The organism is Gemmatimonadota bacterium (assembly GCA_009692115.1).
GTDB lineage: Bacteria > Gemmatimonadota > Gemmatimonadetes > Gemmatimonadales > GWC2-71-9 > SHZU01.
This window is the reverse complement of sequence record SHZU01000004.1, coordinates 1-57,671: the sequence shown is the minus strand read 5'-3', so window position 1 is coordinate 57,671 and position 57,671 is coordinate 1. Positions and strand designations below refer to the sequence as shown.

Here is a 57,671-nt window from a genome sequence, read left to right as displayed (position 1 = left end):
GCGCCGACATCGACCGGCTTATCGAACAGGGGGTCGTGGCGGGCTGACGCCGCTACCCGCCTCGGCGAGACTCCGCACTTCATCGGTCGTCAGCATCCGCCAGGCCCCCTTGGCCAAAGCGCCTAACGCCAAGGGGCCGATCGCCACCCGGACCAACCGAAGCACTTCCAACCCGAGCTCGGTCACCAGGCGCCGGATGTGGCGGTTCTTTCCTTCATCGAGAACGATCTCGAGCCAAGCGCTGCTTCGCGAACCAACCCGAAGCAGCGTGACCTGTTTCACGCTGAGCCGTTCGCCGGAGGCCCGCTCGACGACACCCGCCGCCACGGCCGCAACCACGGTCTCATCGATCAGGCCGCGCACTTGCACGTGGTAAGTCTTGTCGACATGGGAGACCGGATCGAGGAGCCGGGCCGACCACCGGGTGTCGTTGGTCAACAGCAAGAGGCCCTCGCTGGCTTTATCGAGCCGGCCGACCGGACCGACGAACGGCAGTGAGTTGTCGGTCAGGCACTGGTAGATGGTGGGGCGGCCTCCCGGGTCGTCGCGAGTGGTGACCAATCCCCGAGGCTTGTTGAGCGCCAGATAGACCCGGTCAACCCGGCCGACCCGCACCCCATCGATGGCAATCACGTCGGTTTCGGGCCGGACCCGGTGCCCGATCTCCCGAACGACCCGGCCGCCCACGGTGACGCGCCCGGCCTCCACCAATCGTTCGCCCTCGGCACGCGAGCACACCCCGAGCTTGGACAGCCCGCGAGCGATGCTGACCGTGCCTACCGTCACGGTCGTCGGGCGCCGCCCGGAGGGGAACTGAAGACCGCCCGGGCCCGCGCGATGTCGGCCAGGACCTCATCTCGTTCGGCTGCGGAATTCCAGCCGGGGTGACGCTCGACTTGCGGAACCAACTGATCGAGCCACTGGAGGAAGTATCCGGCGTCGGCCGCCGACCAGATCGGGGTCCCGCCCACTTCGACGTAGATCGGGCTGGTGGTTCCGAACGGATAGATGTCGAGCGTGGGATGGCGGGCCCGGCGCGAGAACGCCCGGACCGAGAACCAACTGCTCTGCTCCACGGTCAGGCTCACGGTGGCGTCGGCGGAGGTGCGGGAGGCACCGAGATCGACCGAGTGCACCACCCGCCCGTTTTGAATCACCTGGAGGGAGTCGACCTCGACGATCGACCGGAGCGCCAACCTGGCCACGAGCCGGTGGCGGCCCGCGGGCAGCTTAAACGTGCTCCCGATTGCCTGTCCGCCCAGCGTAAAGGTGAGCAGCGGGCCGTTGCTGACCATGGTCCGGCCAGCCTTCAAGGCCGCAAGCCAGCGCCGGTAGTCGAGGGTTCCGCTTTGGACGAACACCCGCCCCATGCCGACGGGGCCGCGGAGGGACGCGTAGTTGGCCATCGCATCGGTCCCGGCCCCCGCCGGAAGCTTGATCCCGGTATTGAGCAGCCGGTACCAGATCTCGGCGGTTGCCAAGTGATCGCTGAAGCCGACGATTTCGAGGTAGTCGATTTTACCTAACGCCGCATCGACCGGAAATCCGATCGTGGTGATCTCACCCTTGGAAAAGTCGGGGACCGATTCGAACGGATGGACGTAGCCGGTGATACCGCCCTGGGATCGGGCCACCTCGAACACCTTGGTGTTATGCGGAAACAGGCTGGCGGCCGCGGTATTGGTATAGCCGGCATAGGCCGGCATCACGAAATGCCGGGTCAAGCCGAGCAGACTGGAGTGGCCCCAATAGCTGGTGTGGTATTCCTGATCGTGCTTGATCAGGGTGGTGGCCGTCGACACCGGATCAAGCGCGGCCCCGAAGTACTCGATGTCCGGAACCCGGGCCTCCTTGTTCACCACCAGATTCTCTACCACGTGCAGATCCTCGGCCTCGGCCTGGAATCGGAGTCGCGCCGGCGTGTTCCGGTAGTGGCCGCCGTAATTCATGTGGGCGTGGAGATCGCCGCTGTACCATCCCTGAGCCGGGAAATCGATCAGCCGCCGGAGCCGGACTCGATGAGCGGCGGGCCGGCCGGTGACCGTGACGGTGTCCACCTCGCGAGCGTACTCGAGCCCCTTGGTCGTCTCCACGATGTACCGGCCCGCAGGCAGATCGAGTCGGCTGGAACCGGCACTATGGAAATAGGTGAACTCGAACCGGCGATCGGCCCGGTCGAAGCCGTCGTCGGCGTGGGCCCAGGCATCCTCGGGAAAATGGCCCCGGCCGTCCGGACCGGTGACCGAAACCCGGGCCGCTATCGGCCGGCCGGTTCTGTCCACGACCGAAATCGTGAGCGGCACGGCATTGGTCCGATAGCGCCGAATCCGGGCCGCCACGGTCGTAATGTCGCCGCCCGGCACCGAGATCACCTGGAGCGCCGTATTTCCCGTGCGGTTGCTGATGAACGCGATCTTGGTCCCATCAGGCGACCAGCGCGGATTGGTGACGTCGAAGCTTCCGTACGTCAACTGAAATGGATCGCCGCCTTCGCCGGTCATCAGCCAGAGCTGATTCCACTGGCGGCCGAGATAGGAACTGTAGACGACCCGCTTCCCGTCACGGGACCAATCGGGCCGGCCCTTCCAGGTGGTTTCTTCGAACCAGATCGGCCGGGGCACGGCACCGGGCCGGGCATCCATCCGCCAGAATCCGCCGCTACCCCAGATCCGGCCCGCGTTCGAAACCAAAATGAGTTCGCGCCCGTCCGGCGACCAAGTCGGGCTGATGAAGTGATCGAACGGGCCGTAGTAGTACCGCGGGAGTCCGCTGTCGTGATCGGTCGTGATCCGGACCGGCACCCGCCCGGCGCCGTCCTCCAGCGTAAAGACGTGCCAGCGGCCTTCGAATGCGGTCGACACGAAGACCACCTTCGATCCGTCCGGCGACCATCGGGGTTCGACGTTGACGGCCTGATTGCTGACCAACGGCGACTCCGCCCCCGTGGTCAGGTCGAGGACCCGGAGTTCCACTTGATCGTTCCGATACGACGAATAGACCACCCGGCGGCCGTCGGGCGAGACGTCGGGCTGGTAGTCATAGCCCGGTCCATCCGTCAGCTGGGTGGCGGTCTCGCTGCCTAACGTCTGCCGCCAGAGCGTCCCGGCCATCGAGTAGACCACCGACCGGCCATCCGGCATCCAGGCCGCCCACCCGGGGCCGGTGGTGACCTGGGGGAGATACATCTCGCGGAAGTAATAGCTGTGGGGAACCGCGATTTGTTTGAGGACCGTCTCACGCTGGGCCGCGAGCGGCGTCACCGCTGCACCCGCCACGATCCCGATCAGCAGGGCGCGGGTCGTCACGCCGATGCCGGCTCGACGATGATGGTCCGACTTTGTTCCCGCATGAACTGCTGGAGATAGTAGGGCCCGCAGCCGCCTTTGCCGGACGACCCGCTCCCCTTCCAGCCGGTAAAGGGCTGCGACCCCGGCCACGCCCCGGTGGTGGCACCCGATCGTTTGTTGATGTAGCAGACACCGGCCTCGATCGTGTCGAGGAACCGCTCGACCTCCGCCGGTTCTTTCGAGAAGAACCCCGCCGTCAGGCCATACTCGGCCGCGTTGGCCTCCGCCACCGCCTGCTCAAGCGAGTCGACCTCGCCGACCGCCAAGAACGGCAGGAAAAACTCGTCGAAGAAGAGCCGGCTCTCGAGCGGCAGCGTGGCGATGGTCGGGGCCACGTAGTACCCATGGTCGAACCCGGGGCCGGTCAACCGTTTGCCGCCCAGCAAGACGGTACCGGTGGCCCGCGCCTCGGCGACGACGGCCAGGTACCGCTCCAAACCCCGGGGGTTGATGACCGGGCCATACCAGTTCTGCCGCTCAGTCGGATCGCCGATGACGATTTGCTCCGTCCGGGCCACCAGTCGTTCCAGGAACGCCGCGGCCACCTCGCGGTGGACATACACCCGGGAGGTGGCGCTGCACTTCTGCCCTTGGAGTCCAAAGGCCGACTTCATCGCCCCTTCGGCGGCCGCGTCGAGATCGGCCGAAGGCATGACGATGGTGGCGTTCTTGCCGCCGAGCTCCATCAAGCACGGCTTGACGAAGTCCTTCGACAGGCCGTGGAAGATCCGCATCCCGACTTGCTTCGACCCGGTGAACACCACGCCGTCCACACCCGGGTGCTGCCAGAGCCCGTCCCCGATGTCTTCCCGGTGGCCGGTGAGGAAGTTGATCACCCCCGAGGGAACGCCGGCATCGCGATAGATCTCGTACAACTGATAGCCGGTCCAGCAGGTGTCCTCGGCGGGCTTGAAGATCACCGCATTGCCGGCCATCAGCGCCGCGCCCGACATCCCGGCGGACAGGGCCAGCGGAAAATTGAACGGCGCGATACAGGCAAACACGCCATACGGCCGCTGGACGTCGGTGTTGTGCTCGATCGGCGTCAGATTGTGCATCGGCCGGACGAATCCGTTGGCCTGCTCCATCTGATCGGCGTAATAGTCGATCAGATCCGCCCCTTCCTCGGCGTCGCCGATCGATTCCATCCGGTTCTTGCCGACCTCGATGCTCATCAAGGCCGCCAAGGCAAACCGGCGCTCCCGGATCAACGCCGCGGCCCGGCGCATGATGACCAGGCGGTCGCGCCAGGGCATCCGGCCCCACGCCACCTGGGCCCGTTTAGCGCTGGCCACCGCTTGGTCGACGTGCTCAGCCGTTCCCGCGGAAAACGTCGCCAGCACGGTCCGGGTATCGATCGGGCTGGTATCGACGATGGCGTTCTGCCGAACCTCGATCCGGTCGCCGCCGATGACCAAGGGATAGAACCCGCCGAACTGGCTCCGGATCGTCCCGAGCGCTCGGTCGAATTCGCGGTGGAACGCCTCCATGTCGACGTTGGTGGTCGTGTAGGTGATCTTGCCGATGGCCGTCGTCATCCCGCGCTCCCTAACTCAAGGACTGAGACACAACGTCGAGCGCCCGGCCGAACCGGGCGATCATTTCATCCATCTCGGCGTCCGTCACCACGAACGGCGGCGCCAGGCAGACCAGATCGCCGGCCGTGCCGTCGGCCTGCCCCACGTTGGGCCAGACGATCAGCCCGGCGTCGAGCGCCGCATCGGTCACTCGCTCGGCGATCTTGGCCTTCCGGGGGTACGGTGCCTTGGTGCCCCGATCGGCCACGAATTCGATTCCGGCCAACAACCCCCGGCCCCGGACATCACCGACGAGTGGATGTCGGCGAATTGGCTCGAGCAGTTGGTGCAACCGGCTGCCCATGGTGCGACTTCGGGCGATCAAGTCGTGTTTCTTGATGTAGCGGACCGCGGCCAGGCCGGCCGCGCACATCATCGGCGTATGGGTGAAGGTCTGGGCATGAATGACCGACCCGGAACTCCTGGCAATCGGATCGAGAATCCGCTCCGAGGCCACCACCGCAGACAGGGCCGCGTACCCGCCGCTGATGCCTTTGCCCATCGTCATCAGATCCGGCACCACGCCGTACTGCTCGACCGCCGTCCAGGTGCCGGTCCGCCCCGCCCCGCACAACACTTCGTCGGCAATCCAGAGCACGCCATGCTTCGAGCACGCCTCCCGAATGGCCCGCCAGTACTCGGGACGCGGCACCGAGGCGCCGGTGGACGATCCACCGACCGTCTCGCCGATGAACGCCGCCACCGTCTCGGGACCCTCGGCCAGGATGGCCGCCTCCACGAGCTGTCCGGTGCAGCGCGAACAGTCGGGAGCCCCGGCACAATCGCACCGATAGGCGTAGGGCGCCGGCACCGGCACCACCGGGATCAGCCACTCCTTGAACATGACCTTGTAGTGCTGGCGGGCCGACGCCGACAACGCCAGCATGGTGTTCCCGTGATACCCCGGCGAGAGAGCAATGATCTTGTGCTTACCGGGCTTCCCGGTCTCCACCCAATACTGCCGGGCCAGCTTGAGGGCCGCCTCCACCGCATCGGAACCGCTGGTCAGGAAATAGAATTTGTCGAGATCGCCGACCGAGAGAGTCTTGAGCTCCGCGGCCAAGTCTTCGACGGCGTCGTTGGTAAACGCCATCCCGTTGACGTAGGCAACCTTCCGAATCTGCTCGGCCACTTGGTCGACGATTTCGGCCACCCCGTGACCCAGATTGGCCACATAGGCGCCACCCGACCCGTCGAGATAGTCCTTGCCGGACTCGTCAAACAGCCGAGAGCCCTCGCCCCGAACCACTTTCAGGAAGGGACGGTCGAGCTTCCGGTAGATCACGGAGGTGTCGGGGTAGCGGTATGCCATAGGATGGCCATAGCTTAACCCCGAAATCCCCGTTCGTACAACCGAACCCGGCCGGCCTTCGGCTCGCATCGAGGCAAAGATCCCAATGCGAATTGTCGGATTATTGACCGCCGTTACTTTGATGGCCCGATCACTTTTTGGACAAGTGGTCGACTCCGCTGTTGCCATCCCGATGCGGGACGGCGTGATCCTCCGGGCCACGATCATCAAGCCGGCCCGGGTCGGACGCTTCCCGGTCCTGGTCTACCGAACGCCCTATGGGGCCGCGTCCGCCGTCACTACGTATTCGATCTTTCGGCGGGCTGTTGAGCGGGGCTACGCGGTGGTGGCCCAGGACGTCCGGGGCCGGTACCGCTCGGACGGCGAGTTCGACCCTTACCGCCAGGAACGCCACGACGGGTACGACACCATCGAATGGGCCGGGACAGAGCCGTGGTCGGACGGCAACGTCGGGACGTTCGGCCTGTCCTATCCGGGCGCGGTCCAGTGGCTGGCCGCCATCGAGCACCCGCCCCACTTGAAGGCCATGGTCCCGGCCATGACGTACTCGAGCGCCCGGAATTTCTGGTACGCCGGCGGGCTCCCCGACCTGTCGTGGCCGTCCTGGATCTGGTTCAACATCGCCCCCGACGTGCGGCGCCGGAACAACCTGCCCGGCCCCCGCACCTCCCGGGAGGCCGACTCGACCTGGAAGCTCCTCGGCGACTCGCTCGTCAACCGGCTCCCGCTGACCAACGTGCCTGAGTTGGCCCAGGTGGCGCCGTGGTACCTGGAATGGCTGGCCCATCCCCCGAACGATCCGTGGTGGGACTGGACCGACCTGACCACCAAGTACGGTACGGTCACGGCCGCGGTGCTCAACATCAGCGGGTGGCATGATGACAATTACGGTCCCGAAGGCGCCCTCACCAATCATCGGGGCCTCCTTGCCGCTCGGGCCGGCGCACCCGACCCTCGAACCCAACTGATCCTGGGCCCCTGGGTCCACGGCGTGGCCGGCATGACCAATCGCACCGCCCAAGCCAAGTCCGGCGAACGGGTATTTGGCGCCACGGCCGGCATCGACTACGACGATGAAATCCTCCGATTCATGGACCGCTATCTCCGCGGCATCGCCAACGGCGCCGACCAGACCCCGAGGTTCCGCCTCTTCATCATGGGCGAGAACACTTGGATCACCAGCAACACCTGGCCGATTCCAGGCACCACCCCCCTCCGCCTCAACCTCACCCCCGGGGCCCTGTCGGAACGCCGAGCGCCGAGTGCCGAGCGCCGAGTCCCGAGCAACCCAACCCCAGTCAGGGACCCGTACGCCGGAAAGAGCGGCGCCCACGACTACCGCACGCTGGCCGGGCATCCCGACGTCCTGGTCTTCGACACCGCCCCGTTCGAGGCCGATCTTCGGGTGGCCGGCAACATTACGGCAACCCTCTATGTCAGTACCGACGCTCCCGACGCCGACGTGTGGCTTCGACTCTTCGACGTGGGCCCCGACGGCACCGCCTGGAATCTGATGAGCCCGGGTCTCGACGTCCGCCGCCTGTCAACCCGGCCTGGTGCCACGCCGTTGGTTCCAGGCCAACCAGTCAAGGTCGAGCTGACCGACCTCATCACCGGCAATCAGTTCAAGCGGGGCCACAAGCTCCGAGTCGTGTTCTCCACCAGTTTCATGCCGTACTTCAGCCGGAACCTCAACACCGGCCGTTCCGAAACCGAGTCGGCCGTGTTTCGGCCGGCCACCGTCACGCTCCATTTCGGGCGGGACTATCCTTCTCACATCATCCTTCCGGTCCTCCCATGATGTCGACTCGACTCTCGATCCTCGGCGCCGCGTTCATCCTCCAGGGTTGCCGTCCGACCCCGCCCGCCGATGTGGTGCTGAAGAACACTGCCGTCTACACCATGGCCAGCCCCGACCCGGCCGAGGCCATTGCGATCCGGGGCGACAAGATCGTATTCGTCGGCACCAACGCGGCGGTTGACGGATTCGTCGGCGACTCGACGGAAGTGTTCGACTTGGGCGGGCGGATGGTGATGCCGGGCTTCCGGGACGTTCACGTCCACCCGCAATCGGGGATCGGGTTGTCCGATTGCCATTTCGAAGGGCTCGAAACCGCCAAAGCGGTAGTGGACTCGGTGGCACGGTGTGTGGCGGGGGCCAAGCCGGGGGCCTGGGTGCGGGGCCGCGGGTGGGCTCTACCGGTTTTCCCGAACGGCAACCCGAACAAGGCTCTGCTGGACCAAGTGGCGCCGGACAACCCGGTGTACCTCACCGCGGCCGATGGCCACTCCGCCTGGGTCAACTCCAAGGCCCTCGAACTGGCCGGCGTTACCAAGGCAACCCCGGATCCCGTCAACGGCCGGATCGAACGCGACGGGGCCGGCAATCCGTCGGGCACGCTCCGCGAGAACGCCAATGACCTGGTCGCCAAGTTTCTTCCACCGTACAGCCTGGAGGAACGGAAGGCGGGGCTAGTGCGGGGGCTCCGGCTGGCCAACGAGTTGGGCATCACCACCGTCCACGACGCCTCGGCGGGCCCCGAGGCGCTCGAGGCCTACGCGGCTCTGGACTTGGAGGGCAACCTGACCAGCCGGGTCATTGCCGCGCAGTACGTTGATCCGGAGAAACCCGTCTCGCAGGTCGACTCCCTGGTGGCCTGGCGCCAGCGGTTCAAGAGTTCCAAATATTACCGGCCCGATGCCGCCAAGTTTTTTGCCGACGGCGTCATCGAAGCCAAGACGGCGGCGACCCTGGCGCCGTATCTCAATAGCGGTGACAACCGGGGCGTCGCCAACTTTCGCCAGGGCCAGCTCGATTCGTTGATGATGGCCGTCGACAAGGCCGGGATTCAGATCCACGTCCATGCCATCGGCGACCGCGGCATCCGGATGGGGCTCGACGCGTATGAACGGACCCGCCAAGCCAACGGACCTCGCGACGCCCGCCCGATCATCGCCCACATCCAGCTCTTCGATCCGGCCGACATTCCCCGGTTCAACGCGTTAGGCGTCATTGCGAGCTTTCAGCCGCTCTGGGCCTTTGCCGACAAGTACATCACCGACCTGACCATTCCGATCCTCGGGCCGGAGCGCTCCCGTTGGCTCTACCCGATCGCCTCGGTGGCGAAGAGCGGCGCCGTTCTGGCCAGCGGCAGCGACTGGACCGTGTCGTCGCTCAACCCGCTCGAGGCGATTCAGGTGGCGATTACCCGCCGGGGTCCGACCGATTCGGCGGGGCCGGCCTGGATTCCCGAGGAAGTGGTAGACCTGACGACCATGCTCAAGTCCTACACCACGGGCGCGGCCTTTGCCGGATTCGATGACAAGACCAACGGCACGCTCGAGGTGGGCCGGGCAGCGGACCTGATCGTCCTGGACCGGGATCTCTACCGCATTCCCGTCACCGACATCCACAAAGCCCGGGTGCTGCTCACGATCATGGACGGCAAGACGGTGTACACCGACAAGGCGCTCAAGTAACCGGCTCGAGCTTCCGCCCGGCCAGCTGCCGGTTGAATCCTTCGAGATCGGCGGCCATCAACGCGCCGAGGGCCGTCAGGTGGCGTCCCAGATCGGTCGCCAGTTCCTTGAACACCACCAACGCACCATCGGTCGGCTTCGCGTCGCCGCTCTCGATACTTCGGCGCAGCGCGGCCATCCGATTGCTGAGCCGGATCGGGAAGTTGAGCAAATCCTGACTGGATCGGCTTCGCCCTTGATAGAGCTCGTCCTCGATGGCGGTCAACTTCTGCTTGAGGCCGGCCGCGGCGGTTGCCAAGGCCGGCGCCTTGGCAACCCGGTCGTCGATGGCATCCTTGATGGCCCGGATCCGGATCACCGCGCGAATGGCGCTGTCTTCCTGATCCCGGATGCTCGAGGCCAATCGGAACTGGGCTTTGAGATCGTCATCGGTGACCCCGATCAGCCGGGGATCCCGCCGGACCTCGAACGGGGTCGTTTTGGTAACCCCTGCCGCGGTGAGCCGAATCTGGTAGGTACCCGGAGGAGCCACCGGGCCGGCCTCCGGACGGGCGCCCCACATGATCATGCAGAGAAACTCCGCCGACCCCTCGTACCGGCCGTCCCAGACAAATCGATTGAGGCCGGCTTTGCCCGGCGGCATCGGCTGGGGCCGGGGCCGGACGTCGCACCCCATCCGGTCCAACGCCGCCGAATCGGCCCGGAACTGCGTGCTGTCCACTTTGGCGAGCCCAACAAAACTTCGGATGACCGCACCGGACTGATCGAGCACCTCGAGCCGCACGGTGTCGGCGGGGCGTTCGAGATAGTAGTGAACCGAGGCGGGGTACACCCCCCGAACCGCGGTCCGGGGCCCGAACAGGGCAACGGCCTGTTTCGCAATGCCTGGTCCAAGCTCACGGAGGAAGCCGATGTCTTCGAGCAGCCACATCGACCGGCCGTGGGTGGCAATGACCAGATCGTTCTCCTCGACCACGAGATCGGGAATCTGAACGTCCGGCAAGTTGAGCGACAACGACTGCCACCGGGTGCCCGCATCCCACGACACGTAGATCCCGTGCTCGGTGCCGGCATAGAGGAGGCCCGGCCGCTTGGGATCTTCGCGCACCGCGTGGACGTACGCATCGGCGCGGATCCCGTCGACGGTTTTGGTCCAGGTAGTTCCGTAGTCGGTGGTCTTGAAGACGTAGGGCGCCCGGTCGTCGAGCTGGTAGCGTTTGGCCGCCACGTAGGCGGTGCCGGGCTGGTGACGCGACGCTTCGATCAAGCTGATCCGGGCAAAGGCCGGCAGGTCCTTCGGCGTAATGTTCTTCCAAGTCGTGCCGCCGTCACGGGTAATCTGCACCAAGCCGTCGTCCGACCCGGTCCAAATCGTGTTGATGTCGTGGAACGACGGCGCGATGGAGAAAATCGTCCCATAGATCTCGGGCCCGTTCATGTCATGGGTAATCGGGCCGCCGGAAAGGCCTAACGTATTCGGATCGGCCCGGGTCAGGTCGGGGCTGATCCGGTCCCACGATTGACCGTCGTTGACGGTCTTCCAAAGGTGTTGGGAGGAGGTGTAGATGACGTTCGGATCAATCGGCGAGAAGACAATCGGATAGGTCCACTGCCACCGTTCCGGCAAGGCGCTGGCCGGTTCGCCCGAGAAGAACCGGGGATACACCTGCACATCCCGGATCTGGCCATTACTCCGGTCGTACCGGGTCAACAACGCGCCTTGGCTTCCCGCAAAGAACACGTTCGAGTTTCTCGGATCCGGCGCGATGTACCCGCTTTCGCCACCGCCCACGTCATACATGAAATCGCCGGGCGCCATCAGGCCGGTCAGATGGTCCCATCCGGCCGGCGCCACGCAGAAGGTGCTGTTGTCCTGCTGCGCCCCGCAGACGTGATAGGGAAAATCCTTGGTCGTGGCCACCCGATAGGCCTGGGCCGTCGGATACGCCAGCGAGGTCCAGGTGGCGCCGCCGTTGACGGTCACCGAACCGCCGCCATCGCTCGAATTCAAGATCCGCTGGTTGTTGTTCGGGTCGATCCAGAGATCGTGGTAATCACCGTGCGGGGCGTCATAGTTCTTGAACGTGACCCCGCCGTCATCGGATCGATGGAAATCGACGTTGAGCACGTAGACCCGGTCTTTGAGCTTGGGGTCGGCGTAGATCCGGGAGTAGTAGAACGCCCGCTGGCGGAGTTTTCGCTCCTGGTTGACCCGCTTCCAGGTGGCCCCCGCGTCGTCCGACCGGAAAACCCCGCCCGAATCGTTCTCGATGATGGCCCAGACCCGATTCGGCGCCGCCCCCGACGCCGTCACGCCGATCTTGCCGATCAGCCCCTTCGGCATGCCCGGATTCCGGGTCAGTTCAGTCCACGTGTCGCCGCCGTCAGTGGATTTGAACAAGCCGCTACCCACCCCGCCGCTCGAACTCTTCCACGGGGTCCGGTACGCCTGCCAGAGCGAGGCATACAGCACATTCGGATTCCGGGGGTCGATGGTCAGATCGACCGCCGCGGTGGAATCGTTCCGGAACAGAACCCGCTCCCAATGCTTCCCGCCGTCCTTCGACCGGAAAACACCTCGCTCGCTACTCGGCGCATACGGCTTCCCGAACGCGGCCACGTACACCAGGTCCGGATTCATCGGATCGACCCGGACCCTCGCAATCGCTTGGACGCCGCCGAGCCCCGCGGGTTTCCAGGTCTTGCCCCCGTCCAGGCTCTTGTACACGCCATCGCCCTGCATGATGTTGCCGCGAAACTCCGTCTCGCCCATGCCGATATAGACGACGTCGGGGTTCGACTCCGAAACCGCCACGCCGCCCACCGACGAACTCTTGATCTGGCCGTCGGTCACCGGCCGCCAGGACAGACCGCCGTCCGTGGTTTTCCAGAGGCCGCCGCCCACCGCGCCGAAGTAGTACTCGTTCGGCCGGCTCGGACTTCCCGATCCGGCGATTGACCGGCCCCCGCGATTGGGGCCGATGTTGCGCCACGATTTCCCCTGGAAATAGCTGGAATCAACGGTCTGCGTCTGGCCCACCGACGTCGCCAGCAGTAGGCCGGCGCCGACAAGCGAGAGGGTTCTCATCATGATGGTCTCGGAGTTCGAAGTGACGGGTAAGCTATCGCGGAACATCGTCTCGTTCCAGCCATCGTGCCGCTGTCTAGCTCAATGGAGACGTTCTCGAATCCCCCGGATCGTGTCCGGGGTGGTGCGGCAACAACCACCGATCACCCGGGCCCCGAGATCGCACCACCGATCGACCAACCGGGGAATCGACTCGCCCGCTTCCTCGCCGTTCCATTGCTTTGCCTTGGCGTCCCAGCTCGACCCGGCATTCGGGTACACGACGAACGGTTTTTCGCCGGAGTCACCTGCGGATTCGAGCAGCGGAGCGATCAAGTGCGGCGGCGTGCAATTGAGACCCAGGGCCACCACCGACCGAGCCTGACCAAGACTCCGGACCAATTCGGCGAACGGGGTACCGTCGGCAACGTGCTTGGTGTCTTTTCCGGTGAAGGAGATCCAGCCGGGCAGCCCGGATCGTTCTTCGAGCAGATCGGCCAGCACTTCGGCTTCCCGGCGCGACGGGATCGTTTCGCAGGCGAGCAGATCGGGCCCGGCCGCTGTCAGGACGTCGAGCCGGGCCGCGTGGAAGGCCCGGAGCTGGCGGTCGGTTGCGGGATAGACGCCGGTGTACTCCGATCCGTCGCCCAGGGTGGCGCCGTACGCGCCGATCGACGCCGCGACCAGCGGCGGCAACCGGCGCGGGTCGTCAGACTCGGATTGAAATTCGTCCCGGGCCTCCCGGGCCAGGGTCACGCTCCGAGTCAAAACGGCTTCGGCCTTGGCGCCCGAAAGACCCCGGGCGGCCAGGCCTTCGAACGAGGCTTGGTAACTGGCGGTGACCGCGATGTCGGCGCCGGCCCGGAAGTAGTCGAGATGGACGGCCCGAATAGCGTCCGGGCGCTCGATCAAGAGGCGGGCCGACCAGAGGCGGTCGTTGAGATCATGGCCCCGGCGTTCGAGTTCGGTTGCCAAGCCGCCGTCCAGGACCGTAAAGCGCTGCTGGGCCAGAAACGGGGTCAGGGGCGACTGGAATCCGGTCATGCGGGCAAGATAGCCCCAAATCACCGGATTCCGAGTTACTTTTCACGGACACCACGGAGGGTTGAATGAACCATAGAATCGGATCGGCGTTGGCGACGCTAGTGGTCGGGGTGAGCGGCGGGGTGATGGCCCAGAATCCCACCACGGTGCCGAGTGGATCGACGGGGGCGATCTCGTCCCGGTTCATTCCGCCGGAGTTGATGTCCCGGATGATGGAACGGCCGTCCGAACTGCCCTCGAGTGTTACGGTCGCAGCTGGGCGCGACGCGGCCTGGCTGGCCCTGACCGAGGTGTTCAAGTCCTTTGATATTCCGATGAGCTACAGCGATCAAGCCGCCGGCGAGGTCGGGACGATCAAAGCCAAGATGATGCGTCGGCTCGGCAAGCAACCACTGTCCCAGTACCTTCGGTGCGGTGAAGGGTTGACGGGGCCCAACGCTGATTCGTACGTCGTCTATTTCTCGATCGCGGGATTCGTGAAAGCCGCCGCCAACAACGAGGTCACCGTGGCCACCCTGGTGACTGCCCACGCGATCGACCTGCCGAATGGCCGAAACGACGTGATGTTTTGTACCACATCCGGACGCCTGGAAGAAAAGATCGCCAAAGCCGTTCAACTCCGATTAGCTGTGAAACCATGATGAATCGACGCGAGGCCGTGATCCGGCTCGGCGCCGTGGCCGGCGCGGCCGTGGTGTTGCCCCGGATCCTCGAGGCCCAGGCCAAAGTGGCCATCGTAGTCTACAAAGACCCCAATTGTGGGTGCTGCTCGAAGTGGGTGGATCATCTCCAGGCCAACGGGTTCATGGCCTCGGTCAAGGAAACCACCGACATCGAGCCGATCAAAGAGAAGTATCACATCGGGCCGGAACTTCGGAGCTGCCACACGGCGGTGGTCGGGGGGTATGCCATCGAGGGTCACGTGCCGGCCTCGGACATCAAGAAGCTGCTCGCCGCCAAGCCGAAAGGCGTCGTGGGTCTCACCATCCCCGGCATGCCCGCCAGCGCGCCCGGGATGGATGGGAAACCCTTCGTCGCTTACACCGTGCTGTCGTTCGATCTCAAGGGCACTCCGACCGTCTTCGCGGAGCACAGAGCCTAAGCCCGGCTACGGCGTCGCCTCGACGAGGCGCCGGGCCTCCCGAAACACCGCATGCCACATCGGCCTGGTCAACCGGCCGGTGTGGGTGTTCTGCCGGCTCGGGTGATAGGAACTCACCAGCACGATCCCCGATGGCAGCCGACTCGCCACGCCGGGCCCGAACCCCGGCCGGCCCCCGGGGCCGAGCCGCTCCCACCAGCCCGACGCTTTGAGCCACCGTTCGTGGGCGATACCGCCTAACGTCACCACCACCCGGACGTGCCGAAGCAGCCGGGTTTCCGCCTCGAGATAGTCGCGACACGCGGTCAACTCGTCCGAGGTCGGTTTGTTGCCCGGCGGAGCGCACCGGCCGGCGGCGGAAATGAAGCAATCCGACAGCACCAAGCCGTCGGTCCGCGACACCGACTCGGCCTGGTTGGCGAACCCGAAGCGGTGGAGGGCTTCGTAGAGCCAGTCGCCGCTCGAATCACCGGTAAAGAGCCGGCCGGTCCGGTTGGCGCCGTGGGCTCCCGGCGCCAACCCGACCACCAGCAGCCGGGCCCGGGCATCACCGAAGCCGGGCACCGGTTTGCCCCAGTACGCCTGATCCCGATACCGCGCGGTCTTGTCGGTCGCCACCGACCGGCAATGGGCCCGCAATCGGGGGCAGCGGCGGCACGCAACGATGGCCCGGGAAACGGCGGTCAAGCTCCGGAGAGTCATGGGCAGCGGGCCGATGGGAGACATCGCGGAATTCTAGTGGGTCCTCTAGCTTAGTATCATGCTCCGTTCTTGGATCCTTCCGCTGGCCCTTGCGGCCACCGCCTCACAGCCGGTGTCCTCCCAAACCGGCTCCGCCAGCCGGGTCGACTGGCCCCGAATCGCCGATCTGATCGTCAACCGCAATCTGAAACTCGCCCCCGGCGAACGAGTGGTTCTGTTCTGGGACCAGGGTGCCGATCGCGGCACCGCACCGGCGCTCCGCTCGGCGATCACCGCCGCGGGCGGCGTCATCGCCGCCGAAATCTCCCCGCCCGGTCCGCTGGAGCTCGAAGCAGCCCGCCGCCTGCCCCCGGCGGCCCAGGCGCTCCAAAAGGCTCGGCGCGACTCGATCTGGTCCGTGGCGTTTGCCGGCGCCGACGCCGCCATCTGGCTCCCGACCGGCCTGGCGCCTGTCACCGAGCGGCCGTTCGAACGGCTGGTCGAGCGGTCGAAGGTCCGGTCGATCCACTTTCATTGGTTCTTGCCTCCGGACACCGCCGATGTGCCGGCGATCGAGGCGATGTATGCCGCGGCCGTGAGCGTTGCCCCCGACCGGCTCCGAAACCGGATCGAGGCCGTCGAGACCGCGGTGCGGGGCGCCACAGTCACCATCACCGCGTCTAACGGGACCAACCTGACCCTCAAGGTGCTGCCCAATGCCTGGATCCACCGCAACACCGGCGACGCCAGCCGGGCCAAGGTGGCCGACGCCCGGTCGGTCCGGGACCGGCAAGAGGAACTTCCGGCCAGCGTTTTCCGTACGACCGACATCACGGCCGTCGAGGGCACCTACATCGGCTACTCGAGCTTCGACACCCGGTCCCCGATCCTCAAGGTCACGTTCGCCAAGGGCCGGGTCACCACGTTCGAAAGCAGCCGGGGCGCCGAGGCCATCGTCTCGACCTGGCAAAAGGCCACCGGTGACAAGACCGTGCCGGGGGAACTGGTGATCGGCACCAACCCGGCACTGAAGAGCGTCATGCCGTCCGGGTTCATGCCCTACTACGGCTACGGCGCCGGCGTAGTCCGGCTCGCGGTGGGCGACAACTGGGAATCGGGCGGCAAGAATCGGTCGAGCAACGGCGAAGTCTTGCTCTTCATCCCGAACGCCACCGTCACGGCCAACGGCCGGGTGGTCGTGAAGGACGGGCAACTCATGGTCGGCAAATAGGGGGCACTCCAATGGACAAACAGGCGTTGGCCATGCTGATCCCAATCCTGGCCTTGTCGATTCCGGTCGTAGCGATCGTGATGACGAACCTGGTGAAGATGCAGAAGTTCAAAGCCGACGCCGCGCACGGATCGATGTCGAACCCCGAAACCGACGCCCGGATGGCGGCCCTCGAAGACGAGGTCGCCGCCCTCCGCCAAGAACTCGGCGAAGTGCAAGAACGCCTCGACTTCACCGAACGCCTCCTCGCCAAACCCAAAGACTAGCCGAGCACCGAGTGCCGAGTGAGCCCTATCGTGCCTCCCGAATCCCCCGATCGATATCGACCCGAGACAACAGGAGCGCACCCGTCACGAAGAACACCAGGACCAGAAGGATCCCGGCCCGTCTCGAACCGAACGCGTCCGCTACGAACCCGAAGCCCACACCCAGGATGCTACCGAACCTCGAAAACATGCCCCAGAAGCCGAACATCTGGGCGCTTCGGCCGACGGGTGCGAGCAGGCCAACCACCGTCCGGCTCGACGCCTGGGTAGCCCCGATCCCGGCGCCGGCAAACAGGCCCAGACCGTAGAACAGCTGTTTCGGACCGACGCCGGTTGCCGCACTCATGGCATCGAGAAAATAGATGCCTAAGATCCCGATGATCCACCACACGAGCGTCATCATCACAGTCTTCTTGGGTCCGAGTTTGCCTTCGAGAAACCCGAACCCGAGCGCCCCGGCCACGGCGGAGAGCTGGAGGGCAAGAAACAACAAGACGAACTCACCCCCCGACAGGTGAATTTCTTCGCGGGCGTAGATCCCGACGAACTTCACGATCGCATCGAGCCCCGCCATGTACACCATGAACGCCATCAGGAACTGAAACAGAATCCGGTGCTGCCGCGCCGTGACGAAGGTCTGCTGAAACTCGGCGAGGCCGGCCCGAATCAGCTTGCTAAGCGGGGCGTTCTCGTATCCCGGGGCCGGAAGCGACCGGCTCCTGACCAAGGCAAATGTCGGCATGGCCGCGATGATGAAGAAGGCGCCCATCGCGAGCATCGCCAGTTGGTTCTCGTGGACATAGCGGGCGAGATCGGTGCTCGGGTCACTCAGGATGATCAGCTTGGAGGCCAGGAAGACACTCACCAGGCCGCCGAGGTAGCCGATGCCCCAGCCAAGCCCCGAAATCCGGCCCATGTTTTCCGTTGTCGCCAATTCCGGCAGGAAGCTCGAGCAAAACGACTCGCTCAGCATGAATCCCACGTTGCCGATGACCACCAGGAGGATGGCGAGCCACACCTGACCCGGGCTCACGAAATAGAGGCCGGCGGTGCCGAGCGAACAGAGGATGCAACTGGCCAGGAGATAGGTCTTCTTCTTGCCGCTGTAGTCGAGGATCGCACCGGCCAGCGGCGAGAGGACCAAGGCCACCACCATCGACAGCAGGATCGCGATCGACCAGTAGGAATCGCGGACGACCGAATCCTTCGGGACGATGTAGCCGACGAAGAAGGCACTATAGACCGCGGTGATGACCACCGTGGTGTAGGAGGAATTGGCGAAATCGAACATCGCCCATCCGAAGATCTCCCGCTTGGTAACGGGAATGTCCCGGCGCGGGGCCGTTCCAGAAATCGATGCCACCAGGATACCTTTCGGAGTAGCCGGTAAGCTATCGCCGGTTACATTCCCGTTCCAGCCATCGCGAACCCTGAATGACCTTGAAACCGGTACGGATCCTCATCGCCGGCGAGCATGTCGCCGAGATCCGGGATCTCATTGCCGCCGCCCGCCCCGACCTGACGCTTAGGATGAAGCGGCCGGGCGACATCAACGCCGCCGACCTCGACTGGGCCGAAGTCTATGTCGGGTTTCGAAAGCCGGCCGTCGACTCCTGGGGCAACGTCCGGTGGATTCATTCGATCGGCGCCGGGGTCGACGGGCTGGTGTTTCGAAGGCCGCTGCCTCCAGGCATCATGCTCACCAAGAGCGGCGAGGACTTCGGACCCGCCATCGCGGAGTGGTGCGTCTGCCGGGCGCTCGCGGCCAATCAGCGGTTGGTCGATTTGGCGGCCGATCAGTTGAACCATGTCTGGGACCGAAGCACGGAGCCCGTGGTGCTCCGCGGGCAACGGGTGGTGGTGGTCGGCACCGGCGACGTCGGGAGCGGCATTGCCCGGGCGTTTCGCGGCTTGGGCTGCCCGGTGTCCGGGATCTCCCGGAGTGGCGCGCCGCGGCCCGATTTCGACACGGTCTCGAAGACCGCGGACTTCGCCACCGCCGTCCGGGGCGCGCACTGGATCATCCTGGCCGTACCCCTCACCGAGAACTCGATCCGGTTTCTCAACCGCGACCGACTGGCCGAGTGTGGTGGTGCTTACCTGATGAACGTGGGCCGCGGGGCGGTGATCGACGAGGCTGCCATTCCGGATGCCCTCGATCGCGGCTGGATCCGGGGCGCGGCGCTCGACGTCTTTGTCACTGAGCCGTTGCCGGCCGATTCACCGCTCTGGGATCATCCCAAGATCGTCGTCTCGCCCCATAACAGCGGCCCGAGCACCATCCAAGCCACGGCCGATGGTTTTCTGGCCAGTCTCCAAAGCGTCGAACACGGCGAATCACCCCGAACCCTGGTCGATCCGACCACTGGCTACTGACCTATGACAATCCGACACTCGCTCGCGACGGCGGCTCTGATCACGGTAGGCGGCCCGGCTCTGCTCGGCGCCCAATGGACCAACCGGTACCCCAAGATTGCCGGCATGAGCCATCACGTGTACTTGGAGGGGTTCGAGCTTCCGTCCCTGACGATCGGTCCGATCGACCCCGCCGTGTCGCCGGACGGAACCCGACTGGCGTTCGCGAGTCGCGGCTGGCTCTGGACCATGGACCTGGCAAGCGGAGCCGCAACCAGGATCACCACGGGGGGCGGCATAGATTCGAGGCCGGCCTGGCGGCCCGACGGTCGCGCCCTCGCGTTCGTCCGCGACGATACCCGCGAAACCTCAATCGTCGAACGCGACTTAGCGTCGGGACGGGAGCGCGTCCTCGCGGCCGAGGTCGGCATCGAACTCGACCCGAGCTACACGGCGGACGGCCGGACCCTCTACTACAGCTCCGCCGTGGCCGGTGACCTCGACATCTGGACGATCGACCTGACGTCGGGTACCAAGAGCCGAGTCACCACGGCGACGGGCCAGGAGCTCCAGCCGATTCCGTTACCGGACGGCAAGCGGATTCTCTACATCGCCAAGGGCACCGGTGACGACCTCCGGCTTCGGACCCTCGACTCGGGCGAGGAGCGGACCCTGCTCTCCGGTCCGATCCTGTCGATGCTCCGAATGGCGTTAGGCCCTGACGGACGGACGGTGGCGCTCACCTGGCCGGGCAGCGACGAGCAGAGCTGGGAACTCCGGTTGATTGCGATTGACGGCTCGCCCTACTCGATCAAGCTGGCGGGCGGGATGCCGCTGACGCCGGCGTGGGCTCCGGACGGAAAATCGGTCTATTTCGCCGAGGCCGATGACGCCCAACGGATGAGGCTATACCGAATGCCGGCCGATGGCGGACCGCGATCGCCCGTGGTGGTGCAGAGCTGGAACTGGGGCGCTCCGATGGGCCAACTTCGAATCGACACCAAGCTCATCGGCGCCGGCGCCGCGGCGGCCCGGCTGCATGTCGCGGACGCCAACGGCCACCCGCTCCTCCCTGACGAGGGCCAGCCCCGGTTCGACGGCCAAAACGGATTGGCCTTCTTCTACAGCGAGGGCAGCGTCTTGATTTCCGCGCCGGTCGGTCAAGTCTCCGTGAAGGCGGTTCAAGGCTTGGCCACGCCCACCGCCGAGGCCTCGGCCCGAATCGCACCGGCCGGCGGCACCGTGGAACTCACGCTGGCCCCGGTCTGGGATGCCCGCGCCAACGGTTGGATGAGCGGCGACCATCACTTCCATCTCAACTACGGTGGCCCCTACTGGCTAGAGCCCAATGTGCTCGAGCCCATGGCCCGGGCCGAAGCCCTGGATGTCCTGACGCCGTTGCTGGCCAACCTGCACACCAGGTTTGAGGACCAAGGCCGGTTTGCCTGGCGATCCACCGCCAAGCCCCCGTTCATCGCCTGGGGACAAGAGGTCCGGTCCCATTTCCTCGGCCATCTCGGGTTGGTCGGCACGGACGAGTTGTTCTGGCCCTGGATCTGGGGACCCGGATACCAGGTCCACGGGCGGGATGACCGAGCCAATCAGGAGGTACTGGCCCATACCCGCCGGCAAGGGGGGATCAGCAGTTACGTCCATCCGATCGTCGGGCAGGACCCGTTCTCCGAGGCTGGCATGGCGCGGATCCCGGTCGAGATGGTGGCCGACGGGATTCTGGGCGAGTTCGACACCATCGAGTTGGCCTGCCTCTGGAGCGATGAAATCGGCTCGATGGCCATGTGGTATCGGCTGCTCAATTTCGGGTCGGTCATTACGCCGTCGGCGGGCACCGATGTGATGAATAACTTCTACCGGACCATGGCCGTCGGTACGACACGGGTCTACGTGAAGAGCGATCCGGCACTCGGCTACCGAGGCTATTTGGCGGGGCTCAAATCCGGCCGCTCGTTCGTCACCACCGGCCCAATGCTCGATCTCACCATTCAAGGACAGGGCCCGGGCGAGATCCTGACCCGCACCAAGCGGGAGGTGGCCTGGGCGCTCGACCTCCATAGCGCGGTCGGGGTCGATTCCGTCCAAATCGTCGTGAATGGAGCGGTGGTGGCGACCCACGCGGGGATCAACGCGCCGGGTTCCAAGCACTACGAGGGCAGGATCAAACTCCCGACCGGCGGATGGGTGGCGGCCCGGGCGTTAGGCGGCACGACGACATCCTGGCCCGCCATGGACAGCTACGCCTTTGCCCACACCGCGCCAATCTGGATCGGCGAACGAGGGAGCACCACGCCGGCCACGAAGCAGGCCGCCGCCGCGGACCTCAAACGAGCGCTCGAGGTGTCGCTCGGGCGGCTTCGGACCGCCTATCAGGGCACCCCGATCCCGAACCTGGAAGGCCAGTTTGCCAGGGCACTCCAGCGCGTGAGCCCGTTCTTGCCGTTGTAGCCTCACGTAGGTACAATGGCTGGATGAGAGCCGTCGGCGTTCGAGAACTCAAGAACCGCCTGAGTGAACACCTCCGGGCGGTCAAGCAGGGCGAGCAGATCCTCATTACCGACCGGGGCCAAGTTATCGCCGAACTGCGCCAACCGACCGCCTACTCGGACCAGGGCGGTCTTGCCCCGGCCCTGGCGTCGATGGTGCGAGAACGGACCATCGAGGTTGGTTTGCCGAATAGCGCCGAGGCCTATCCGGCCCAACCGCGGCGCGTCCCGGACGGCACCGCGGTCCGGGTGCTCGGCGAGCTCCGCGACGAGCGACGAGCGACGATCCTCTCCGCCGAGTCGAGCGCCAGGCCCTCGAACTCCGCGCCGCGGAGCCTCGGCTCCAGGTATTGACGCTGGATCGTCGGATCCGTGCCAATGCTGAGCAACTCGGCCTTCCGGTCCTCCCGTAGCACCACCGAAACATGCCGTGACCGTCCCGGTCAAACCGCCGCCGACCCACGTCCAATCCTCCAATAAGCCCCGGTTCGCAATCGGCTTACATTGCAGGGATACTTTAGGGGCCTCACGCCCCCATCATCTGGCTGGATAATACCCTGAAATGACCCACCCGCTCGCGAGCCTCACCTGATTGTGACGGTCGACCTCGTACTCGTGGGCGGTGGCCTCGCCAATTTACTTCTGGCCTGGCGGATCGCTGACCTCCGGCCGGACACCACGTTCCTAATCATCGAACAGGGGCCGGTCGTTGGCGGGAACCACACCTGGTCCTACCACGGCACCGATCTGGAGCCGGAAGCCCGCGATTGGGTCGGCCAATTGGCGCGGGCCTCTTGGCCGTCATCCGACGTCCGGTTCCCGCTGTACTCCCGGCGGTTGGCCGGCTCCTATCACAGCCTCGACTCGGCCGATATTGCCGCCCGCGCCACAGCCCGCTTCGGGGACCGGATTCGAGTCAAGACCGCGGCCCGGCGGATTACCCCGTCAACCGTTGAGCTCGACGATGGAACCGTGCTGACGGCAGGAGCCGTCGTCGACGGCCGGGGTTTTGACCGGCGCGTCCGGCTGGCGCTCGGCTATCAGCGGTTCCTCGGCCTCGAGTTGCGGCTGACCGCCCCTCATGGTTTGACCGCGCCCCTCTTGATGGACGCCACCGTGGCCCAGGAGGACGGGTACCGGTTCATCTACGTGCTGCCCTTCGGCCCCGACGTGGTCCTCGTCGAAGACACGGTCTACGGCAACCAACCGGCGCATGACGAGAGACTGTCGCGGCGGGTGATCGAACGATACCTCGCCACCCGGGGTTGGACCGTTGCCGAGGAACTCCGTCAGGAGCGCGGCGCACTCCCGATTCCGTTGGCCGGACGGTACCAGGACATCACCGCCATCCAGGAGCCCGGGGTGCCGACGATCGGGATCCGGGCCGGGCTGATCCACTCGACGACGGGGTATTCGCTGCCGTACGCGGTCCGGACAGCCGACTTGATCGCCACGGCCCCGACGCTGACCTCGGAGGCGTTGACTGGCCCCCTGACGGCGCTGGCTCGGGCCACGTTCGAGCGGCAATGGTTCCTCCGGATGCTCAACCGACTATTGTTTCGGGCCGCCGAACCGGCTGACCGGTATCGGGTGCTCCAGAAATTCTATCGATTGCCGGAACCGACCATCGCCCGATTCTACGCCGATCGATTAACGACCTTGGACAAGATCCGCCTGCTGACCGGCCGCCCACCGGTCCCGATCCGCCGAGCTCTGGCCTGCCTGCCCGAACGGATCGAATCGTGACCGAACCGAAGCGGGCGGTCGTCATCGGAAGCGGGTTCGGCGGCCTGGCCGCGGCGATCCGGCTCCAGCAAGCCGGGATCCTGACCACCGTCGTCGAGCGGCGTGACCGGCCCGGCGGCCGGGCGTACGTCTACCACGACCAGGGGTTCACGTTCGACGCCGGACCCACGGTCATCACCGCGCCCGAGTGCTTGGCCGAGTTGTTCGCGCTCTCGGGGCGCTCACTCGCCGACTACGTCGACCTGATCCCGATCGACCCATTCTACCGGCTGCTCTGGGACGACGGCTTCCAGTTCGAGTACAACAACGACCTCGAAGCCACCTTGGCCCAGATCCGGGCCAAGTGCCCTGCCGATGAGGCCGGCTACCGGCGGTTTCTCGACTACACGGCCGAAGTGTTCGATGCCGGCTACACCAAGCTGGCCCACGTGCCGTTCCTCAACTTTCGCGACATGATCAGGGTCGCGCCGCAGCTGATCAAGCTCGAGGCCTATCGGACCGTCTACAGCATGGTCAGCAAGTACATTCAGGATCCGCACCTCCGAGAGGCGTTCAGCTTTCATTCGCTGCTGGTGGGCGGCAATCCCTTTGCGGCTTCCTCGATTTACACCCTGATCCACTACCTCGAGCGGAACGGGGGGGTGTTCTTTCCCCGCGGGGGGACCAGTGCTTTGGTCCAGGGTCTGATCCGTCTGTTCGAAGACTTGGGCGGCACCATTCGGATGAATTTCGATGTCGACCGGATCGACCTGACCGGCGGCCGGGCCGCCGGCGTTGTCAGCAAGGGAGGCGAACGATTGCCGGCGGACGCGGTGGTCAGCAACGCGGACGTGGTGCACACCTACCAGTCGCTGCTCAAGGGGAGCCGGATCGCCGCGAAGCGCGGGGAGCGACTGGCCGGGATGCGGCACAGTATGTCGCTCTTCGTGGCCTACTTCGGCACCAAGCGGAAGTACCCCGATGTCGCGCATCACACGGTGTTGTTCGGGCCCCGGTACCGGGGGCTGCTCGATGACATCTTCTCCACCGGCAAGTTGGCCGATGATTTTTCGCTCTACCTCCACGCGCCGACCACGACCGATCCGAGTCTGGCGCCACCAGGCTGCGAGGCGTTCTACGTGCTCTCTCCGGTGCCCCACCTCGGGCGGGCCGATCTCGACTGGGCCACGGTCGGACCCCGGTACGCCGATCGGATCTACCAGTACCTCGAACAGAAGCTGCTGCCCGGGCTTCGGAGCGAGATCGTCACCCAACGCTTGTTCACGCCGGCAGATTTCAAGACCGAATTGAACGCCCACGTCGGATCGGCCTTTTCGTTGGAGCCGGTCTTGTGGCAAAGCGCGTACTTCCGGGTTCACAACCGGGACCCGGACATCGGGGGACTCTATTTCGTCGGCGCGGGAACCCATCCCGGAGCGGGATTGCCCGGCGTCGTGAACTCGGCCAAAGCCACCGCGTCATTGGTGCTGGACGATGTTTTCGAGGGGGCACCATGACCGATCCCGTCATCGAGCACTGCCGGGTCATTCTCAAGCAAGGCTCCCGGAGTTTTGCGAAGGCCGCGAGCCTGCTCGACCCGACGATTCGGGCCGGATCGTACCAACTCTACGCTTGGTGCCGGTACTGTGACGACGTAATCGACGGCCAGACCATGGGCCACGGCCAGCAGATCATCGATCCCGCCGAGCAGCAGAAGCAGCTCACGATCCTCTGGTCCGAGACCGAAGCCGCCTATCGCGGCGAGCCGACGTCCGACCTGGTTTTTCAAGGCATCGCGCGGGTGGTCCGCCAGCACGGGATTCCGCCGGATTTACCGTTCGAGTTGCTTCGGGGCATGGGCATGGACATCGAGGGGCGCCAGTATGAGACCCTCGAGCAGCTCCGGGTGTACTGCTACCATGTAGCCGGCGTGGTCGGGGGGATGATGGCCCGGATCATGGGCGTTCGCGACGAGGCCACGCTCCAGCGCGCGGAGGACCTCGGCACGGCCATGCAATTCACCAACATTTCGCGCGACGTGATCGATGACGCTCGGATCGGCCGGGTGTACCTGCCGTTAGGCTGGCTCCGGGAAGCCGGCCTGGCCGCCGCCGATGTCGGCCGGCCGGAGCACCGCGGAGCGGTGGCCGCCATCGTCCGCCGGCTGCTCGATGAGGCGGAGCATTACTACCGGAGCGGGGACGACGGTATCGATCATCTCCCGTTTCGGTGCGCCTGGTCGATTACGGCGGCCCGCGGGATCTACTCGGATATCGGCGCCGTGATCCGGAGCCGGGGCACTGAAGCGTGGGACCGGCGCGCGATGGTGTCGGGAGGGCGGAAGGTGTTTTTGATGAGCCGGAGCTTGCTCGAAACCGCCATCCGGCGGATTACTCGCTGACGGACCGGTCTTTTCGGCTGAAATCCGAGGTGTAAAGGAAGCCGAACGACTCGGCGCCGTCCTTGGTTCGGGTGGCATGATGGATGTGGTGGGCCTGGACGATCCGCCGGAGATACCCGCCCTTCGGCAACCACGCATGGGGAATCCGGCGATGGACCAAGACGTCGTGGAAACCCCAATACACCACGCCGTAGCCGGCCATCCCGACCCCGATCGGCAACAACAGCGGAGAGCCGCTCGTGCCGAACCAGATCAGCAGGATCGAGGGAATGGCGAAGACGATCCCGAAGAGATCGTTCAGCTCGAGCCGGTCGTGTTTGGGTTCGTGATGTGATTTATGAAGGATCCATAATGGACCGTGCATCACGTACTTGTGCATCAGGTGGGCAAAACCTTCCATCGCCACCAGCGTGGCCACGAACACCAGAATCCAGAGCATCACGAAGCAATTCTAGACCCGCTCGAGCCGCCGCGCAAACACCCGGGCCAGGACGAGGCCGCCCAGTCCGGCCCCCAGCAACAGGGCCACCGGCAACACCAAGTCGGCCAGGGGATCGTTCCGCCAGAATAGACCGCTGTAGGCCTCGACCGCCCAGGTCGTCGGGGTCAGCCAGCCTAACGACTTGATCAACGGCGGCATCAGAAACCGGGGAACCATCGACCCGCCCACTGCCGAAATGATCAGGATCACGATATTGGCCATGGTCTGGGCCTGCCGCTTGGTCCGGCTGGCGGCCGTCAAGGCCAAGGCCAGACCCGCGGCCGCCATCGAGGCCGCCCCGGTGATGACCATGAACGGGAGCCATCGGCCCGGCAGGTCGACGTCGTAGAGAAGCCATGCCACGATGAAGATCACGGTCACCTGCAACACCCCCTGCACCACCAGGAACAGGAACTTGCCGCCGAGCACCGCGGTCATTCCCCCCGGCCCCGCCAGCAACCGGTCGAGGAGACCGGCGTCCCGCTCCTCGACCAGCGTCAAGGCGCCATGGACCGCCGAAAAGAACAGGAACAGCATCGCGACCGCGCCGGCGTAGTAGGCGACGTGACTGGCCCCGAGTGACGCGGCGCCGACGGTGGACTGCAGCATCAGCCCGTCGAACGGCCCCGGATCGGCCGAGGAGCTGGGATCCGACTCCTTGAGATCTTGCCGAAGTTCGGCAAACCGGCTTTCGAGACTGTCGCGCTGAGCCTCGGTGTAGGTGATGAACGCCTCGCCGATAAGCGTCGCCGTGCTTCGAAGGGCCACATCCGGCAAGGCGGTGAAGTAGGCCCGTTGCGTCTGTCCCATCAGGATCTTCGCGGCCACCGCGCGAACCGGATCGGCTACGACCAGGATCGGAGCCTCGCCATCCCCGGTCAGGTCCGTGAGCGGGCGACCGGCCCCGCGGACCACCAGCCCCGCGTCGGCGGCACCGGCCCGGACCCGCTCCCGGACCGAATCGGCCGACGTCACGACCGTCACGACCAGCGCCGAGTCACGGGTCAGCGCCGCCATCAGGCGGGCCGACTCCTCGGTGTGCTGCTCGTCGGCCACCGCGACGTTGATCTGGAGTTGTTCGCCGGACGCGCCGGCAAAGATCGCGGCAAACACCAGGAAGACGGCCACCGGGAGCACCACGCTCATCAGCAGGGCCCCCCGGTCGCGCAGGAACCCGCGGGCCATGATCCAGAGGACCACCCGAGTCATCCGACGATCTCCTCGCCCGCCACCCGGAAGAACACCCCATGGAGGCCGGGCTCGCGGATCCGGGCATTGGTCACCGGGGCGCCGGCCGCGGCCAGCGACGCCAAGAGACCCGGCAGCCCGGCGACCCCGCCACGGAACGGACCGGTCCAGAGGATCCGGGGCGGATCCGGCGTGAGGCCGGCCTCCTCGAGCACCAGGCTCGCCGGCGGCGGCGGCGGAGCGGCGCCTAACGTCAACGACAGGTCTTTCGCGCCAGCCGGAAACCACTCCGCCACCAGCGCGGGGACCGACCCCTCCGCCGCGAGGCGGCCCCGGACCAGGACTCCGACTCGGTCCGCGAGCTCGGCGGCCTGTTCGAGGTCGTGGGTGGCGAGCAGGATGGCGGTGCCCCGGGCTTTCAGTTCGAGCAGCAGGCGATGAATCCCTTCCCGGGCCGGCGGATCGACGCCGACCGTGGGCTCGTCGAGCACCAGGAGCCCGGGTTCGTGCAGGGTTCCCGCGGCCAAGTTGACCCGCCGCTGCTGGCCCCCCGACAAGGTGCCGACCAGACTATCGGCGCGGTCGGCCAGGTCGATCCATTCGAGGGCCCGAGCCAGCGCAGCCCGGGCCGCGGCGGCCGAAAGGCCCGCCAACCGGCCCATGGCGAAGAGGTTTTCCCGGACTGAGAGATCGTGGTAGAGGGCAATGTCCTGCGGGACCAGACCGAGCCGTCGGCGGGCCTCGACATCGGCGGGATCCCGGCCGAAGAGCCTAACGGTTCCGGCATCGAGCCTGAGCCGGCCGGTAATGGCCCGGACCAGACTGGTCTTGCCCGCCCCGTTCGGACCGAGGAGCCCATAGATCTGGCCGGCCGCCACGGTGAGGCCCACCCCGGCCAGGCCGCGGCCGGCGCCATAGCTTCGGCGGACATCGGTCAATTCGAGGGGAGGCGCCATTCGCGGGGGAATTAGAGGCCGCCGCCCCCGGCCCGTCAAGGACACTCGTCAACGAATGGCCCCCATGCCTCGTACTAGCAAGCACATGTCGAGATTGATCTATTGCTGGCTCGTGTCCCTGGCCTTCGGTGCCCCCCTTGCGGCCCAGGCGGCCTCCTCGACCGACATCATCACCGGCATCGTCACCAACGAATCGGGCCACCCCCTGGCCGATGCCGTCGTCACCATTCTCTCCATTGAAACCCAGATCACCCGCTCCACCAAGACCAATGCCCGGGGGCGCTACACGATTCTGTTTCCTGACGGGAGCGGCCAGTACCGGCTCACGGTCCGCTTCATCGGGATGGTACCCGTCCAGCGAACGATTGTCCGCCAGGCCGACGAGGACCGGATCGTCGCCAACGTCAAGCTGAGCTCGACCCCGGTCCAGCTCGAGGAGCTTCGGGTGGCCGCCCGGCGCCCTCAGGGTCCCGGCAACCAGGCGCCAAGCCCGGGCGCCACTGAACGGAACCTCACCACCGACCAGGTCCAGCGGCTCCCGATCGACGCCAGCGACTTGACGCTCCTCGCCACGCTGGTGCCGGGGGTCGTTTCGATTACCGGCAATGACTCGACCCCGGGCGGCTTCTCGGTGGCGGGCCAGCGGCCCACCTCCAACGCTGTCACGCTCGATGGTCTGACCTTCGGCGGCGCCTCGGTTCCCCAGGATGCGGTCCGCAATACCCGGGTCATTACGTCGAGCTATGACCCCGCCCGGGGCCAATTCAGCGGCGGGTTGGTGGCGAGCACCACGCGTTCGGGCAACAACCAAACCCAGGGTACCATCAACTACGGCCTCCGGGACCAGGACCTGACGGTGGAGTCGGGTGACGACGCGTTCGCCACCGGCTTCAACCAGCACCAAGTGTCGTTCGGTTTCGGCGGCCCGCTGATCAAGAACAAGCTCTTTGCCTTCGGCTCCGGGCTCGGCCGGTTCCGGGGCGACGAATTGCAGACCCTCTTGTCGGCCGCCCCGGCCACGCTGCAGCGGTTCGGGGTCGCGCCGGATTCCGCCGACCGGTTGTTGGGGCTGCTCGGCACCCTCGGCGTACCGGTCAACAGCGATTTGGCCAAGGGCAGTCGCCACACTGACGACGTCTCGTCCTTGCTCCGGCTCGACTGGATCGTCACCCAAGGTCATACCATTACGCTCCGCGGCGACTATCGCGGCAACCGGCAGGAGCCGACCCGGTTCGGCCAACTGTCGGTGCCGGCGTTCGACACCCGCTCCTCGCAGAAGAGCGGCGGCGTGATGCTGACCGCCAACTCCCGGTTCGGCGCCACGGTCATCAACGAGTTCCGGGCCTATCGATCGTCCTCGACCTCCAACTCCCCGCTGGAAACCGCGTTGCCGGCCGGCCGAGTCCAGGTGGTGTCCGATCTCGACGACGTCCGCGGGGCCACCAACCTGACCTTCGGGGGCTTGCCCGGATTGCCGCAACGATCGAGCGGCTCCGGGTTCGAAGCCACCAATGAACTGAGCCTGATCTCCGGCAACGGGGCCCATCGGATCAAGCTCGGTGGCTTGTTCAACCGGGCCAGCAGCGAAACCGACGCCACCCAGAATCGATTCGGGACCTACACCTATAGTTCGCTGGCCGACCTCGAAGCGGGCCGGCCGGCGAGCTATACCCGGACCCTGGCGCCGACGATCCGGGCCACCGATCAAACGGCAATGGCGCTGTACGCCGCCGACACCTGGCAGCTGTCCGATGCACTCCAGTTCACCTACGGCGCCCGGTTCGAAGGGGCCGTCTACGGCGGCGCCCCAGCCCGGAATCCGGCGGCCGAGTCGCTCTTCGGAATCCGGACCGACCGGTGGCCAACGGAGTGGCGAGTGAGCCCCCGGATCGGCTTCACCTGGTTCATTCGCTCGGAGGACGGGCCGCCGAAACTGGTGGTCCGAGGCGGGATCGGCGAGTTCCGAAGCCCCGCCCCCGGCAGTCTGTTCTCGTCGGCCCAGGCGGCGTCGGGCTTCGCGGGCTCGGAGGCACAATTGGTCTGCATCGGCGCCAACGCGCCGCCCCCCGACTGGCACGCCTATCGGGCCGATCCGGCGTCGATACCCACCTCCTGCGTGGGCGGCGGGCCCGGGCCGAGCGTCCCGAGTCGGAGTCCGTCGATCACCGGGTTCGACCCCGATTTCACCGCCCCACGAGCGGTCCGAACCTCGCTCGGCGTGCAGCGCCGGTTCGGCCTGATTACCTACGGCGCGGAGTTGAGCCACGCGTTAGGCCGGAGCCAATTCGGAGTCCGGGATCTCAATCTCGGCGCCGCCCAATTCACCTTGGTTGCGGAGCAGCGGCCGGTGTTCGTGCCGATCCCGGCCATTGACCCCCGAACCGGATCGATTCCGCTGGCTGCCTCTCGCAGGGTGGTTGAGTACGGCAACGTCCTCGTCTTCGACTCCGAGCTCCGGTCGCGGTCGACTCAGCTGACGCTCTCAGCCAACGGCGTGACCCGGAACGGGGCGTTCTTCAATGCGTCCTACACGTTCAATCGGTCGCGGGATCAATCATCCTTCGCGTTCGGCGGCGCCCAGCGGGGCTTGAGCGGGGCCACCACGGCGGGCGACCCGAACGTCCGCGAGTGGGCCACCTCCGATTTCCAGCGGAAGCACTCGCTCCTCTTGACCATGACCTATCCGGTGTCCCGGAGCCTCGAGTTGACGACGATTACCCGCTTCACTTCGGGATCGCCTTACACTCCGGTGGTCGGATCGGACGTGAACGGGGACGGACTCCGGAACGACCGGGCCTTCGTCTATGGCGCTTCGGCTGCCGACCCCGCGGTAGCGGCCGGGATGGCCCGGCTCTTGGGTGCCACCTCGGGCGGAGCGGTCGCCTGTCTCAACAGGCAGCTGGGCCGGATTGCGGACCGCAACAGTTGCCAGGGACCGTGGCAGACCTCGGTGGACTTTCAGCTCAACTTCCGGCCGGCCGTTCTCGGACTCGACCGCCGGCTCACGATGTCGCTCGTTACCACCAATTTCCTGATCGGCGTCGATCAACTGTTCCATGGCCAGGACAACCTCAAGGGGTGGGGTCAGGCGGTGCGGCCGGACCCGACCTTGCTGGTGGTACAGGGCTTCAACCCGGCCACCCAGTCGTTTACCTACGCGGTCAACGAGCGGTTCGGGGCCAACGGCACCAACACGATCGGGATCCGGCAGCCCTTTCAGGTCGGGATTCAGCTTCGGTACACGATTGGGCCGGACCTGATGGCGCAGTTTCGCGGCCAGTTCAGCGGGGGCGGCCAGCGGGGGGGCGGCGGTGGACCGGGTCAATTCGCGCTGCGGGGCGGGGCCGGCGGTGGGGCCGACATGGTAGCCCGGTTGACCAGCACGTTGCCGAACCCGGCCGCAGACGTCATCGCAATCCGGATCGCTTTGAATCTCACGGACGACCAGGTCACACGGCTCGAAGCCACCGCGGACTCGCTCAGGGCGCTCACCAAAGCCGTGGCCGACCGGGCTCAGAAGGAACTTGCCAAGGCGGGGCCGAATCCCGATCCCGGGTCGATGCTCGCGTCGATGCGTCCGGTGCTGGAATCGGTCCGCGCCAACAGCGCTTGGGCGCTCAAGGCGATTCAGGGTATCTTGACTACCGACCAATGGAACCGAGTGCCGGACCGGATCAAGGCGCCGCAACGGCAGCGGCGGGACCCGGGCGGACCGCCGCAGTAACAGTCTGAAAAATAGGAACCTCGCCATGCCTGATATTGCTGTCTTTCATCCGCAACTGGTTCATTTTGCCATGGTGCTCGGGATCGTCGGCGTGTTGTTCCGGCTGATTTCGCTCACGGGCAAGGCCGGCTGGACCAACTCCGCGGCCGCGGCCATGCTCATCGCGGCCGGAGCCGTCGGATATGCCACGGCCGAATCGGGTGACCAAGCCCATGGACCGGTTGAGAGAATCCCCGGAGCGGTCAAAGCAGTCCAAGAGCACGAGGAATGGGGCAACCGGGCCCGCAACATGCTGCTCCTCGTCGGGGCAATCGAACTGATCGGATTGGCGTTCAGGAAGCACAAGTCGGCTGCGGCACTCCGGCTAGTTTCTGGTTTGGCCGGCATCGGGGCGGTGTTCGCGCTCTACGAGGCCGGAGAACATGGGGGCGAGCTGGTCTACAGCTACGCGGGGGGCCCGGGGCTTCGCTCCGGCGACACGACCGACGTGACCCGTTTGCTGGTGGCGGGGCTCTACAACCGGGCCATGGCCGATCGGGCCGCCGGTGACGCAGACGGGGCCGCGCGCCTGATCGACGAGTTGGCCCGCCGGATGCCTAACGACCTGACCGTGAAACTCACCGTCATCGAGTCGCAGATCAAAGACCGGCAGGATGCCGCGGGCGCGCTGGTGGCCCTCCATGCCTTTGACCCGGGCGACGACCGGCGGAGCCAGTTCCGGAAGGTCTTCCTGCTCGCCGACGCCTACAAGGCGTCCGGTTCTGTCGACTCGGCCCGGGCGGTGCTTGAAGCCTTCAAGGCCGCCAACCCCACGGCGGCCGAGCGGATTGACCAAGCCATCAAGGCGTTGATGGGGACGACTCCGTAACCGGGGCCCGGTTCCAGCCCAGAGCGTAGTAGAACACCAGGCCCACGCCGAGCAGGCCGAGCCCGATGGCCGAATCCACGGGCTGCTGCTTGATGGTGTCCCAAATCAGATAGCCCGCAAACACCACGAACACGATCGGCGTGAGCGGATACCCCCAGGCCCGGTACGGCCTGGGAAGATTCGGTTCCCGCCTCCGGAGGAGGATCACCCCCGCCGCGGACATCCCGTAGAACAGGAAGCTCACGAACACCACGTAGGTGGCCAATTGATTGTAGGTGCCGCTTACGGCCAAAAGCGAACTCCACACCCCTTGCGCCACGAGCGCCTTCACCGGCACGGCGTACGTCGGACTTACCTGCCCGGCCCATTGAAAGAACTGGCCGTCCTTGGCCATGGCGAACGGAATCCGGGCCGAGGTAAGGATGATCCCGTTATTCGCGCCTAACGTCGACATCAGGACCGCCGTCGTAATCAACGCCGCGCCGGCCGTTCCCAGCACAACCGTCATCGCGTCGGCGGCGACCCGGGGCGACCGGCCGACCGCGGTATGACCCAACACGTAGGTGAACGCCACGGCCGCGCCGATGTAGAGCACGGACACCAGGACGGTCGACAGAATGATCGAGAGCGGCATATCACGATCAGGCCGCCGCATTTCACTACCGACGTACGTGATCTCGATCCATCCGTCGTAGGCGTAGAGCACCAGCACCATGGCCGCGCCGAATGGGGCCGCCAGACTTCCGATCGGTTCGGATGTCCAGAATGGCTGCAGGTTGGCCGCCGACCCGCCCGGAATCAAGAAGCAAGCGGCGATGAACCCCATCACGGCCGCGATCTTTACGATGGTAAAGATGTTCTGGATCAGGGCACCGAGCTTCAATCCAAAGCAGTTGAGGACGGTGAGCCCCATGATCGAGGCGACCGCCACCACTTTGACACCGACGGCCCCCATGGGGATGAAATACGCCAGGTAGGTCGCGAACCCGACCGCCACCGCCGCCACCGAGCCGGGATTGATGATGACCGAACCGGCCCAGCCGTACAGATAACCCCAGACGGGCCCGTAGATCCGCTTCAGCCAAGCGAACTGCCCGCCGGCTCTCGGCATCGCGGCGCCGAGCTCGGCCACACAAAGCGCCCCACAGAGCGACACCACCGCCCCGACGACCCACACCAACATCGTCGGGAACACGCCGCTGAAATAGGCCGCGATCGAAGCCGGCACCAAGAAGATCGACGACGCGATCATGGTGCCGACGTTGATCATCGTCGCGTCGAGAAGGCCCAGCTCTGGCTTGAGTTCGTCGGACAATGGGCCTCGTAGGTTATCGGTTATCGCGCCACCGGCGGTAGGACTGCTTCAGCAGACACTGGAAATGATAGACCCCGGACTCCATGTCCGGAGAGAGACGGCCCCGGTGATACCCTCGGGACCCGAGGCCGCGATGGACCTGATGGCAAATCTCCCGGTCTTCGGCCTGCACCATGTCGCTGTACTCGACGTCGGCGGCGATCTGCTCGGCCCGGCCCGGGGCATCGGGCTCGTCGTAATAGTACCAGAAAATAACCTTGCACCGGTCGGGTCCATTCGGCAGCACCAGGTTTGTTTGGACTCGATGGGGCAGAATATTGAGCATGAAGTTCGGATAGACCCAATAGTAGAACGCCTCGCCACCGGCGTCCTTGGTGTAGACGTTGTCGTCCTTGAGTGGACTGTGCTGGAGGTTGTACCAGGGGCCGAGCTCCGTCCGGTAGGCGAGGTAGTCGAGGGCCTTGTTGAGTTCCGGATGGACGTGGGGAATGTGATAGCCTTCGAGGAAGTTGTCGACATACACCTTCCAGTTGGCCTCGACGTCGTAGTCGACCCGGCGAACCAGCCGCTTGGTCGTCAGGCGGTTAGGCCGAATCCGCTCGGCAATCCCCCCAAAGACCTCGGCCAGCGGGGGCGCGTGCGCTGGTTCGAGGCACACGAACACGAAGCCTTCCCAGACATCGACCGCGACGGGCACCAGCCCGAAGTCCTTCTTGTCGAACAACTCGGTCCGATCGAACTGGGGCACGCCGCGGAGCGCACCATCCAACTGATAGGTCCAGCCGTGGTATTTGCAGGTCAACGCCTTGACGCAGCCGGCGGGTTCGAGGGCCAGCGGCCCGCCCCGATGACGGCACACGTTGTAAAACGCGCGGAGGATTCCGTCCTTGTCGCGGATGACCAGAATCGGATTGTCCGCGACCGTGGCCAGGAAGTAGGCCCCCGGACCCTCGACCATTGAGACGTGACCAACCCCCTGCCATGTGGTCGCGAGGACCGCGTCGCGATCGACGGCGTGCCAGCGGGGGTCGACGTACCAGGTGGATGGCGCCGTGTCGGAGCGCTCCACCGGAACGATCGCCAGGTCGGCATCGGCAAGGTCGGGGAGCGTTTCAGGCGGACTTCCGTTCATCGCGCAAAGATAGGCGAATCCGACCGGGCCGGTTACTCGATCCGAAAGAATCGATAGATTTCCGCCATGCCAATTCTCCTCCTCGCGCTCCTGGCCGCCCAGACGCCGGCGAGCCACGACCCCCGCCTCTACGATCTGGCTCGCGGCATTTCCGCCGCCGCGACCGAAGCCACGGTCCGGAAGTTGGTGGGCTTCGGCACCCGTCACACCCTCTCCGATACCGTCTCGGCCACCCGCGGGATCGGCGCCGCCCGGCGGTGGATCAAGTCCGAGTTCGACCGAATCGCCGGGGAATGCGGCGGATGCCTCGAGGTCCGGTACGACCGCGGCTTCCTCAAGGCCGGCCCCGAGAACCGGATTACCAAGGACGTGGAACTCGTCAACGTCATCGCGATCCAACGGGGGCAGACCTCCCCCGATCGCTACGTGCTGATCACCGGCCACTACGACTCGCGGGCCTCCGACCCTAACGACGCGACCTCGGATGCCCCGGGCGCGGTCGATGACGCGAGCGGGACGGCGGCGGTCATCGAGGCGGCCCGGCTCCTGTCGAAGCAGAAGTTCGCCAAGACCATCGTTTATGGCGCCCTGGCCGGCGAAGAGCAGGGCCTGCTCGGCGGGCAACAACTCGCCAGGTACGCCAAAAGCCAAGGCTGGCAGATCGAAGGCGTGCTGAACAACGACATTGTGGGCAACAGCGAGGGCATTGGAGGCCAGGTGGACAACCTCACCTTCCGGATCTTCTCGGAGCCGACCGCTGCCACCGAACCCGAGGACGAACGGCGCGGACGCCGGGTAACCGGTGGAGAGATCGACGGCCCGTCGCGCCAATTGGCCCGCTACGTCCACGCGATCGCCCGGCAGGTCTTGCCGATGATGCGGCCGAAGTTGGTGTACCGCCTCGATCGGTTCGGACGGGGCGGCGATCACCGGGCTTTCAACGATGCCGGCTTCGCGGCCGTCCGGATTACCGAAGCGTACGAGAACTACAACCGCCAGCATCAGAATATCCGGACCGAGGGCGGCATCGCGTATGGCGACGTGCCCGAGAGGGCCGACTTCCCCTATGCGGCCCGGATCGCTGGCGTGAACGTCGCGGCACTCGCCGCGTTGGCCTCGGCCCCACCGCCGCCGACGGCCGTCAGGCTTCGGGGCGGGGTCAGCGCGTCGACCGCCCTGAGTTGGCAGGCCGCGCCAGGCGCGACCGGCTACAGGATCTACTGGCGGGACACCACCGATCCGATCTGGAGCCAGTCGCGCTACATTGGGGCGGTGACGCAGTTCACGCTCGACGGTATTCTGATCGATGATCATCTCTTTGGTGTGGCCAGTGTCGGCCCCGACGGGAACGAATCGCTGGTGACGTTTCCAACTTCTGGAGGGACCCGATGACAACATTCAAACGATGGGGCAAACGCCTCGGGCTCGGCGCGCTGGCGCTGCTCGCGGCCGCGATCGTGATCGGTGCGGGTTACGAAGCCAGGATGCGGCGCCAAGCGGCCGCCAACCACCCGGCTCCGGGACAACTGGTCGACATCGGCGGGCGGAGGATTCACCTCGACTGCCGCGGCAGCGGCCTGCCCATCGTGGTCCTGGAAGCGGGCCTCGACATGAACGGGTCGCTCGCGTGGGCCAAGGTCCACGATTCGATCGCGGTCACCACTCGCACCTGCGCCTATAGCCGGGCCGGAATGATGTGGAGCGACGACAACCCGAATCAGCAAGATGCCACGACCGTCGCCGCCGACCTCCATGCCGTACTGACGACGGCCGGAGAAAAGCCGCCCTACGTCATGGTCGGCCACTCACTGGGCGGGCCGTACATTATGACCTTCACCAAACTCCATCCGGCCGAGGTGGCGGGATTGGTGTTTGTCGACGCCTCACACCCTGAGCAATTCCAACGATTCAACGACGTGCTGGGCCGGAAGCTCGAACCGCCGGTTGGGCCGCTTCGGGCGGCGGCGGCGTTCGCGTGGGCCGGCGTCGTCCGGGTCGCCATGCCCGGCGCGGCGGCGGCGGACTCCGTGGGTCAAGCCAAGGCGGCCTACGCGCCGACCTCTATTGGGCCAATGCTCGAGGAGATGGACGCGCTCGAGTCGAGCATGGCCCAGGCGGGAACGTTTCGTGAGTTGGGGAATCGGCCGCTGGTGGTGCTGACCGCCATGGCACCGACCGACACGAATCAGCTGAAGGCACTGAAAATGAGCCAGGAGGAAAGTGTGCGGTTTCAGGCGGCCTGGAAAACGATGCACGAGGAAGAAGCCTCGTGGTCGACCCAGAGCGAGCACGTTCTGGTGCCGGATGCCACCCACTATATCCAGTACGACCGGCCCGACATCGTCATCGCCGCGGTCCGCCGAGTGGTGGGCCTGGTGCAGAACCCGGTTCCGGCCCCGCCGGTTCACTAGCCCGGCCCGATCAGTCGGCCCGGATCGCCTCGAGCGGTTCGACTTGGGCCGCCCGCCGGGACGGAATCAAGGCCCCGGTCGCGCACGCCAGCAGGACGACGGCCGCACCGCCGACGTACCCAACGGGGTCGAAGACATCCATGACCTCAAGAGCGCTCGCCACCGCAGCCGCGGCACCGATGGCCAGCGGGATCGCGATCCCCATCCCGATCGCGAACAACCGGGCGCTCTCGCCCATGATCAATCGGACCACCCGGGTCCGACTCGAGTCCAGCGCGAGCCGAACCCCGATTTCCCGGGTCCGTTCCGCGACCACGAACGCCATCATCCCGTAGACGCCGGTCAGCGCGAGCAACAGGGCGACCAGCCCGATCGAGGCACCGATCCAATAGGCGAGCCGGTACGGATAGCTCGACACCGCCATGACATCGGCCATCGAGAAGAGGTTCTCGGTCGAGGCCGGATCGACTTGGGTGAGGGTTTCCTCGAGGGCCAGCTGAGCTGCGGGTGAATCGTCGTCGACCCGCATCAAGACGCTGGTACCAGGCGCGGACAGGGACGTCGGAAAAAAAGGCGGTTGGGCGGGCCCGCTCACCGACCCAACCGATCACCATGTCAGGCACCACACCGACCACCCGAACCGCCCGCGGAGGTGCCGTCCCTTCGATCACCAGAAATGTTTGGTCGATCGGCGCCAGCCCATTCCAAAGCTGGCGGGCCAACATCTCGTTGGCGACCGCCACCGCGGCACCGGCTTGGCCTTCGTCGTCGCCGAACCCGCGGCCCCGGATCAGGGCGATCTGCAGGAGATCGAAGAAGCCGGCCGATACCGACAACGAAACCGCACTCTGCACCGGGCCGCCTGGCACCGGTTGGATTCCGACGCTCCGGAGCCCACTCACCAACGGAACGGTATTGGTCGCGGCGATGATCCGGACCTCGGGAAGCTGGCGGAGGCGTTCGGTCACCCGGCCTCGGACGGTCGGATTGAGATCGAGAACCAAGACCCCCTCGGTCTTGAATCCGAGGTCCAGCCGCTCCGCCCGCTTGGATCCGCGGAGGAGAACGCCGGTCGTGATCAGCAGTAACGCCGCCACCGCGATCTGGCCCACGACCAAGGTCCGCCGGACCCGGGATGATCCCCGCGTCTCCCGGGCCACGGGCCGGGTCGCCTGAAACGCGGGGATCAGGCCGAAAATCACCGCCGCCCCAGCCGACGCCGTCACCATGAAGAGGTAGACCCTGACGTCGGATTCGAGCGAGGTCACCCGGAGCTGGCCCACGAACATCTCCGGTATGGTCGCGAACAGGACGGCGAGGGATCCGCCCACGATCAGGCGGGAGATCAGCAATCCAGCCACGGCCGCCGGCACCGCAAGGACCAAACTCTCGGTGAGCAACTATCGGATCAGGCGCCGGCGCCCGGCACCGATGGCCAACCGAATTCCGATTTCTCTCTGCCGGGCCACGCCTCGGGCCACCATCATGCTGGCCACGTTGGCGCAGGCGGTGAGCAAGACCATCACAAACGCCACGACGATCGGCATCAGCGCCAGGTTCGTCCCTGCCGAAAATGGATTCGGGGTGGCCCGCGACTCGAGCTGGACGCCGGTCACCCGGTCGGCCTCGGGCCGGTCAGCGGTGGTTTGGCGGAGCCACTGTTCGAGCGCCTTGCCCGCTTGCGTGAGACTGACCCCGGGCCGGAACCGGGCGACCACCGAGGCCATGTCAGCTTGATTGGGGGTGAACAGATCGGTTCGGTTCTCGACGATCGGGGCCATCGTGATCGGGACCCAGAAGTCGGGGGGCGTAGCCTCCAATCCGTCGAAATCCTTAGGGGCAACGCCGATGATGGCGAGGCTGACCCCGCGGATTCACAAGATCCGGCCGACAACACTCGAATCGGCCCCAAACGAGGACACCCAGAACCGGTGATTCAGCACCGCCACCGGCGCCGAGCCTGGCGATGCGGCATCGTCGCCCTGGAGCACCCGTCCAAGGATCGGACCGACGCCGAGCATCGAGAAGTAATTGCCGGTGACGAATTGGCCGGCCACCTGCCGGCGCTCGAACCGGGTGGAGATATCGCGGTAGCCCAGCGCCTCGGCGACGACCGGAAGGGTGGCGAGCTCACCGTACTGATCCCAGCTGAACCGGTGGGCCAGCTTGCCTTTGCTGTTCCACACGATCTCCTGCAATGACGCGGGATCACGGACCGGCGCAGGCCTGAGGACATAGGCATTGAAGAGCGTGAAGGCCGCGGCATTGAGACCGACGCCGAGCCCAATGGTCAGCATGACGGTGAGCACGAGCGAGGGTTCGCGACGATAGCCTCGAAGCGCGAAGAGGATGTCTTGGCGGATTTCGTCGAGCCAACGCCAGCGCCACGCCTCGCGGGCGGCGGCCCGGGCCTCCGGCGCCGACATCCCCGCCGCGACGTTGCGCGCGATTTCCCGGTCGTGGAGGTACCGCAGTTCTTCTTCCAGTTCAGCCTCGTGCCGGGTCCGGAGCAGCAGGGCCCAAAGCCGGGCCAGCATCGATCGGAGCATTCGTCAGTCGTTCGGTGGTCAGTTGGTCATACCGGGCTCGGCGATTGTTTTCCGAGGGGGCCATTCGCCGGCTACCAAACCCTTGACCTCGAGGGAATGGCTACTCGAAGATGCCCGCGATCAGGTTCGCGATCGCGTCGAACACCGAGCCCGCCATATCGCCGGCGGACTCGAGCACGCCGGAGCCGGCCTCGGCACCGACCGCCGCCGCGCCGCCGGCCAGGTCCGTGAGCCCCCCACCGCCCATCGACGGGCCGGGCATCAGCAAACTGGCCAGGAGAAACGTGTCCATCGAGTTCGCGGCCACATCGGCCGTCGTCGTCGGCCTCATCCCCCGATGCTGCACCAGGGCGGTGTTCCAGATTTCCTTGAGCTCGACACTGTCGAACCACACCCCGCGGCAGCTCCGGCACGCGTCAAGCTTCGTCTCACCAACCCGCGCCGGCTCCAGCAACTCGGTACAGCCTGGGCAGCGGAGCAGATTCGGCGCCTTGCAGGCGGGACAGCGGTCGGCGTTCCGGAGGTAGGACGCGTCGCAGCTGCCGCACCGCTTGCGATAGGCCTCTTGTGTGAGCGTGACGTGCCGCTCAATGGCCCGGGCGCCAAGGTGGCGCAGGCGGTCGACCTCGCCAGCATCGAACCAGATCCCGCCGCACCGCCCGCATTCGTCGAGCATCGTCCGGCCGGCGCCGGTGCCGACTTCGACCTTCCGCATCGGCAATCCCGGACATACGGGGCAGAGCCGGCGGGTTTCCGGCTCAGGAATCGAGGATCGGTTTGCTGCCACCTTTTTCCTCCAGCAGTTGGACGTCCGGGAACCGGTAGACCAGCATCCCGGAGTCGGTCACATCGATGTCGGCCACGCCTTGCAGCGTCAGCGAGCGAAACGCCTCGTCGACTTGCGGGGCGCGGAGCCCGGTGGCGGCAACCGCCTCCACGACAGTGAGCTTCCCGCCCCGCTCGGTCGCGAGCCTCACCAGTTCAGATTCCCAGGTCTGGAGCCGCAACTCCGCGCGATCGGCCGTCAGCAGCCGTCGGGTCCGGTAGTGGCTCTGAATGAGGGCCAACCCCGCCCCAGCTGGAATCCCGACCACAATCAGGAGCGTCGCGATGGTCGTGCCCAGACTCCGGGTCGCGTCGGACACGGCGAACCCGATCGCCAGGAACAGTGCCACGCCAATGAGCAACGCACCCCCCAGAACCCTCATCGAGCCCTCCAGGCTGGAAAAGTCACCCTCCAGCTTTCACCACCACGGTCGAGTGCAGCAGCGCCACCCGCCACCCGCCGCCAACGCGCCGGAGAACGGCCATTCTCGAGCAGAAGGTAGTCCTCCGTCAGGAGCGATCGGTACTTCTGCGGGTCTCGGCCCTCGGAATAGACCGCATAGAGGATTCTGACCGCCTCTTTCACGGCCGCCTCGTCATTGGGTCGGGGCGGGCCCGAGCACCGCGCCGATCATCCCACCGGCGCCCACGACGAAGGCTCTCCCCTCGTAGAGGTCAATCAGCTTTTCGGCATCGGGCATGGCAGCCTCGGGGCGGGGGTTGGTCGGCTACTTACTCCACAGCGGACGCCGGTGAGGTGAACGGTCATCCCTCGAACCGCCACGCCAGCGTCGTACCGGCGTGATAGGGGATGATCGTGGTGGTATTCGACTGGATCCGCTCGGGCACCAGACTTGGCGCTCGAGTCAGGGTAACGCGGCCTTCGTTCAGCGGCAAGCCGTAAAACCTGGCTCCGTGCTCGGAAGCAAAGGCCTCGAACCGGTCGAGGGCGTTCTCCTCCTCGAAGACGGTGGCGTAGGCCTCAAGCGCCACCGGCGCGTTGAACACCCCGGCGCACCCGCAGGCCGACTCCTTGGCGCCCACCGCGTGCGGCGCGGAATCGGTCCCGAGAAAAAACTTCGGGCTGCCCGAGGTCGCAGCCTTTCGGAGCGCGAGTCGGTGCTTCTCGCGTTTGAGCACCGGCAAGCAATAGAGATGGGGACGAATCCCGCCCTGGAACATGGCGTTCCGATTGCACTGGAGATGATGCGGCGTGATCGTGGCCGCGACCGCAGCCGACGACCCCAGCACGAACCCGGCGGCTTCTTCGGTCGTGATGTGCTCGCAGACCACCTTGAGCCCGGGAAAGTCGTGGACCACCGGTGCCAGAATCCGTTCGACGAAGACCGCCTCGCGATCGAAGATATCGACATCGGGGTTAGTCACTTCGCCGTGGACGAGAAGCGGCATCCCGATCCGTTGCATCGTCTCCAACACACCGTGGATCCGGCCGACCTCGGTCACGCCCTTGGCCGAATTCGTCGTCGCGTGGGCTGGGTACAACTTGGCGGCCGTGAACACCCCCTGCTCGAAGCCGGCGGCGAGGTCCCCCGCGTCGGTGCTGTCGGTCAGATACGCCGTCATCAGCGGCGCGAAGCTCCGCCCCGCCCGGACCTGGCTTTGGATCCGCAGCCGGTAGGCCACGGCCTCCGCCATGGTGGTCACCGGCGGATCGAGATTGGGCATCACGATGGCCCTGGCAAACTGGCGCGCGGTGTAGTCGAGCACCTCCGCGAGCATCGGCCCGTCCCGGAGATGAACGTGCCAGTCGTCGGGCCGGCGGATGACGAGCCTCATTCGGGCGTCATCGTCTTGAGCTTGTCCTTGACGCTCTGGTTGTTCGGGTTCTTCGCGAGCGATTGCTCGAAAAACTCCCGGGCCTTCTTCTGATCGCCTTTGGCCATCCAGGCGTTGCCCAGCCGATCATACATCCGGTAGCTGTCGGGGTAGAGGCCGAGGCCGATCTGATAGAGTTCGATGGCTTTGGCGGTGTCTTGGGTCATGGCGAACTGGCCCAGCTGGGCGATCATCCCTTCCGACGGGGTGAACGTGGCGCCCAACTTGGCGGAAACGGCCCGGAAGTGCTCGGTCAAGAGGCTCGGCGTGGCCAGCACCCGGCCCAAGTCGACATTGTATCCGTCGAAGATGAATCGGAGCGCATCATACTCGGCGATCATCGGCACCGATCCATGACTGTCATTCCCGTAATACTTGTACCCATATCGGAGCCCGGTCTTGTTGTACGTCTCGAGGACGCCGTTGAACTGGACGATCGACCCGAAGTGCATGTTACCGGTGGTGTCATCGGGATTGATGGTATTGGCCTGGGCGACGTAGAGGGCTTTGCCGTTGAGCTTGGCCGTGCTGAAATAGCTCTTCGCCTTCCAGAGCAACGTCTGCTTGTCCCACCACAGGCTCGGATCGATGGCCACGTAGGCGTTGAAGGCGTCGGGCACGGTGTAGAGGGCATTGATCGTCGTAATCCCGCCGAGCGAATGGCCGACGAACACCCGGTAACCCGAGGTCCGGTACCCGGACCCGATCTTGGGGATCAGCTCGGTCGTGATGAAGGACAGGAAGTTCGCCATCCCCCCGCTGGTCTTCAGAAACGGCTGGGGCTTGCCATCGAAGCCGGTCTCGACGTGGGTCGGCGTCATGTCCCGGGTCCGATTGGTGTTCGGGATCGCCACGACGATCATCGGCGGCAACACGAAGGTGCCGTTGACGCCGCTGCCGAGGATCTGGAGCAGGCCGGTGACCGAGTGAAAGTGCGCGTCGCCGTCGAGGATGTAGAGCACCGGGTACTTCTGCGGCGTGTTGGTCGTATCGTCATAGGACGGAGGCGTATAGACGAGATAGGGCCGGTTCTCTTTCAACGTGGCGGACCACACCGAGTCGACCTTGCCGATAGTGACGGCTTCGGCAAAACGATGTTGCGATTGGGCAAGGCTTGGCAGTAACCCGATCAGAAGGAGCGCCGCGGGGATACGCATAGGGGGTGACACCATGGAGAAAGGATAGATCGGCTTCACACCGATTCTAATGCCCTCGCGTTCGTGAGTGAAGTTGTCAGGCCGCGACGCGGCTGCTCAGTGCACCGCTCTTACTTGGTCTGGTGCCGCCTCCGCCGAGGGGCACCTAGTCCGCCTCGAAGCCAATCTCCCTGCGCAGTGGCTCCGGTGGTAGTGGAGCCCTCAGCTAGCGGATCGCGTCGAAAACCACTTTGAACTGGGCGTCGTATTTGGCCTCGAGTTGGGTCAGCTTCCTGGCTCGATCGGTGTTGGCCGAGAGCATCTCCTGCGACCGGACCAAAGTCCGCATGATTTCGACGTACGGGAGGTGCCCGCCGAGACTCGGCTGAGAAGGTATCACAGGTTGTGATAGCAGAACCTTGGCCTCCCCGTTGGCGAGCTGGAAATGAAAGTCAGGGGGAAACCTGCTCTTGTTTCGGGTTACCGCCTGGCGAAGCGCGATCGGCTTCACTTGGTAGAGCGCCGCAAGATCACGATCGAGCAAAGACTCGCTCGCCTCGGAGGAGGAGAAGCTTGCGCTCCACAACCCTAGTTGAGATAGCGAAATCGGTCTTCTTGGTCATCATCTTGTTACCCGGGAGCGAGCCGACCGCTGTTCCACCAGCCGACCCAACACACTGACGCCACCTGGCACAAAGAGCTTCGGTCCGCTCTCAGGTGGAAGCGCTCATCCGGCCGCCCGAGGAGGAGGGGCAGGACGTCGCGCCTGGTACCCATAATCGCTCCAAGCCACAGCCAGGCCGCGATCAGGATCATCGACGCGTCGAGCAACGATCCGATGAGGTCAGGGTCGGGTCGGGACCTCCGTCCGGGTCGAGATCCAGCGGGCTCCCTGCCCCGGCCCCCGACTCGGATCGGACGTATATTCCGGTCTTCCGTTCGACTATTCTCAAGGATTCAAGCAATGCACCTCAGATCGGTCGTGCTCTTCGTGTTGAGCACCGGATTCATCGCGGCTGGTTCCGCGGCCGGGCAGCAGGTCACCACGGAAACCCGTGATCCCAGCCAGAAACAGGACCCGTCTTTCACCAAGAGCTACCGGGAGTGGCTGCCGAACCTCAAGCTCGGGAGCCCCTTGGTCGATCACTTGCCCTTGGTAGCCGGGATTCCGACACCGAAGGACATCCTCGGTTACCATGTCGGAGCCCCGAAACAACTCACCTACTACGCCGACCAGCTCCGGTACTACCGGGCCCTCGCCGCTGCGACGCCGCGGGTCAGGGTCGAAACGATCGGCCGTTCCGACGAAGGCCGGGAGTTGGTCGTGGTGTGGGTGTCGTCCGACGCCAACATGGCCGCGATGGCGGCCAACCGGCAGAACCTGGCCAAAATCGCTGATCCACGGGGCCGGAGCGAGGCCGACATCGCCGACCTGATCCGGACCACCAAGCCCCACTACCACTTCATGGGCGGGCTCCACAGCGGCGAAACCGGGCCCTCGGAAATGCTGATGGAGCTGGTCTACCGGCTGACCACGGAAACCTCGCCGGTCATTGCCCAAATCCGGAACAACCTCTACGTCTCCATCACCCCGGTGGCCGACGCCGACGGCCGGGACCGGAACGTCGACTGGTTCTTCCGGAACTTGGAGAACGGGCTTTCGAAGCCGTTGCCGCCTCTCGATAGCGCCGCCCGCGCGGCCGCGGCCGCCTCGACCACCCCGGCGCCAAGCCGCCTGGTGCCCAGCGTGCCGTATTGGGGCCGCTACGCCTATCACGACAACAACCGGGACATCAACCTGGTATTGGTCCAGATGCGGGCCATCGCGGATTGGTACTTCACGGCCTACCCGCCGATCATGCACGACCTCCACGAGACGCTGCCGCTGCTCTACACCTACAGCGGCGCCGCGCCCCAGAACCCCAATCTCGATCCGCTGCTCTTTGCCGAACTCCCGTGGTTTGCCAATTGGGAATTGGCCCAGATGACGAAGTACGGGATGCCGGGGGTCTACACCCATGCGTTTATGGACGGGTGGTCGCCGGGGTACCTGGGATCGGTGGCGTACAATCACAACGGGCTCATGAAGATGTATGAGACCCAGTCGGGGCGGGATCTCGATACTGCCGCCACCACCCCGGCCAAGAAGGACTCGACCAAGGCTAAAGCCGATTCGACGAAGAAGCCCCAGCCGGCGGCCCCGATTCCCCCGTCGGGCGGCCTGGCGCCGAACGGGGTCGGCGGAGCCCAGGCTCGGGAGTGGTATCGCGGCATCCCGATCGGAATCGAGGACTCCGCCAAGTTCACCCGGCGGGCCAACGCCAACTACATGCAGACCGGCGTGCTCTCGGCACTCCAGCTCGCGTCGATGTTCCCCGCCACCGTACTCGAGAACTTCTACGTCAAGACCCGAAACTCGATCGAGGAGGGTAAGACGAAGGCCCCGTACGGATACGTCATTCCGGTCCAACGGGACATGACGAGGGCGGCCGAGCTCGTCAACATCCTCCGGATTCAACGGATCGAGATCGGGCAGGCCAAACAAGCGTTCAAGATCGACACCGTCACCTATCCCGCGGGGTCGTACGTCATCAAGCGCGATCAGCCATACGGCCGGCTGGCCAAAAACCTGCTCGAGAAACAGCTCTATCCGGACGCCCGGCTCAACACCTACGACGACAGTGGCTGGACCATGGGGCTCGCCATGAATGTCGACGTGGTCGAAGTCGCCGATTCGTCGATTCTCAAAGTCCCGGTCACGCCAGTCACGGTCACCACGCCGAAGGGCACGACGACCGGGAAAGGCACCGCCGGGATGGCCGTTGCCCATCTCGGCTCCAACAACATGATCAGCTTCCGGTACCGGCTGAAGCAGATTCCGATGAAGATCGCCGAGAAGAGCTTCAAGAGCGGGGGCACCGAGTTTCCGGCCGGCTCGTTCGTCATCGGCGACATGACGGCGGCCCCGGCCGTGCGCGCGGCGACCGAGGAATTCGGACTCACCGGGGCCGCCCTCGACTCGCTCCCAGCCGTGCCGATGCACGACGCCGAGTTGCCCCGGATCGCGATCTATTCGCAGTGGACCAACACCCAGAACCTGGGCTGGTACCGCCTCACGTTCGACAAGTTTGGGATTCCGTTCGACCTGATCTACAAGGAACAGGTCGAACCGGGGAACCTCCGGGCCCGGTACGACGTGATCTTGACCGCCGAGCAAAATCTCAGCCGGCAAACCGTGCTCCAGCCCCCCGGCGAGCGAGTCGTATCCTATCAGAAGAGCGACAAATACCAATTCCTCGGCATGTACGGCGAGAGCGCCGACATTACCGGTGGTTTTCGGCAAAAGGGCGTCGATGCTTTCGGGAGTTTCCTCGAGGCCGGAGGGACGCTGATCGCGGTGGGGGACGCCGCCCGGTTGCCGATCGAATTCGGCTGGGCCGGTACGGTCGAAAAAGCCAATGTGAACGGCCTCCGAGCCCAGCGGCCGTTGGTCCAAGGCGAGATCGTCCGGCCCGAGCATCCGGTGTTCTACGGCTACGCCGGCAAGACGATCCCGATCAAGTACGTCGGCGGCCAGCCGTTCCGGGTCGGCGTGGCCGATGAGGACAATGTGTTGGCGCGGTACGTGGGCGGGAACGCCTCGGTGCTGTCTGGCCTCATGGTCGGGGCCGACTCACTGAAGCAGCGGCCGTTTGCGGTCGACATTCCACGGGCCTACCATGGGTTCGGACGAGTGATCCTGTTCTCGAACAATCCGATTTACCGGTGGCAGAACCATGGGGAATTCAGCATGATCTTCAACTCGCTGCTCAATTGGAACGACATCGTGAGGAAGCCGGAATGACGCCAAGACTTTGGTTGATCGCCGCCGCGAGTCTGGTCGGATCGATCGCCCACGCCCAAACCCCGGCCCGGCCCCGGCCCGGCCAGCCTATCATGCTCGTGACCGGCGCGACCAACGGACTCGGCCGTGAGGTAGCGATCCGGCTCGCGGCCGGCGGCGCCCATGTCATCCTCCACGGCCGTGATTCGGCCCGAGGGGCCGAAGTGCTCCGGGAAATCGAGCAGGCCGGCCAGGGCAGCGCCCGGTTCTATGCGGCGGACTTCGCCTCGCCAGCCCAGATCCGGCAATTCGCCGAGACCATCCTTCGGGACTACAGCCGGTTGGACGTGCTCGTCAACAATGCCGGCATCGGGACCGTACCGGTGGATCGCGAGCTCACGGGCGAAGGGTATGAAATCCGGTTCCAGGTGAACTATCTCTCCGGGTTCCTCCTCACTCGGTTGCTGCTGCCTCGCCTCCTGGCGAGCGCGCCCTCCCGCGTCATCAACGTCTCCTCGCTCTCGGCGAGCCCGGTCGACTTCGATGACGTGATGATCGCCAAGAGCTTCAGCCCGATGCGGGCCTACGGCCAGAGCAAGCTGGCCCAAGTGATGTACACGATCGACTTGGCCGAGGAACTCAAGGGAAAAGGGGTGACGGTCAATGCGCTCCATCCGGCCACCCTGATGCCGACCGGGATGGTCGCCAAAGCCGGCTACCCGCCCCGATCCACGATCGACGAAGGGGCCAAGGCCGTGCTTCAGTTGGTGCTGGCCCCGAACCTCCGTACCGGACAGTTCTTTATCGGCCTGACGCCGGGTCAAGCGCACCAACAAGCCTATGACGCCGAGGCGCGGGCCAAACTCAAGAGCGTCAGCGAACAGTTGACCGGCCTCCGATGACCGCCGTCGCATTCCTCGGCACCGGCCTGCTCGGGAGCGCCTTCGTCGAGGCGGCCTTGCAACGCGGCGACCAGGTCACCGCCTGGAATCGCACCCCGGGCAAGGCGCGGGCCCTCGAGGCCTTCGGCGCCCGGGTGGCCGCCACGCCCGCCGACGCGGTCCGTGGCGCTGATCGGGTCCACCTGGTCCTCAAGGACGATGGCGTCGTCGACCAGATCGTCGAACAGTTGCGGCCCGGCCTTGGGGCTCAGGCAATCGTCATCGATCATACCACCACCCAGCCGGCCTTGACCGCCGAGCGGGTTCGTCGGCTGAACACGGAAGGGGTGCGGTTCCTCCACTGCCCCGTCTTCATCGGTCCGGCCATGGCCCGAAAGGCCCAAGGAACTATTCTCGCCTCCGGACCCGCCGCGCTGTTCGACTTGGTCAAAGACGCGCTCCAACTGCAAGCCGCCCGAGTCGAGTACCTGGGCGAGCGGCCCGACTTGGCGGCAGTTCAGAAGCTCTGCGGAAACGCATTTCTGCTGGGCGTTGCCGCGCTCGTCGCCGACGTTTTCGCGATCGGACGCGGGGCGGGGCTCGATCCGCTCGACACCCTCAAGCCGCTCGAAATCCTCAACCTTGCCGCTGTCGTGGCCGGCCGGGGCAAAAATATGGCGGCGGGCAACTTCACTCCGAGCTTCGAGCTCACGATGGCGCGGAAGGACGTCCGGCTGATGATCGAAACGGCGGCAACCTCGCCCCTGGCGATGCTGCCGGGCCTCGCCGCTCGGATGGATGCACTCATCGCCGAGGGCTACGGCGCACTGGATGTGGGCGTCCTGGCTAAGGGGGCTGCCTACTGATACCCGTGGTACTTCCGCGGTCCGGCCGGCGCCGGGGCGGGAGGCGCGGGTTGGCGACGGCCTGATTCCTGGTCGAACCACGCCTGCCCGAGATCGGTCCGAAACTTGGCCATGATCGCCGGCGCCGCCGGGTTGCCCCGGAGACCGCGGCGGAGCACCGACATGTAGCCCCCGGTGGCGGCTCCGACCAGTTTCTCGAGGACGTCATAGGCGTGCTTGATGGAATCGGCCGGGAAACTCAAGACGCTGTCGGCGTACGCGACGCCGGGAATCCCTTCCAACATGGCGAGGCTGGCCGGCGGCACCGCCTTGAGCCCGGCAACCAGCGGCATCGACACCCGCATCGACTTCGTTAGCCCCGCGCGAAGATTCTCCACCGCCTTCTGGGCCTTGGCGGTCAGCTCGGCCCGGGTTTCCGCGACCGGACGCAACTCGGCACTGTCGGCGGCGGTCGCTTTCTTAACCGTGACATACTCCAGCCAATCCATTTCAGCCAGATCGGCCGCGAGCCGGTCGTCGCCAGAAGCGAAGATGATCGGAACGGTGTGCCGTCCCCAGGACAGGCCCATCAGCTCGGTTTCGGTAATTTCGCGGCCATTGATAACGACCCCGATCCCGAGGGTTAACGTGTGCGAGGCAAAGCCCCGGCTGCCGGTTTTGGCGTGCATCCCGACGACAGCCACGGCATCGTAGGCACCCGGCGTCGTCAGCCCGAAGTAGGTGTCGAATTCTTGGTCGCGAAGCACTTGAGTGGCCCGGGGATCCAGCAGATCGCGGCGAACATCAGGGTCCGGGTTCCCGCTGCCGTGCCCATCGGCCACATGGACCTCGGTTGCCCCGCCGGCGTAGAGACCCTCGACCACGGCGTTGATGTCCGCCGCCAGAAGTTCCTGGCCCTTCGGGTAGACCGGAGACCCGAAATCGAAGCTCTGCGGGTTGTCCTGTCCCGACAGGCCTTCCATGTCGTGGACGATCAGGATCCGGATCCCGTTGGCGGTGTCGGCCTTGACGGCCTCGAGCGCCCACGGCTCCGAAGGCGCCGCGGGAGTGGAATCGGTCGGCTTGGCCGGCGCGCAGGCGGCGAGCAGAGCCACGGAAACGAGCAGAGATAGTCGCATGGTTTGAGGATAACGCCTAACGGCGTCCTACCGCTTGCCGTCGATGGTTGCCGCAACCCAGTCCGGCAGCGGGACCCCGTCGACCACCGTGGTGTAGTAAGGTCGGCCGGGTCAGGATGGTGTGCTCCTCGCTCGGAATCAAATAGCGCCGGAAGGTCGGGAGGGCCGCTTGGATGTCATCCAGGTGGGCCTGGAGCAGAGGCGCCAGCGGCTTCCCAGTAATCCCCAGGATTGCCAAAAACTGGAGCTGGACGGCATCGTGATCCTGGTTGATCTGGGCCAACCGGAGTGTCGGATTCGCCCGCCCAGCCGCGATGTAGAGCCGCTCGAACGTGAGCCCGGCCGAATCGATCGCCGCGAACACCGGGACTTCGCCGAGAGCCTGACGGACGCCCCACCCCGCCATTATGCCGGCGAATGTTCGGGGCCCGGTATCCGCCAGCCCCATCGGGGCGACCGTTGGAAGCTACCCGGGTATCGCCGACTCGGCCGACCTCCTAGCTTCAGAGGCCGGCCGATCCCACACCTTGGGAGGAAACGAGGATCCCGCTCTTCTGGCTCACCCTGCTCGCCGCGACCCCGATTCCCGACCCCTGCGCCATGATCACCAAAGCCGAGGCCCAAGGCCTGATCGGAGAACCCATCACCGGCACTTCGAAAGAGCCCGCGGAGCCCGACGAGGACACCGGCGCTATTCAGACCAGTTGTACGTTCATGGGCAAGGCGCACGCCTTCATCATCTCGGTCCTTGAATTCAAGTCGGCCGCGGAAGCGACCCAGAAGATCACCGTCGAATTCCTGAAGAGCCAGGATAAGGAGGCCGCGCCGACCATCATCCCCGAGCCCGGCCTGGGGAACCGGGACCACCTCCCGGGCGCGGCTCCACACGTTGGTGGTCGCGAAGGGCTAATTCCCAGGCGACTGGTGCTCGGCGGCCGGTTCTGGCGTGAGTTGCCTGGTCGCCACCAGGACGGCGGCGACCAAGGCCAGTCCATAAGTCATCTGGTTGAACGAAGCCCCGGTCACGTCACCCGCATGATTGGCCATCAGGTGCGCCAGAATCGCGATCAGCACGCTGCCCTTCGATTTGAGAAAGAGCCAGCAGGTCACCACCGACAACGAGGTGGCGCCGAGCAGGAACACCGGCAGCGACAACTGGCTTTGGCCGAGCGTCGACACGTAGAAGGCCGGGAGGTGCCAGAGCCCCCAGATGACGCCGAGAATCACCGCAGCGATGGCCGGCTTCCACCGGCGGAGCATCCGGGGCAAGGCAAAACCCCGCCAGCCGAGTTCCTCACCTAACGGCCCGGGGTCACTCAGCAGGCTTCCGGCCAAGCCACCCAACGCCGAAAGCTTCCACACCGGGGCCGGGCCACCGGCCACCGAGCCGATCCAACCGGCCAATCCGGTCAGCGCGAGGAACCCTCCGACCACCACCAGATACCAGATCGGGTGACAGCGCCGCGGGTCGAGCCGAGCCAGGAGCGCCCTGAGGCCGGCTCGGCCCTCGAACAGCGCGGTCAACCCGATCGCGAGCCCGGTGGGCGCGTAGACCGCGACGAAGAACACCGGGTTGCTGGCGTCGAGTTGGCCGAACGTCCGGCTGAACCAGGCGGGAGCCAGGATGGCCATCCCGGCCGCCGACCAGGTAATCGCGAAGGCCAGCAGGAAATACGTCAAGAGGGGACGGGCCCGCATTGGCTGGCTCCTCGGGGACTCGTTGCCGGCGCTCCGCCGGCACGATAGGTTCAACGACCAATCTAAGCCGACAGATCGAAGCCAGCCATGCAACTTGACCGCTGCAACAACATTGCCGACCTCCGCCGGATGGCGAAGCAACGCCTCCCCGCCCCGATGTTTCACTACATCGACGGGGGCTCCGACGATGAATGGAGCCTCCGGCGGAACACCACGGCCTTTGACGACTACGAACTGCTTCCCAACTACCTCCGGGACATCAGCGCCATCGACACCAGTACCACTCTGCTCGGCCAAAAGATCAGCTGGCCGGTGTTTCTCGCGCCGACCGGGATGTCCCGGCTCTTTCACCACGAGGCCGAGCCGGCGGTGGCCCGGGCGGCCCAGAAATCCGGCACGTTCTATACCCTCTCCACGATGGGCACGACCCGGATCGAGGAGATCGCCGACCAGGGCCCAGGGCCGTGGATGTTCCAGATCTACATCCTCAAAGACCGGGCGCTCACGACGGAGTTCGTGGAGCGCTGCAAGGCCGCGAAGTATCAAGCGCTCTGCCTTACGGTCGACACGGCGCTCGCCGGCAACCGGGAGCGCGACCGGGTCACCGGGATGGTGTTGCCGCCGAGGTTCTCGCTGAAGAGCTTCGCCAGCTTCGCGGCCCACCCACGGTGGGCGTTTCACCTCCTCAAGAACCCCGACTTCCAGATTGCCAACGTGGTCCATCGGGTCGGCAAGCTCGGCACCGTCTCGCTGATCGACTACGTCAACGGCCAGTTCGACCGGACCGTGACCTGGGACGACGTCGCCTGGTTGGTCAAGCAGTGGGGCGGCCCCTTCGTCCTCAAAGGGATTCAGTCGCCGGCCGACGCCAAGCGCGCCGTCGACGTCGGGGCCACTGCCATCATGATTTCGAATCACGGGGGCCGCCAACTCGACGCCGCCCCGGCCCCGATCGATTGCGTCGCGGCCATCCGGGACGCGGTCGGCGACCGGCTCGAGCTGATCGTCGACGGCGGCGTCCGGCGCGGCACCCACGTCCTCAAGGCCCTGGCCCTCGGCGCCAACGCGGTGTCGATCGGCCGGCCCTACCTCTATGGCCTCGCATCGGGCGGCCAGGCCGGCGTCGAGCGGGCCCTCGGGATGCTCAAGTCCGAACTCGAACGGAGCATGGCGCTGCTCGGATGCCGGACGATCGCCGAGATCGGCACCGGCCACGTTAGGCGGGTCGGGCCGCTCTGACCGGCGTCATTCGGTTCTTCGCCGCCGGCGCCGCCTCGGTGGCGCTGCGGAACGGGATCATTCTCTTCGCCGCGCTGGTGCTCGCCCTGGTGGTGGTACCGATTCCGAGCGTCCCGCTGTTCCTTCGCGCCAACGTCCTTGCCTTGGTGGGCCCCGACCGCACCGCGACGGCGGCGCTCGGGTTTGGATTCCTCGGACTCACGCTGGCCTCCCAAGCCGGACCGGCGCGGCGCTCCTCTATCGAATCAACAACCGGCTCACCGTCGAGGCGGCGAGTGGGGTGACCCGGGCGGTCATCGTGATCGCGCTCGTGATCACCTTCGCCGGACTGGCCGATCTCTTGGTCCTCCGCCGGCCCCCGTGGCCCTGGGCCCGATCCCTTCCGGTCGGCGCGCGGATCCGGGTTCTCGATGATGTGATCGCCCTCGCGGTGCCGGCGGCGCCGACCCTCGTCTTTGCGCTGGCACTGGACTGGCAGGCACTGTCGGTCAGCGTGGCGACGCTGCTCGCCGTTGGGGCGATGCGCCGGGCGGGGGGACGGCTCTCCCGGGCCAGCGGCGAGTACCTGATCACGGGGTCGAGTCTCGCGCTCGCGGTGGCGTGGCGGCCGGCCCTCGCGCTCGTGGCCGTCGGCTCCGTTCCGTTGTTGTGGTGGCATGCCGCCTAGGCCGACCGCCGGCTGGTCGTGACGCAGTGGCAGGCGCTCCACCATCAGGCCGGCGGGGATTCATTGGCCGGTGACGCCCGATGAGCGGCGGATACGTGCTGGCGGGGGTGGGCTTCAGATACCACCGCGACGCGCCGGTCCTGACCTGCGATGACCTCCGAATCGGACCGGGGCTCACCCTGCTTCTCGGGCCGGACTCCGTGATCGCGGAACGGCTTCGACTCGAGTTCTCCGACCGCCCGACGCTGGCCGGCAGTTTTCGGGCCCCCTGGCGGACCCGACGAGGGCGCTGCGGCTGACAGCGCCGCTCCGCGCCGTCAGACCAATCCGATCAAATCGCGCAACATGGCCGCCGCGGTGGGTACGGCGTCGACTTCTTCCGACGTCGCATGGAGAATCCCGCTGATGTCGGTGCGATACACGATCCCCATCTCATCCGCGCCCATCCGCGCCAACGGATGCTCGAGCGGGAGCGACGTCGGCGCCACGGTGAGCCGCCAGTCGCCGGTTGCGTCGCTCCGGACCGCGCGACCCAGGAGCACCAACCGCTCCCCCCGGTCCGTCGCGGCGCGCAACTCCGTCACCGTCACGTTCCGGATTCCCCGCACCGAGAGATCGCCGAGGACGGTCGGCCGCCGAAGCACGGCGTTGGCGAGAATCACCAGTTTGACCGCCTGATCCCAGCCGTCGACATCGAGACTCGGATCGGCTTCCGCCACGCCCCGTCGCTGCATCTCGGCGAGCGCGGATTCAAAACTCTGGCCGGACTCCATCGCCCGAAGGATGCCTTGGCTGGTTCCGTTGAGAATGCACTCGACCTCGAGGATCCGCGCCCCGGCCAGATCGCGCCGGCCGAGGTTGATGGTCGGCAACGCCCCGCCGACGCAGGCCGAGAACCGAAGCGCCGGCCGGCCCGGTTCCGCGAGATCGCTCTGGGCAGCCAGCTCCTGATACGCGAGCGCCAGCGGCCCCTTGTTGGCGAGCACCGAAGCCATGCCACGGCCCAGAGCCGAACGAACGAGGTCAAGGCCGGGTTGGCCGTCTCGCAAGTTCACCGGCGTGGCTTCGAACAGGACCTCGGCGGTCACGGCCTCGAGCATCGCGAGGCCGTTCATCCCGGGCCGGCCGACTGAAGGCAAGTTCGCCACCGAACGGCCCGCCGCCTTGCAGGAGAGCACTTCGCCGAGATCGAGACCCGAAGGATCGATCGCGGCCCCACCCGAATCGGTTCCCCCGACCACGAGGACCTCGAGTCCGTACTGCTCGCGAAGGATTGCCTCCTGGCTTACCAAGATCGACAGCAAACCCCGGCCGACGTTGCCGAGCCCGGTCAGAACCACGCGAATCGTTTTCAGGATGACCTCCGGTGAAGGCTCGGCACTCGGTGGCGAAGATCAGGCCGTGCCAGGCCTGGCACAAGGGCCACCCGCCGGCCGGATGAAACGATTGGCAGACTCCGAATCTTCCGCGTATACTCGGACGTGACCATCCCCCCGGCGTTCTCCGCGCTGACCCTCCTGCTCCTCGGCTCGCCGTTCCAGACGTCCGGGGCGCCGCCAACCGGGATCTGGCAATCCGAAGGCTACGGTATGGTCTGGGAGTTCCAGGCCGATGGCCTCCAGACGTGGGAGGTCACGACCATGACCTGCGTGCGAACGGCGCGGTTCGCGAAAGGTCCGCCGCCACCGGGAGCCGCCGCAGCTTTCTTCGATGGGTCCGCCACCGCGTGGATCGTCCGACCCGCAGGGAAGGCCACCGGGCTCGTGGCCCACGCTCCTGGAACGATGTCGGGCATCCGGTTTCGCCAGGTGTCCGCCCTGCCTGCCGTCTGCCGGGCACCGACGGCCAACACGACCGAAGGAAACTTTGCGGTCTTCGAGCGCACGCTCCGGGAGCACTATGCGTTCTTCGGCCTCCGCCGGTTGGATTGGGACGGGCAGGTTGCCGAGGCCCGGCGCCGCCTGGCTGGGGCGCCGTCCCCGCAAGACCTCTATCAGGCGTTGGAGCAGATGGTTGCCCCGCTCGAGGACCTCCACACCGACGTGACCGCCACCGATCTCAACCTCCGAGCCCGGCACTTCCGTCGGTCCGGCGGCGTCATCGATCCGGTCCGGTATCGGGCCCTGCTCGCGGCGCCCCCGCGGCGCTACCTCACCGGCGGGCTGGAATCGTGGTGCCAAGACTGGATTCAGTACGGCGAGTTGGCCGACTCCGTCGCGTATCTGCGGATCATGCGAGAGTACTCGTACACGCCGAGCGGCCGGTTCGAAGACGACTCGCTGGCGCTTACGGCGGCGCTCGACAGTATCATGCCCCGAGTCGCCCGGCGGCGGGCGCTGGTGATCGATCTTCGCCTGAACGGCGGAGGCGCCGACGCGATCGCGATGATGATCGTGTCCCGCTTAACGAAGGTCTCCTACCCGGCGTTCGCCAAGCAGGCGCGGTCCGACCCCGAGCATCCCGAACGGTTTACGCCGCTCGAACGGGTCCGAGTCAGCCCGGCTCGGGGGGCCCGGTTCGAGGGGCCGGCGGTGCTGCTCACCGGCCCATGGACGCTGAGCGCCGGCGAAGTCCTGACGCTCGCGCTGATCGGCCGCCGGCCCCGGATTGTCCGGGTGGGTGAGTCGACACAGGGGATCTTCGCGGACGAGTTAGTCCGCCAGTTGCCCAACGGTTGGCGGTTTCAGCTCTCCAGCGAGCGCTACCTCGCGCCCGACGGGACCAACTTCGAGGGAGCCGGTATTCCACCCGACCGGATGGTGCCGGTTTTCCCAGAATCCGACCAACTCAGCGGCCGGGACGGAGCCCTCGAGGCGGCACTCGAGATCCTCGCCCGGCCCGCGACGTCGCGAAAGGACAACCGATGACCATC

General features: G+C 65.9%; 50 protein-coding genes and 1 pseudogene (1 of these 51 running past the window's edge). 25 read left to right on the top strand and 26 right to left on the bottom strand.

The window, feature by feature from the left end:
• On the top strand, positions 1–47 hold the 3' end of the coding sequence (locus EXR94_06115; GenBank protein ID MSR02299.1) for a CoA transferase. The gene continues 1,153 nt to the left of window position 1, outside the view; 47 of the gene's 1,200 nt are visible here — the last part of the coding sequence; its start codon lies off the left edge, out of view; it ends in the stop codon at positions 45–47.
• On the opposite strand, the gene EXR94_06110 is transcribed toward EXR94_06115, so the two are convergent.
• From EXR94_06110 to EXR94_06095, 4 genes are read right to left on the bottom strand one after another with little or no spacing between them, the layout of a single operon-like run.
• Positions 19–765, bottom strand: coding sequence for an rRNA pseudouridine synthase (locus tag EXR94_06110; GenBank protein ID MSR02298.1), 747 nt, complete (start codon positions 763–765; stop codon positions 19–21). The genes EXR94_06115 and EXR94_06110 overlap by 29 nt on opposite strands.
• Positions 766–782: 17 nt before the next feature.
• Positions 783–3,305, bottom strand: a complete 2,523-nt coding sequence (locus tag EXR94_06105; protein ID MSR02297.1) for a hypothetical protein — start codon at positions 3,303–3,305, stop codon at positions 783–785.
• A complete protein-coding gene (locus EXR94_06100) occupies positions 3,302–4,885 on the bottom strand; it encodes an aldehyde dehydrogenase family protein (protein MSR02296.1) in 1,584 nt (527 codons plus the stop codon). Before EXR94_06100 ends, EXR94_06105 begins: the two co-directional genes overlap by 4 nt.
• Before the next feature lie 10 nt (positions 4,886–4,895).
• A complete protein-coding gene (locus tag EXR94_06095; GenBank protein MSR02295.1) occupies positions 4,896–6,443 on the bottom strand; it encodes an aspartate aminotransferase family protein in 1,548 nt (515 codons plus the stop codon).
• Between EXR94_06095 and EXR94_06090 the strand changes: the two genes are divergently transcribed.
• Both EXR94_06090 and EXR94_06085 read left to right on the top strand, forming a co-directional pair.
• Positions 6,322–8,037 (top strand): CocE/NonD family hydrolase, encoded by a 1,716-nt coding sequence (locus EXR94_06090; protein ID MSR02294.1) that lies wholly within the window; start codon positions 6,322–6,324, stop codon positions 8,035–8,037. The two genes, EXR94_06095 and EXR94_06090, sit on opposite strands and share 122 nt — an antisense overlap.
• Entirely contained in the window at positions 8,034–9,716 is a 1,683-nt protein-coding gene (locus EXR94_06085) for an amidohydrolase (protein MSR02293.1), read from the top strand. Before EXR94_06090 ends, EXR94_06085 begins: the two co-directional genes overlap by 4 nt.
• Here the strand turns inward: EXR94_06085 and EXR94_06080 are convergent.
• Together EXR94_06080 and EXR94_06075 are read right to left on the bottom strand one after the other, a co-directional pair.
• A complete protein-coding gene (locus EXR94_06080; protein ID MSR02292.1) occupies positions 9,709–12,807 on the bottom strand; it encodes a glycosyl hydrolase in 3,099 nt (1,032 codons plus the stop codon). The genes EXR94_06085 and EXR94_06080 overlap by 8 nt on opposite strands.
• 78 nt (positions 12,808–12,885) lie before the next feature.
• On the bottom strand, positions 12,886–13,827 hold the full coding sequence (locus tag EXR94_06075; GenBank protein MSR02291.1) for a homocysteine S-methyltransferase: 942 nt from the start codon (positions 13,825–13,827) through the stop codon (positions 12,886–12,888).
• Positions 13,828–13,892: 65 nt separating this feature from the next.
• Here EXR94_06075 and EXR94_06070 point away from each other — a divergent pair, with 65 nt between their 5' ends.
• Both EXR94_06070 and EXR94_06065 read left to right on the top strand, forming a co-directional pair.
• Entirely contained in the window at positions 13,893–14,468 is a 576-nt protein-coding gene (locus tag EXR94_06070) for a hypothetical protein (GenBank protein ID MSR02290.1), read from the top strand.
• Positions 14,465–14,929, top strand: coding sequence for a DUF411 domain-containing protein (locus tag EXR94_06065; GenBank protein MSR02289.1), 465 nt, complete (start codon positions 14,465–14,467; stop codon positions 14,927–14,929). Before EXR94_06070 ends, EXR94_06065 begins: the two co-directional genes overlap by 4 nt.
• A gap of 6 nt (positions 14,930–14,935) precedes the next feature.
• Here EXR94_06065 and EXR94_06060 read toward each other — a convergent pair whose 3' ends face one another.
• On the bottom strand, positions 14,936–15,655 hold the full coding sequence (locus EXR94_06060) for a uracil-DNA glycosylase (protein ID MSR02288.1): 720 nt from the start codon (positions 15,653–15,655) through the stop codon (positions 14,936–14,938).
• A 34-nt stretch (positions 15,656–15,689) separates the two neighbouring features.
• On the opposite strand from EXR94_06060, the gene EXR94_06055 reads away from it, so the two are divergent.
• Entirely contained in the window at positions 15,690–16,841 is a 1,152-nt protein-coding gene (locus tag EXR94_06055; protein ID MSR02287.1) for a hypothetical protein, read from the top strand.
• 11 nt (positions 16,842–16,852) lie between these two features.
• On the top strand, positions 16,853–17,107 hold the full coding sequence (locus EXR94_06050; protein MSR02286.1) for a hypothetical protein: 255 nt from the start codon (positions 16,853–16,855) through the stop codon (positions 17,105–17,107).
• 25 nt (positions 17,108–17,132) lie between these two features.
• On the opposite strand, the gene EXR94_06045 is transcribed toward EXR94_06050, so the two are convergent.
• Complete coding sequence (locus tag EXR94_06045; protein ID MSR02285.1) at positions 17,133–18,470, bottom strand: MFS transporter; 1,338 nt, start codon at positions 18,468–18,470, stop codon at positions 17,133–17,135.
• Between the two features lie 71 nt (positions 18,471–18,541).
• On the opposite strand from EXR94_06045, the gene EXR94_06040 reads away from it, so the two are divergent.
• The 6 genes from EXR94_06040 to EXR94_06015 all read left to right on the top strand — a co-directional run bounded on the left by EXR94_06040 (position 18,542) and on the right by EXR94_06015 (position 26,086).
• Positions 18,542–19,483, top strand: a complete 942-nt coding sequence (locus EXR94_06040; GenBank protein ID MSR02284.1) for a D-2-hydroxyacid dehydrogenase — start codon at positions 18,542–18,544, stop codon at positions 19,481–19,483.
• 3 nt (positions 19,484–19,486) lie between these two features.
• Positions 19,487–21,922: a hypothetical protein gene (locus EXR94_06035; GenBank protein MSR02283.1), complete on the top strand. Its 2,436-nt coding sequence runs from the start codon at positions 19,487–19,489 to the stop codon at positions 21,920–21,922.
• A gap of 23 nt (positions 21,923–21,945) precedes the next feature.
• Entirely contained in the window at positions 21,946–22,314 is a 369-nt protein-coding gene (locus EXR94_06030) for a type II toxin-antitoxin system prevent-host-death family antitoxin (GenBank protein ID MSR02282.1), read from the top strand.
• Positions 22,315–22,548: 234 nt separating this feature from the next.
• Positions 22,549–23,706, top strand: a complete 1,158-nt coding sequence (crtY, locus tag EXR94_06025; GenBank protein MSR02281.1) for a lycopene cyclase — start codon at positions 22,549–22,551, stop codon at positions 23,704–23,706.
• Positions 23,703–25,202, top strand: a complete 1,500-nt coding sequence (locus EXR94_06020) for a phytoene desaturase (GenBank protein ID MSR02280.1) — start codon at positions 23,703–23,705, stop codon at positions 25,200–25,202. Before crtY ends, EXR94_06020 begins: the two co-directional genes overlap by 4 nt.
• A complete protein-coding gene (locus EXR94_06015) occupies positions 25,199–26,086 on the top strand; it encodes a phytoene/squalene synthase family protein (protein ID MSR02279.1) in 888 nt (295 codons plus the stop codon). Before EXR94_06020 ends, EXR94_06015 begins: the two co-directional genes overlap by 4 nt.
• Here the strand turns inward: EXR94_06015 and EXR94_06010 are convergent.
• Genes EXR94_06010 through EXR94_06000 form a run of 3 tightly spaced genes read right to left on the bottom strand, consistent with a single transcriptional unit; the run spans position 26,076 to position 28,711 of the window.
• Positions 26,076–26,525: a beta-carotene hydroxylase gene (locus EXR94_06010; GenBank protein MSR02278.1), complete on the bottom strand. Its 450-nt coding sequence runs from the start codon at positions 26,523–26,525 to the stop codon at positions 26,076–26,078. The two genes, EXR94_06015 and EXR94_06010, sit on opposite strands and share 11 nt — an antisense overlap.
• A gap of 12 nt (positions 26,526–26,537) precedes the next feature.
• Positions 26,538–27,776: an ABC transporter permease gene (locus EXR94_06005; GenBank protein MSR02277.1), complete on the bottom strand. Its 1,239-nt coding sequence runs from the start codon at positions 27,774–27,776 to the stop codon at positions 26,538–26,540.
• The gene (locus EXR94_06000; GenBank protein MSR02276.1) at positions 27,773–28,711 is read right to left on the bottom strand and encodes an ABC transporter ATP-binding protein; all 939 of its coding nucleotides are present in this window, start codon (positions 28,709–28,711) and stop codon (positions 27,773–27,775) included. The genes EXR94_06005 and EXR94_06000 overlap by 4 nt, the downstream gene beginning before the upstream one ends.
• 55 nt (positions 28,712–28,766) lie before the next feature.
• Here EXR94_06000 and EXR94_05995 point away from each other — a divergent pair, with 55 nt between their 5' ends.
• Positions 28,767–32,435 carry a TonB-dependent receptor gene (locus EXR94_05995; protein MSR02275.1) on the top strand — a complete coding sequence of 1,223 codons (3,669 nt, stop codon included), beginning with the start codon at positions 28,767–28,769 and terminating at the stop codon, positions 32,433–32,435.
• Between the two features lie 25 nt (positions 32,436–32,460).
• The gene (locus EXR94_05990; protein ID MSR02274.1) at positions 32,461–33,303 is read left to right on the top strand and encodes a hypothetical protein; all 843 of its coding nucleotides are present in this window, start codon (positions 32,461–32,463) and stop codon (positions 33,301–33,303) included.
• Here the strand turns inward: EXR94_05990 and EXR94_05985 are convergent.
• Both EXR94_05985 and EXR94_05980 read right to left on the bottom strand, forming a co-directional pair.
• The gene (locus EXR94_05985) at positions 33,275–34,618 is read right to left on the bottom strand and encodes an amino acid permease (GenBank protein ID MSR02273.1); all 1,344 of its coding nucleotides are present in this window, start codon (positions 34,616–34,618) and stop codon (positions 33,275–33,277) included. The genes EXR94_05990 and EXR94_05985 overlap by 29 nt on opposite strands.
• A gap of 13 nt (positions 34,619–34,631) precedes the next feature.
• Positions 34,632–35,750 carry an aromatic ring-hydroxylating dioxygenase subunit alpha gene (locus EXR94_05980; protein MSR02272.1) on the bottom strand — a complete coding sequence of 373 codons (1,119 nt, stop codon included), beginning with the start codon at positions 35,748–35,750 and terminating at the stop codon, positions 34,632–34,634.
• A 66-nt stretch (positions 35,751–35,816) separates the two neighbouring features.
• Here EXR94_05980 and EXR94_05975 point away from each other — a divergent pair, with 66 nt between their 5' ends.
• A complete protein-coding gene (locus tag EXR94_05975; GenBank protein ID MSR02271.1) occupies positions 35,817–37,142 on the top strand; it encodes a M20/M25/M40 family metallo-hydrolase in 1,326 nt (441 codons plus the stop codon).
• On the top strand, positions 37,139–38,161 hold the full coding sequence (locus EXR94_05970; protein ID MSR02270.1) for an alpha/beta hydrolase: 1,023 nt from the start codon (positions 37,139–37,141) through the stop codon (positions 38,159–38,161). Before EXR94_05975 ends, EXR94_05970 begins: the two co-directional genes overlap by 4 nt.
• A 10-nt stretch (positions 38,162–38,171) precedes the next feature.
• Here EXR94_05970 and EXR94_05965 read toward each other — a convergent pair whose 3' ends face one another.
• From EXR94_05965 to EXR94_05925, 9 genes and pseudogenes are all read right to left on the bottom strand, one after another.
• Positions 38,172–38,690, bottom strand: coding sequence for an FtsX-like permease family protein (locus EXR94_05965; protein MSR02269.1), 519 nt, complete (start codon positions 38,688–38,690; stop codon positions 38,172–38,174).
• Positions 38,691–38,772: 82 nt separating this feature from the next.
• A pseudogene (locus EXR94_05960) lies at positions 38,773–39,450 on the bottom strand (hypothetical protein).
• A 111-nt stretch (positions 39,451–39,561) separates the two neighbouring features.
• Positions 39,562–39,981 carry an FtsX-like permease family protein gene (locus tag EXR94_05955; GenBank protein MSR02268.1) on the bottom strand — a complete coding sequence of 140 codons (420 nt, stop codon included), beginning with the start codon at positions 39,979–39,981 and terminating at the stop codon, positions 39,562–39,564.
• A gap of 54 nt (positions 39,982–40,035) precedes the next feature.
• The gene (locus tag EXR94_05950) at positions 40,036–40,710 is read right to left on the bottom strand and encodes a hypothetical protein (GenBank protein ID MSR02267.1); all 675 of its coding nucleotides are present in this window, start codon (positions 40,708–40,710) and stop codon (positions 40,036–40,038) included.
• A gap of 100 nt (positions 40,711–40,810) precedes the next feature.
• Complete coding sequence (locus EXR94_05945; protein ID MSR02266.1) at positions 40,811–41,425, bottom strand: hypothetical protein; 615 nt, start codon at positions 41,423–41,425, stop codon at positions 40,811–40,813.
• A 43-nt stretch (positions 41,426–41,468) separates the two neighbouring features.
• Positions 41,469–41,918: a hypothetical protein gene (locus EXR94_05940; GenBank protein ID MSR02265.1), complete on the bottom strand. Its 450-nt coding sequence runs from the start codon at positions 41,916–41,918 to the stop codon at positions 41,469–41,471.
• A gap of 382 nt (positions 41,919–42,300) precedes the next feature.
• Positions 42,301–43,332: a dihydroorotase gene (locus EXR94_05935; protein MSR02264.1), complete on the bottom strand. Its 1,032-nt coding sequence runs from the start codon at positions 43,330–43,332 to the stop codon at positions 42,301–42,303.
• A complete protein-coding gene (locus EXR94_05930; GenBank protein ID MSR02263.1) occupies positions 43,329–44,543 on the bottom strand; it encodes a tetratricopeptide repeat protein in 1,215 nt (404 codons plus the stop codon). The genes EXR94_05935 and EXR94_05930 overlap by 4 nt, the downstream gene beginning before the upstream one ends.
• Positions 44,544–44,733: 190 nt before the next feature.
• Entirely contained in the window at positions 44,734–45,114 is a 381-nt protein-coding gene (locus EXR94_05925; GenBank protein ID MSR02262.1) for an ORF6N domain-containing protein, read from the bottom strand.
• 231 nt (positions 45,115–45,345) lie between these two features.
• On the opposite strand from EXR94_05925, the gene EXR94_05920 reads away from it, so the two are divergent.
• From EXR94_05920 to EXR94_05910, 3 genes are all read left to right on the top strand, one after another.
• Positions 45,346–48,351, top strand: coding sequence for a hypothetical protein (locus EXR94_05920; protein MSR02261.1), 3,006 nt, complete (start codon positions 45,346–45,348; stop codon positions 48,349–48,351).
• A gap of 92 nt (positions 48,352–48,443) precedes the next feature.
• Positions 48,444–49,232 (top strand): SDR family NAD(P)-dependent oxidoreductase, encoded by a 789-nt coding sequence (locus EXR94_05915; protein MSR02260.1) that lies wholly within the window; start codon positions 48,444–48,446, stop codon positions 49,230–49,232.
• Positions 49,229–50,077 (top strand): NAD(P)-dependent oxidoreductase, encoded by an 849-nt coding sequence (locus tag EXR94_05910; GenBank protein MSR02259.1) that lies wholly within the window; start codon positions 49,229–49,231, stop codon positions 50,075–50,077. The genes EXR94_05915 and EXR94_05910 overlap by 4 nt, the downstream gene beginning before the upstream one ends.
• Here the strand turns inward: EXR94_05910 and EXR94_05905 are convergent.
• The 3 genes from EXR94_05905 to EXR94_05895 form a co-directional block, all read right to left on the bottom strand.
• A complete protein-coding gene (locus tag EXR94_05905; protein ID MSR02258.1) occupies positions 50,071–51,195 on the bottom strand; it encodes a hypothetical protein in 1,125 nt (374 codons plus the stop codon). The two genes, EXR94_05910 and EXR94_05905, sit on opposite strands and share 7 nt — an antisense overlap.
• 16 nt (positions 51,196–51,211) lie before the next feature.
• The gene (locus tag EXR94_05900; GenBank protein MSR02257.1) at positions 51,212–51,601 is read right to left on the bottom strand and encodes a hypothetical protein; all 390 of its coding nucleotides are present in this window, start codon (positions 51,599–51,601) and stop codon (positions 51,212–51,214) included.
• A gap of 500 nt (positions 51,602–52,101) precedes the next feature.
• Positions 52,102–52,893: a CPBP family intramembrane metalloprotease gene (locus tag EXR94_05895; GenBank protein MSR02256.1), complete on the bottom strand. Its 792-nt coding sequence runs from the start codon at positions 52,891–52,893 to the stop codon at positions 52,102–52,104.
• A gap of 87 nt (positions 52,894–52,980) precedes the next feature.
• Here EXR94_05895 and EXR94_05890 point away from each other — a divergent pair, with 87 nt between their 5' ends.
• From EXR94_05890 to EXR94_05875, 4 genes are all read left to right on the top strand, one after another.
• The gene (locus EXR94_05890; GenBank protein ID MSR02255.1) at positions 52,981–54,132 is read left to right on the top strand and encodes an alpha-hydroxy-acid oxidizing protein; all 1,152 of its coding nucleotides are present in this window, start codon (positions 52,981–52,983) and stop codon (positions 54,130–54,132) included.
• A 38-nt stretch (positions 54,133–54,170) separates the two neighbouring features.
• A complete protein-coding gene (locus tag EXR94_05885) occupies positions 54,171–54,416 on the top strand; it encodes a hypothetical protein (GenBank protein MSR02254.1) in 246 nt (81 codons plus the stop codon).
• Positions 54,413–54,799: a hypothetical protein gene (locus tag EXR94_05880; protein ID MSR02253.1), complete on the top strand. Its 387-nt coding sequence runs from the start codon at positions 54,413–54,415 to the stop codon at positions 54,797–54,799. The genes EXR94_05885 and EXR94_05880 overlap by 4 nt, the downstream gene beginning before the upstream one ends.
• 80 nt (positions 54,800–54,879) lie before the next feature.
• Positions 54,880–55,098: a hypothetical protein gene (locus tag EXR94_05875; GenBank protein ID MSR02252.1), complete on the top strand. Its 219-nt coding sequence runs from the start codon at positions 54,880–54,882 to the stop codon at positions 55,096–55,098.
• 18 nt (positions 55,099–55,116) lie between these two features.
• Here EXR94_05875 and EXR94_05870 read toward each other — a convergent pair whose 3' ends face one another.
• A complete protein-coding gene (locus tag EXR94_05870) occupies positions 55,117–56,154 on the bottom strand; it encodes a homoserine dehydrogenase (protein ID MSR02251.1) in 1,038 nt (345 codons plus the stop codon).
• A gap of 126 nt (positions 56,155–56,280) precedes the next feature.
• Between EXR94_05870 and EXR94_05865 the strand changes: the two genes are divergently transcribed.
• Complete coding sequence (locus tag EXR94_05865; GenBank protein ID MSR02250.1) at positions 56,281–57,666, top strand: hypothetical protein; 1,386 nt, start codon at positions 56,281–56,283, stop codon at positions 57,664–57,666.
• The last annotated feature ends 5 nt before the right edge of the window (positions 57,667–57,671 follow it).

Excerpts from the sequence above, each read along its gene's own strand:
- EXR94_06010 (MSR02278.1), bottom strand. The coding sequence starts at position 26,525 with ATGCTCTGGATTCTGGTGTTCGTGGCCACGCTGGTGGCGATGGAAGGT.
- EXR94_06015 (MSR02279.1), top strand. The coding sequence starts at position 25,199 with ATGACCGATCCCGTCATCGAGCACTGCCGGGTCATTCTCAAGCAAGGC.
- EXR94_05950 (MSR02267.1), bottom strand. The coding sequence starts at position 40,710 with ATGCTCCGATCGATGCTGGCCCGGCTTTGGGCCCTGCTGCTCCGGACC.
- EXR94_05935 (MSR02264.1), bottom strand. The coding sequence starts at position 43,332 with ATGAGGCTCGTCATCCGCCGGCCCGACGACTGGCACGTTCATCTCCGG.
- EXR94_06065 (MSR02289.1), top strand. The coding sequence starts at position 14,465 with ATGATGAATCGACGCGAGGCCGTGATCCGGCTCGGCGCCGTGGCCGGC.
- EXR94_05875 (MSR02252.1), top strand. The coding sequence starts at position 54,880 with ATGAGCGGCGGATACGTGCTGGCGGGGGTGGGCTTCAGATACCACCGC.
- EXR94_06040 (MSR02284.1), top strand. The coding sequence starts at position 18,542 with ATGACCTTGAAACCGGTACGGATCCTCATCGCCGGCGAGCATGTCGCC.
- EXR94_05905 (MSR02258.1), bottom strand. The coding sequence starts at position 51,195 with ATGCGACTATCTCTGCTCGTTTCCGTGGCTCTGCTCGCCGCCTGCGCG.
- EXR94_05930 (MSR02263.1), bottom strand. The coding sequence starts at position 44,543 with ATGGTGTCACCCCCTATGCGTATCCCCGCGGCGCTCCTTCTGATCGGG.
- EXR94_05900 (MSR02257.1), bottom strand. The coding sequence starts at position 51,601 with ATGGCGGGGTGGGGCGTCCGTCAGGCTCTCGGCGAAGTCCCGGTGTTC.
- EXR94_06000 (MSR02276.1), bottom strand. The coding sequence starts at position 28,711 with ATGGCGCCTCCCCTCGAATTGACCGATGTCCGCCGAAGCTATGGCGCC.
- EXR94_05915 (MSR02260.1), top strand. The coding sequence starts at position 48,444 with ATGCTCGTGACCGGCGCGACCAACGGACTCGGCCGTGAGGTAGCGATC.
- EXR94_05965 (MSR02269.1), bottom strand. The coding sequence starts at position 38,690 with ATGCGGGTCGACGACGATTCACCCGCAGCTCAGCTGGCCCTCGAGGAA.
- EXR94_06100 (MSR02296.1), bottom strand. The coding sequence starts at position 4,885 with ATGACGACGGCCATCGGCAAGATCACCTACACGACCACCAACGTCGAC.
- EXR94_06030 (MSR02282.1), top strand. The coding sequence starts at position 21,946 with ATGAGAGCCGTCGGCGTTCGAGAACTCAAGAACCGCCTGAGTGAACAC.
- EXR94_06090 (MSR02294.1), top strand. The coding sequence starts at position 6,322 with ATGCGAATTGTCGGATTATTGACCGCCGTTACTTTGATGGCCCGATCA.
- EXR94_05910 (MSR02259.1), top strand. The coding sequence starts at position 49,229 with ATGACCGCCGTCGCATTCCTCGGCACCGGCCTGCTCGGGAGCGCCTTC.
- EXR94_05945 (MSR02266.1), bottom strand. The coding sequence starts at position 41,425 with ATGCGGAAGGTCGAAGTCGGCACCGGCGCCGGCCGGACGATGCTCGAC.
- EXR94_05890 (MSR02255.1), top strand. The coding sequence starts at position 52,981 with ATGCAACTTGACCGCTGCAACAACATTGCCGACCTCCGCCGGATGGCG.
- EXR94_05920 (MSR02261.1), top strand. The coding sequence starts at position 45,346 with ATGAGGTCAGGGTCGGGTCGGGACCTCCGTCCGGGTCGAGATCCAGCG.
- EXR94_06080 (MSR02292.1), bottom strand. The coding sequence starts at position 12,807 with ATGATGAGAACCCTCTCGCTTGTCGGCGCCGGCCTACTGCTGGCGACG.
- EXR94_05895 (MSR02256.1), bottom strand. The coding sequence starts at position 52,893 with ATGCGGGCCCGTCCCCTCTTGACGTATTTCCTGCTGGCCTTCGCGATT.
- EXR94_05940 (MSR02265.1), bottom strand. The coding sequence starts at position 41,918 with ATGAGGGTTCTGGGGGGTGCGTTGCTCATTGGCGTGGCACTGTTCCTG.
- EXR94_06055 (MSR02287.1), top strand. The coding sequence starts at position 15,690 with ATGCTCCGTTCTTGGATCCTTCCGCTGGCCCTTGCGGCCACCGCCTCA.
- EXR94_06060 (MSR02288.1), bottom strand. The coding sequence starts at position 15,655 with ATGTCTCCCATCGGCCCGCTGCCCATGACTCTCCGGAGCTTGACCGCC.
- EXR94_06035 (MSR02283.1), top strand. The coding sequence starts at position 19,487 with ATGACAATCCGACACTCGCTCGCGACGGCGGCTCTGATCACGGTAGGC.
- EXR94_05975 (MSR02271.1), top strand. The coding sequence starts at position 35,817 with ATGCCAATTCTCCTCCTCGCGCTCCTGGCCGCCCAGACGCCGGCGAGC.
- EXR94_06075 (MSR02291.1), bottom strand. The coding sequence starts at position 13,827 with ATGACCGGATTCCAGTCGCCCCTGACCCCGTTTCTGGCCCAGCAGCGC.
- EXR94_06085 (MSR02293.1), top strand. The coding sequence starts at position 8,034 with ATGATGTCGACTCGACTCTCGATCCTCGGCGCCGCGTTCATCCTCCAG.
- EXR94_05990 (MSR02274.1), top strand. The coding sequence starts at position 32,461 with ATGCCTGATATTGCTGTCTTTCATCCGCAACTGGTTCATTTTGCCATG.
- EXR94_06095 (MSR02295.1), bottom strand. The coding sequence starts at position 6,443 with ATGATCGTGGCCCGGAGGATCACGCCGTCCCGCATCGGGATGGCAACA.
- EXR94_06005 (MSR02277.1), bottom strand. The coding sequence starts at position 27,776 with ATGACTCGGGTGGTCCTCTGGATCATGGCCCGCGGGTTCCTGCGCGAC.
- EXR94_05970 (MSR02270.1), top strand. The coding sequence starts at position 37,139 with ATGACAACATTCAAACGATGGGGCAAACGCCTCGGGCTCGGCGCGCTG.
- EXR94_06050 (MSR02286.1), top strand. The coding sequence starts at position 16,853 with ATGGACAAACAGGCGTTGGCCATGCTGATCCCAATCCTGGCCTTGTCG.
- EXR94_05995 (MSR02275.1), top strand. The coding sequence starts at position 28,767 with ATGGCCCCCATGCCTCGTACTAGCAAGCACATGTCGAGATTGATCTAT.
- EXR94_05980 (MSR02272.1), bottom strand. The coding sequence starts at position 35,750 with ATGAACGGAAGTCCGCCTGAAACGCTCCCCGACCTTGCCGATGCCGAC.
- EXR94_06070 (MSR02290.1), top strand. The coding sequence starts at position 13,893 with ATGAACCATAGAATCGGATCGGCGTTGGCGACGCTAGTGGTCGGGGTG.